Genomic DNA, 57,358 nt, shown 5'->3' with positions numbered 1-57,358 from the left:
CCTTCCTTAATCATAATACAGGCGAAAATGTTTTCACAACATCCTTCGTTTTGTTAAAATGAGAGTATGCTTTACAACGAGGAGGAGTTGTTATGTTAGAGAAACAGTTACAAAAATATGCCGAACTCGCTGTACGTGTTGGGGTTAACATTCAACCTGGACAAACGTTGTTTATTAACGCTCCGTTACCGTCTGCCCCACTTGTGCGCGAAATTGCTAAAAAAGCGTACGAAGCGGGGGCAAAACATGTGCATGTCGAGTGGAGCGATGAAGAAATCACGTACATAAAATTTAAACACGCACCAGAAGAAGCGCTTCATGAATACCCGTCTTGGCTTGCGAAAGGACGCGAGAAAGTCGCTGAAAAAGGTGGAGCGTTTTTAAGTATTTATGCACCGAATCCAGACTTATTAAAAGATATTGATCCTGCGCGCGTTGCTGCGGCGACGAAAGCGGCAAGCATGGCGCTGCAACATTACCGTAGTCGCCTAATGGCCGATCATAACTGTTGGTCTTTAATTGCTGTGCCGACGCCAGCATGGGCAAAAAAAGTATTTCCGAATATGAATGAAGACGAAGCGATCGCAAAATTATGGGACGTCATTTTCCAAGTGACACGCGTAGATCAAGATGACCCGATTGCGGCATGGAAAACGCATAACGAAAAATTAGCTCGCATCGTTGATTATTTAAATAACAAACAATATAAACAACTCATTTATGACGGACCTGGAACGAATTTAACCGTCGAGTTGCCAGATGGTCATGTTTGGGCTGGTGGCGCTGCAAAAAGTACAGACGGCATCGTATTTAACCCAAATATGCCGACAGAAGAAGTGTTTGCAATGCCACATAAAGATGGAACGAACGGCGTTGTGCGCAATACAAAACCGCTTAACTACGGTGGAAATATTATTGATGGCTTTACGCTGACATTTAAAGATGGCAAAGTCGTTGATTTTACAGCGGAAGTCGGTTACGATACATTGAAACATTTGCTCGATACAGACGAAGGCGCACGCCGACTAGGAGAAATTGCGCTCGTCCCGCATCGCTCCCCGATTTCTCAATCGAATCTTGTTTTTTATAATACGTTATTTGATGAAAATGCTGCCTCGCATTTAGCGCTCGGCAAAGCATATCCGACAAATATTGAAGGCGGAACGAATATGCGCACGGAGGAGTTGCTTGCACGTGGCGCAAACGATAGTTTAGTGCATGAAGATTTTATGATCGGTTCGCATGAATTAAACGTCGATGGGGTTACAAAAGACGGTGTGCGCGAACCGATTATGCGAAACGGTGAATGGGTCATTTCGATTTAAAAATGTTGCGGCGTTTGTCCGCAACATTTTTTTCGTTCGCATATATTGGCAAAGAGAGGAGGAGCGGACGATGATAAAACAATTTATTGCCAATAGCGGCATACTTATTGCTGGTTTTTATTTAATTAGCAAATTTTTCCCCTCAACGATTCATAAACAATCCTCTGTTTATATGCGTCTACTTGCAGGCGCTTGTTGCGGTTTATTAAGCATCGTGCTTATGTTTTTTTCCATTCCGCTTGGACATGGAGTCATTGCAGACTTGCGCCACGTTCCGCTCGTTGTCATTAGCTACTATGGTGGCATGCCGAGCGCTCTAGCGGCAGGTATCATCATGGGGGCAGGACGATTTTTATTCGGAAATATGTCCGCGTCAATCGTTTCTTTTTTTATTTCTGTTGCGATTGCGATCGGTTGTGGATTCATAAGTCGCTGGATGAAACGGCATATCATAACAACAACTTTTTGGATGAACACCTACAGCATGGCACTCATTTTATTTGCTTTGTTTGTTAATATCCCAGATCACGATATTTACACGCAAACGTTATTCACTTTTTGGCCTATCTCCATTATTGCGACATATGTGGCTTCTAATATTTGTAAAGATATTCGCCAATCAAAAGAAATGTTGCAACATTATAAAGCATGGGCAACGACTGATTTTTTAACCGGGCTTTATAACGTGCGGCAGTTTCATACGTTATTGCGCGAAAACATCACAAAAGCAAACGAACAACAAAGCTGTTTGGCGCTTATTTTATTTGATATTGACCGCTTTAAATGCATTAATGACTCGTATGGACACGATGGCGGAGATGTCATTTTACGTCATCTCGGGGAAGTCATTCGCTCGCTCGTCCCAAAAAACGGTTTCGCGTTTCGCAACGGCGGAGAAGAATTTTCAATTTTACTTCCAACTTGTGAACGTGAAGCGATGACGTTTGCTGAACATATTCGAACAACGATTGAACAACATTCGTTTTTCGTGCAACAACAGACAGTGCATATTACGATTTCCATCGGTATTTCTGTTTTTCCAATGCTTGCAACAAATGAATCAGAGCTGTTTAAGCAAGCAGATATCGCTTTATACGAAGCGAAACAACAAGGACGAAATCGCACCGTTGTATATAAAAAGGAATACTTGCATGAAACGTAAAACTATACGACAATAAAAGTAAAAACAATTAAAGGAGCGACAAATATGAAACAACGGTCGAAGTTACTTATTAGCATCGTTGCGGCTGTTACATTGCTTTCCGCTTGCAACGAACAAACAACTGCGCCAGCAAAACAGCCTGTTGCAAATGAAGAGCAACAAAAAAAACAAGCACCGCTTGAATTGACACCTGTTGAAAGTACAAATCAACCGTTTACGATTTCATTATTACCGAAGTTTAGTTTAGAGGCAGAAGAGCCAGGAAAAGATGTCGTCATGCATGAAAGTGAGCAAGAGCAATGGATGCGCATTGAACTTTTGCCAAAAGAGGCGAAAGAGCAAATGGAAACGTACGCAAAAGAACGGGCTATGGCTGTCTCTGAGGAAGCTACTCCGTTTGAAGGGACATTGCCGTTTGAAGATGCTATTGTATACGAAGCATCTGTCGATAATAGTGTCGTATATATTATTGGCGTAACAGAAGATGCACCGATGTTTTTAACGGTGTTTACGAAAAAAGAAGATAATTGGCTTGACCGCTTTATGACGATGGCAAAAACGATTCAACAGACCGAAACGGAAACGAGTGAACAACCGAACGAATCATTTTTCACATACAAAAGTAGCAATCAGCCGTTTCAAGCAAACATTTTAAACGGTTATCAAGCCGAAGCGGTCGAACCGGGCAAAGATATGATTTTTCTCGACGAAGAAAAAGCATCGATGACAGTAGAACTTATTGATGATGGTGCGGACTGGTCGTTAATCGAGGAACAAGCAGAACAGTACGTAAAGGCAAGCAGTAAAGACGGCACAGTCGAAAAAGTAACGTGGACAAAAGGAACGCTTTTAAACGGAGCGGACGTATATAAAAGTGCCATTACAGATGGAGAAGTATATGTATTTGTTGTAAAGAGCGGAACGCCGATGCGACTCACCATTTTCGTTCAGCAAGCTGATGGGTTAGACCCGTTTTTGCAAATGGCAGAAACGATTACACGTATTGACTGAGGAGGGTTTTCATGGAGCTATTAGAAGCATATCGATCATTATGGTCAAACCGTTCGTTGCCTGCCACAGAAAACAATGCAGAAACTGTCCTATACGATGCGATTCGCCGCGATTTATTAGATGAAATGACACATCCTCGTTTGAGAAAATCGCCTTACGAAAAATTTTCATTGGCGCTCAAGCGCATTGCGTCATCATCGCTCGATGCGAAACAACAATACGAACTCGTCCGTTTATACGTACAACAGCTTGAAAACTTGCCTTCCCGCTAAGGCAAGTTTTTTTGTATAACATCTCGTCATTTGCACAAAATACGTAGCGAATATAATACGAGGAGGTTTTTCGATGGATCCGTTTCGTTCATTAGATGTGATGCGACGAGATATAGAACGTATGTTTTCTAGCTTTCCTTCCCTTTTTTCGCACGTAGATGATGTGTTTCGTATGCCTCGCGTCGATGTGCATGAAAATGAAAAAGAAATGATTGTGACGTGCGACATTCCGGGGTTAGAGCGAAAAGAAGACGTCGATATTCATATCGATCATCAAACGTTATCGATTAGCGGACACGTGCGCCGACAACACGACGTACACGATGAACATATGCATCGGCAAGAGCGGTTTTATGGGCGATTTCATCGTACCATTCCCCTTCCCTCCCCTGCCGCACATGAACATGTACAAGCATCATATAAAAATGGTGTACTTGAAATTCGTATTCCGAAAGCGCAGGCTGATGGAAAAAAACGAATTGACGTACAATTTCATTGACACCGGCACGATCGCCGGTGTTTTTTTGAAACTTTTATGCGGTTCACACGTATGTATGCATGAGGTGAAAGAAATGGATGACAAATCGTTTTTAATCGAGCAACTTCATCTTATTGAACAATGGGAAAAAGAACAAAAGCGCATTTGGTTTTGGGAAAAAATAAGCCGTTTGCCTTTTGTTTTACTTGATCGATTGACCCCGGCGTGGATACATAAAAAAATGGCGCAATTGCTTGATGAGCTTGGCCAATATATTCAAACAGGCGGACAATATTTAGTAAATAAAGAAGCCGTTTTATCAACGTTTTATGGAGTGCCAACGCTACACGCTGTTCGTTCGATTCCTTTACAACGGATGAATGAAGCGTGTGAAACATTAATTGCGAAACGTAAAACGTTTGCGATGTATCAAGGGGCAACGACAGGATTGGGTGGGGCGTTTACGTTGCTTCTCGATGTTGCTGTCGTTTTAGGCACCGCTTTAAAAACGTTGCAAGAAATTGCGATCGTATACGGATTTGATCCACATGAAAAAGAAGAACGATTGTTTATCGTCAAATGTTTACAATTTGCGCTTGCTGACGTCGTTGGCAAGCAAGCGATATTAAATGAATGGACAGCAAAAAATGAACGACAAACGATGTCACAATTACAAGGATGGCGCGAAATCGTTTGGGCGTTTCGCGACCAGTACGGTTGGAAAAAGTTGTTTCAATCCGTTCCGATTGTAGGAATGTTATTTGGAGCATGGACAAATCAAACGATGATTCACGACATTGCTGAAGCAGGTGCAATGTTTTATCGTAAACGACGCATTATAGAAAGGTTGGAAGAAATAGAAAAGGCGGGAGCCCCCGCCTAACGTTACGCTTCATCGCAAGGAATGACGGCATCATGAAGCGCCATGTTTACTTGTTGTTCATATCGGTTTCGTTCTTCTTCTGTCCAATGAAAATATGACTGCATAAGTGCAATGACGGCATCTTTTATTTCGCGAACCGTATGAATGCCGAAAAAGAGCGCCCCGGTACGTCGAATGAAAAAGTCAAGCGGCGTAACGGTCATTTCGTGTTCGAGCGCATAGATGCACATCACATACCAATCGAGCGGTAGCGATACGTTATTAGGATCATACGTACGAGCTAATGCAAATAAACGATCGGCATTCGTACCGTATCGCTGCACGAGCTGTTTTGCTTCTTTTTCTGTAAACCCGTAAGCAAGCCCTTCAGTTACTTTTTCGGATAGAAACGTATGCCATCGGCTCGCACCACCGATGTCTCCACCAGAAATTGGTAAATGTTTCGTTTGGCAAGGCGGATACGCCCCATCTAACTGTTTAGCAATAAGGTCAACAACCGTTTCCGCCATTTTGCGATAGCCAGTTAACTTTCCTCCTGCAATCGTAATGAGACCAGACGGGGATTGCCAAACTTCGTCTTTGCGGGAAATTTCAGACGGATCTTTCCCTTCTTCATAAATGAGCGGACGAATTCCAGCCCAGCTTGATTCAATTTGTTGTTCCGTCAAATGAACGGACGGAAACATGTAATGAATGGCACGTAATAAATAGTCGCGATCTTCACGCGTCATTTTCGGATGAGCGCGGTCTCCTTCGTAAAACGTATCTGTTGTTCCCACGTACGTTTTTCCTTCACGCGGAATGGCAAATACCATCCGACCGTCAGGCGTATCAAAATATACCGCTTGCTTAAGCGGAAAATGTGCTTGGTCGATGACGATGTGTACGCCTTTTGTTAAACGCAATTTTTTTCCGACATGTGAGCCGTCTTTTTCACGCAGTACATCCACCCATGGACCTGCTGCATTCACTATTTTTTTCGCATAGATCGTAAATGTTTTTCCTGTCGTTTGCTCGCGACACATCACGCCATGGATGCGCCCGTTTTTATCGTACAAAAACGACTCCGCCTTCACGTAGTTGACAGCATGCGCCCCGCATTCTACTGCTTTTTTAATAACTTCAATCGTCAAACGTGCATCATCTGTGCGATACTCAACATAATACCCGCCACCGAGCAGTCCATCTTGTTTAATTAATGGTTCTTTTTGTAACGTTTCATGCGCGGATAACATCGTTCGCCGCTCTTCTTTTTTAACGCGTGCTAAATGATCATATACCCATAATCCAATCGACGTGCTCCATTTCCCGAACGTGCCGCCGCGATGAATCGGCAATAACATCCATTCCGGCGTCGTCACATGAGGACCGTTTTCATATACGATGGCTCGCTCTTTCCCGACTTCTGCAACCATTTTCACTTCAAACTGTTTTAAGTAACGTAAGCCCCCGTGAACGAGCTTCGTTGAACGACTCGATGTTCCAGCGGCGAAATCTTGCATCTCAATCAATGCTGTTTTCATGCCGCGCGTCGCTGCATCGAGCGCAATGCCACAGCCGGTAATTCCCCCGCCAATAATCAGCACATCGTACGTCGTTTGGCTCATTTCTTCTATCATTTGCAGTCGTCTTTTTGCTGAAAACATCATCATTCCCCCTTGTAAAAACAAAAAGAGACCAAAACAAGCACAATAAGTTTTACTCATTATGCATGTATGGTCTCTCTTCGTCTCTTGACATGTATGAACTTTAGTTTCATTGTATCATATGTGTGGAAAAAGGCAACTGTTTTGCACAAAAAGCCATTTGATGGCTGAACGTGGTTTACATAAGCTAATATTCATTCCTCTTTCTTTATATTTGTTGACGATTTTTTTCACATTTGGTCGTTCATTTTTCTTTCGTTTTCTTTGCACACGCTCTCTTCCTTTCTCATCTCTTTTACATATTTACGAACCACAACATAAAAGGTTTCGCGAACAATTTATTTTTTCCTGCATATATTACGAACAAACGTATGTCATAAGGAGTGATATTGATGAAAAAAGATTTGTCTCATATACTTGATTCATTTTTTGATGATCGGTCATTAAAAAAACTGTTATACACGCTTGATGAATATGTGCATCGTACATTTTCACCGATCTATATCCCGATCGATGTACGTGAAACAAAGGAAGAATACGTCATTATCGCCCATCTTCCGAATGCGACACGCGATAGCGTCCATCTACAGTTTATAGACAATACACGTCTATTGTTGTCGGTTATTTATGATGAGCAAATAGAAACGATTGATGATGAAAAGAAATTCGTTCAGCGCAAACGCACGTATGAACGAGCGACAAAATCGATTTTTCTTCCTTATCCTGTAAGTGAATCAGACATTCAAGCATCATTTCAAGATGGCAAACTGATCATTCGTCTTCCACAGAGAAAAACATTTATCCCCATCGAATAAATGCACGAAAAAACGCAAACGTTACAATTTAAACGTTTGCGTTAATCCTTTTACAAGACCGCTCATCTGGTTCATCACTTGCACCGCCTGCCCCATCGTATTCATCATTTTTGTGATGTCATACGTTCCCTCTTTTGTTTTAAACTGCTCAAGCAAGCTTGGCGGTTTCGGGGCAGGAACGAATGGAGGCATCGGCGGTACAAAAGGAGAAGCCGCTGGCGGAGTGAATGGAGACATCGATGGTGCAACAGGGGGAACGACTGGCTGAGCTGGAAACGACACCGGTTGAGAATAGTATGGATAATAGTTCACTGGTGGAATATGTGGCATTTGCATCGTAGGCCACGATTGATACATATGTTTTCATCTCCTTTCATTACATCGTATTCGCTTAAGGTAAAATGGTTCGTGACTAATCATGTCAATCGATGTCGGAATTCTCAATTTTTTGAATTTAGCATGTCGTCTTTTTTTATGTTATGATAAATGGAAAAGGGGGAGGGAATAATTATGACAATCATTGAATTAAAAAACAAATTTATTGCGACAAAGCAATATGAACCGATCGATGCGAACGAACTGCTTGATTTTGCGCGTCAACTTTACTTGCGCAACGAATTGCCACTCGGCGCATACCGCCATCTTGTTCGCGATTTAGAGGCGCTTGGAGCATACAAACCCGATGATGAGCGAGTCGAGCAATATTCAGGAAGCATTGAATGATTAGTTCCCTTTTGTGCCATGCTAAGTAAGACGTTAGCATGACAAAGGAGGCATCTGTGAAAATGGGTCGAGGTGTTCATTTTCATCATAAGAAAAAAGGGCATGAAAGCGAGAAGCCAAAACATGGCGAATCGGCACCATCGAAGCAACGTGAAGTAGTCGACTATGCCATTGACACCGTAGGAAATGGAGAGCATCGTCCAGTTACAATTGAGCGTGTGAAAGAATAAAGGTGGCACCATTTGCCACCTCTTTTATATTGCCGGAGCGAACGTATACGTTTCTTTTTTTTCAATTTGCTGTTCGATGTTGTCGAGTTGGCGTTCGATATGTTGTAAACGATCTTGTTGCATATCGTAATGCGTAGCCATTTGTTCTGCCGTACGCTCTTTTAATTTATTTTCTAACTGTTCAATTTCATCAAACAACTGTTGTAGTTGCATTTGAATATGCTCCATCCTCCAACTCCCCTTTCGTCCTTTGCCATACATATTCTCCATCCACTACCTCTTCCCTTCTCACTTGACAAAACTAGAAGAAATTCGGCAAACAAAGTGTTGTGTGTACAAAATTCGACAAATCGATGCGCATGTTTTTGACATGAGCGGTCAAAATAAAAAAGCGAAAGGAGGCATGGCGATGGCGAAAAAAGAGAAAAAGAAAAAGCAAAAACCGAAGCAAGAAGAAACGACAGGCTTCGGCGACAAAAAGCTAGAAGGCCCGGACCGTCCTTCTACATAAGGAAAGGAAGCGAGCGAATATGCTCGCTTTTTCTAATTTTCATGAAAATGACGAACGGACGAAACATATGGTATAATGTTGAACATTCAAGGGGGGATGATATGTTTAAATATCCGAATGGGCGAGCGTATGAAAAAAAAGAAAATGAACAGACGTTGCGCGCCTCTGCTTCTGATACGTATGGGAATCGCGGAATGACGCTAGAGGCGGATTTAAATGAAACAAACGCCTACTACTTAGCTCAAGGTATTGCCGTCATTCATAAAAAGCCAACGCCAATACAAATTGTACGCGTCGATTATCCGAAACGGAGCGCTGCTGTCATTAAAGAAGCGTACTTTAAACAACCGTCCACGACGGACTATAATGGCATATACCGTGGGAAATACATTGACTTTGAAGCGAAGGAAACACGAAATCGTACATCGTTTCCGCTTCAAAATTTTCATGAACATCAAATCGAACATATGAAACAAGTGTTAGTCCACGGAGCGATTTGCTTCGTGATTTTGCGTTTCACGACATTCGATGAAACATATTTGTTCGATGCACATCACCTTCTTGAATATTGGGAGCGCAAGCAACAAGGGGGGCGCAAGTCGATGACAAAAGCGGAAGTGGAACGACATGGGCATCTCATTCCACTTGGCTATCACCCACGAATCGATTATATTCAAATTGTAGACAAACTATATTTTTAGAATAGGAGGAACGATATGGCGAATTATCGTTCACGAACAGAACGAAAACAAGCGGAACAAAAGAAACAACGTCCGCGTGAACGAGGGCGTTCGATGATGAAAAAAATTGTGCTCATTATGTTGCTCATAATGACAATCGGAATGTTTTCAGGCGTCGTTACATTTGCATGGATGATTAAAGATGCACCGCCACTTGATGAAACGTTGTTGCGAGATCCTTTGGCTTCGATTGTTTACGACGTCAACGGGCAAAAAGTAGTAGAACTCGGTCAACAAAAGCGCATTTATATATCGTATAACGATATTCCAAAAGTGCTCGAGGAAGCGGTGCTTGCAACAGAAGACGCCCGCTTTTATGAACATCACGGGTTTGATGTTGTGCGCTTTTTCGGTGCAGTGTTAGCGAACATTCGTGAAGGATTTGGTGCTGAAGGTGGAAGTACAATTACGCAACAAGTTGTCAAACTTTCCTTTTTAACACCTGAAAAAACGTTAAAACGGAAAGTGCAAGAATTATGGCTTGCGATTCGGTTAGAGCAAAAATATTCAAAGCATGAAATTTTAGAAATGTATTTAAACAAAATTTATTACTCGAGCCGATCATACGGTGTTGCTAAAGCGGCAGAGACGTACTTCGGAAAAAGCGATTTATCGCAATTAACGCTTCCTGAAGCGGCATTGCTCGCCGGCATTCCGCAAAGCCCGAACAACTACAATCCGTTTACGCATCCAGAAGCGGCCGAAAAGCGTCGCAATACGGTGCTATCGCTAATGGCGAAACATGGGTTTATTTCGAAAGAAGAAGCAGAAGAAGCAAAAAAAGTGCCTGTACAATCGCTATTAACAGAAAATAAACAACAAAGCGATATTCCGTATGACTCTTTTGTTGATCAAGTGATCGATGAAGTAACAGAAAAAACAGGGCTTGATGTGTTTACGGCTGGATTGCACATTTATACAACGTTAGATCCGAACGCTCAATCATATGTAGAGAATTTATTGAATTCCGATGAAGTCATTCGTACAAATAAAGCTGATTTTCAAGCTGGTATTGCGGTCGTAGATACGAAAACAGGCGAAATTCGGGCGCTTGGCGGCGGTCGGAAAAAAGAAGAAGGTGTCACGTTCGGATTTAACTATGCAACGGATACACGAAAACAGCCTGGTTCGACAATTAAACCAATTGTTGACTACGGTCCTGCAATCGAATATTTAAAATGGTCAACGTATCATCAACTAAAAGATGAACCGTATCAATATTCTGATGGAACACCGATTAAAAACTGGGACGGCAAATATGAAGGACAAATGTCGATGCGAACAGCACTTGCTCGTTCCCGAAACATCCCTGCCTTAAAAGCGCTTCAAGAAGTCGGTTTAGAGCGAGCAAAACAGTTTGCGAACAAGCTTGGCATGGGCTTTGAAGAAATGCATGAAGCATATGCGGTTGGTGGCGTCGGCAAAGGCGTCTCTCCACTCCAAATGGCCGGTGCATATAGCGCATTCGGAAACGGCGGCATTTACATTGAACCACATGCCGTAAAAAAAGTTGTGTTTCCAGACGGAACGGAGATGGATCTTCGCCCAGAACCAAAGGTGGCGATGAAGGACTATACGGCGTTTATGATTACCGATATGTTAAAAACGGTCGTTCAATCTGGAACAGGGACAGCCGCAAACGTGCCAGGACTTCATATTGCCGGAAAAACAGGAACGACGAACTATGATGAAAAAGATCGGCGCAAATACGGTCTTGCAAGAGGCGCTGTACCTGATAGCTGGTTTGTTGGCTATACGCCAAACTATACGGCTGCCATTTGGACAGGATTTAGTAAAAAAAGTAGCGAAGCATATTTATCTAGATCTGAACAACAATATGCGAAGCAGTTGTTTAAACGCGTCATTTCCCACGTCGATGACGGCAGTGGTGGCGATTTTAAACAACCGAAAAGCGTCGTGAAACTGGCGGTGAAAAAAGGAACGAATCCGCCGAAACTAGCAAATGAATATACGCCAGAAAATGAAATTACGTACGAATATTTCGTGCGCGGTTATGAAGAACCGACAGAAGTAGCTGAAGATAAGCCAGAAGTCGTCGAACCGGTAAAAGACTTACGAGCACAATACGATCCAGCGACACAAACGATTTCGTTATCGTGGTCATACACGATCGATCCTGAAAAAGATGTGTCGTTTGAAGTAAGACAAACAGTAGATGGTCGTAAACCGACCGTTATTGCAACAACAAAAGATTCACAACTAACCGTTGAGGCAAAAGAAGGTTCGGTGTACTTATTTGAAGTATACGTCGTCACAGCAGATGGCACACAAAGCGCACCTGCTACAGCACTTGTGCAAATTCCGAAAGAAGAACCGGAACAACCGAGTGAAAATGAATCACCGGAACAACCGGGAAACGGAGAAAGCCCGGAGACGCCAACAAACCCGACCGAGCCAAACCCAAGCAATCCAGAGACGCCAACAAATCCGAGCGATCCGGGAACACCAACAAACCCGACAAATCCAACAAATCCGAATAACAATTCATCAACAAACTCGTCGGGAACGAACAATCAACAACGAAATGGAAATAGCGGTGGAACAACGAATAATCAATAAGTAAGAAAAGAGACTGAGAACGCGCTCAGTCTCTTTTTTGTTGAGCCATTTGTTTATAAAATAGCTTCATAAGCTCGGTAAATAGTTCATCTAATTGGACGAAAGAATGGTGAAGAGTAGGACGGACGAAAATAAACGAAAGCCGATCCACAACATTTAACGGACGAAGCGGGAGCGACTGAACTTCCTTTTCCCATTCGTATACGTTGCTTACTGCTCGTTCATTGAGCCAATGTAACGCACATAAAAAGTAGCTTATTCCCCGAACGATCCCCTCTTTTGCTTCGTTCGCTTGACGCGCTGCAAACAATGGGGCGAGTTCACGCTTTTCTTCTTCCCAAAGTTGAAATATGGCAGGAAGCGACTGCTCTTTTTGTTGCCAAGGCTCTTCTTTTTGCGTTATATCGTAATAAAATGGCACGTGCTTCATCATCATCGGGAACGGTTGAAACGTATGGATATCATCAATGAAATCGGCCGAAAAAAAGAGCGGATGTTGAAACAATTTTGGAACGATCATTTACCTCTTCCCTTTCATCCGTTTTTTTCCTTCGCGACAAAGATGAAGCAATGGACAAACGTCACATTTTGGTGATTGCGCTTTACAATGATAGCGCCCAAAAAAAATAAGGCGATGATGGGTCACCGACCATTCTTCTTTCGGAATTTTTTTCATTAGCGTTTCTTCTACTTCTAGCACAGAATCTTTCCAACGACAAATGCCAAGTCGTTTGCTGACACGTTCGACATGCGTATCAACAGCAATCGCAGGAACACCGAATGCAACCGATACGACGACGTTCGCTGTTTTCCGTCCGACGCCTGGAAGCTTCATTAATTCATCGCGATTTTTTGGCACTTCTCCGCTATATTGTTCAATTAATATACGACATAGTTGTTGAATATTTTTCGCTTTATTCCGATATAGTCCGATCGAACGTATATCTTGTTGAAGCTCTTCTAGCGGAACAGAGACGTAATCTTCTGGTGTTTTATATTTTTCAAATAGTTGCTTCGTCACTTTATTAACGAGCGCATCAGTACATTGCGCCGATAATACAACAGCGATCAATAGCTCAAACGGATTGCGGTGAACGAGCTCACAATGCGCGTTTGGGAACATGTTTGCAATTTCATCTAAACAGTAGCGAATTTGTTGCTTCGTTAACATGTAACCATCCTTTCTACGACTGTTCAAGCCAATTATAAATCGGAACGGTTGGTTTATACGGTTGATCTTGTTTCACCTGGTTTTTTCGAAACTTTTTCGCATGTTGTTGCGCTTGCTCGATCGTTTTAATTCCGTTCTTTTTCCATTCGAATAAAATGCGATCAATGTAACGGAAATTTAGTTTTCCTGATAGTACAGCTTCACGTAACGCCGCTTTAATGATGATCGGATCGTGTTCATCTTGATCCATCCACATCGCTAACGTCTCGCATTCCATCGGGGAAAGTGGACGGCCAAATTCATGTTCAAAAACGGTGTACAATTGTTCTTCTTGCTCTTCTTCTTGTTTTTGTTCTTGAAAAACAGCACGAATAAGTTTTTCCCAAAGCGGATCGAGTGAATAGCATTCACTACGAATGTTATCATCCATTCGTTCTTCAATGGCTAAAAATCCTTTTTGCACAAGCTTGCGCAATTGTTGCATGCACATTTCAGATGAAATGGTCATGCGTGCAGCGATTTCATCTGGGGTTGGAAATGAAATGCCTTGTTCAAGAAACGAATGAATGTGTAACAGTAACATAAACTCTGTTTCATTTAACCCAAGCGTTTTATAGCTCGTTAACAATAACCTTGGAATTGCCACACTTCCTTCACGAAAAAAACGAATCATTTCATTATCCATGTCAAACACCTCACGCCCTATTATATCATAAAACAAATCCCCCATGTGAGCACGGGGGATTTCATCATTATGGGTATAAACGATTGAGTAAACGCGGAAACGGAATCGTTTCCCGAACATGTTCAACGCCACAAATCCAAGCAATTGTTCGTTCAAGTCCTAGTCCAAAACCTGAATGTGGCACAGAGCCGTATTGACGAAGTTCTAAATACCATTTATACGCATCGAGCGATAACTGATGTTCTTCTAACCGTTGTTTTAATAAATTATAGTCGTGAATACGCTCTGAACCGCCAATAATTTCACCATATCCTTCTGGAGCGATTAAATCCGCGCAAAGAACAACTTCTGGACGGTTTGGATCTGGCTGCATATAAAACGGCTTTAATGTCGTTGGATAATGTGTAATAAATACTGGTTTGTCAAAGCTTTCCGCAATGGCTGTTTCATGTGGCGCACCGAAGTCATCGCCCCATTGAATGTCGTCAAATCCTTTCTCATGAAGAAGTTGGATCGCCTCATCGTATGTGATGCGCGCAAATGGCGGTTTTACGTTTTCTAATTTAGACGTATCGCGTCCGAGCGTTTTCAGCTCGAGCTGACAATTTTTTAATACCGATTGCACAATATGGGATACGTATTGTTCTTGGACTTGTAAGTTATCTTCAAATTGATAAAACGCCATTTCCGGCTCGATCATCCAAAACTCAATTAAATGGCGGCGCGTTTTTGATTTTTCAGCACGAAACGTTGGACCGAATGAAAATACTTTCCCGAGCGCCATCGCTGCCGCTTCCATATATAGCTGGCCGCTTTGAGAAAGGTATGCATCTTCATCAAAATATTTTGTATGGAATAATTCCGTCGTTCCTTCTGGCGCACTTCCTGTTAAAATTGGTGGATCGACTTTGACAAAGCCGTTTTCATTGAAAAATTCATACGTCGCGCGAATGACTTCGTTGCGGATTTTCATAATCGCATGCTGGCGCTTCGAACGCAACCATAAATGACGATGATCCATTAAAAATTCAACGCCATGTTCTTTTGGTGTAATCGGATAGTCAACAGCCATATGAATGAGTTCAATGTTTGTGACGGAAAGCTCGTATCCAAACGGTGAACGTGCATCTTCACGCACTACACCTGTCACATAAAGCGAACTTTCTTGCGTGATGCTTTTTGCCGCCTGAAATACACCTTCGCTCACTTGCGCTTTTTCCACAACTCCTTGAATAAAGCCTGTGCCATCACGCAATTGTAAAAAAGCGATTTTTCCGCTCGACCGTTTGTTCGCAAGCCAAGCGCCAATTGTTACTTCTTGACCTACATATTTATGTACTTCTGCAATTGTCGTTTTCACAAAAAGTCCCTCCAAAGACGTTCAACTATTATGTACATCATCAATATTAATACATTTCGACAAAAAAACGCAAGACGATCGTTTTCACCCATGAAAGAAAAGGCTAGCCATATCGACTAGCCACGCGTTTTTTCATTTATAAATGTTTCGATACGATCAAGCGCCTCATGAAGTAAATCAAGTGATGTCGCATACGACAAACGCACATTGTTTGGCGCACCAAATCCTGAACCTGGAACGAGTGCGACTTTCGCTTCTTCAAGCAACGCTTCGACAAACGCATCGACACTTTCGTATCGGGTCATCGTTGCTGCTTCTTTTGCATTCGGGAACAAGTAAAATGCGCCTTGTGGTTTCACGCAAGAAAACCCTGGAATTTGAACGAGGCGATCGTAAATAATGTTTAAACGTTGTTCAAACGCTTGACGCATATGTTCTACTGGCTCTTGCGGCCCGCTATATGCAGCAATTGCGGCGTATTGAGCAATCGATGTTGGATTCGATGTGCTATGGCTTGCCAAATCGGTCATAGCGCCAATAATCTCGGCATCTCCTGCTGCGTAACCAATGCGCCATCCTGTCATCGAATGCGATTTCGACACACCGTTAATAATGATCGTTTGTTTCTTCAATTCCGGTGAAAGTTGGGCAATCGAAACGTGCTCATGTCCGCCATAAACGAGCTTTTCATAAATTTCATCAGAAACGATAAGAACATCGTGGGCTACACATACTTCACCGAGCGCCTGCAACTCTTCTTTCGTATAAATGACGCCCGTCGGATTGCTTGGCGAGTTAATAATGACTGCCTTCGTTCGTTTGGTGATCGCCTGTTTCAATTGCTCTGGTGTAATTTTGAACTCATTTTCTTCAAGCCCTTCGACATAAACAGGCACTCCACCCGCTAGTTTCACTTGCTCTGGGTAGCTCACCCAATAAGGCGTTGGAATAATCACTTCGTCGCCCTCGTCTAAAATGACTTGAAATAGCGTATAAAGCGCATGTTTCGCTCCGACACATACAATAATTTCTGACGGTTTATAGTCGAGTTGCTGGTCTTGTTGAAATTTTTTAATAATTTCTTGCTTGAGTGTCGCTAATCCACCAGATGGCGTATATTTCGTATGCCCATCATACATCGCTTTCACAGCCGCTTCCATAATATGTTGCGGCGTATTAAAATCTGGTTCGCCAGCGCCGAGCCCGATGACATCGTACCCTGCTGCTTTTAATTCTTTCGCTTTCGCTGTAATGGCAAGCGTTGATGATGGCGTTAATGATGCGACGCGCTTCGCTAACTTCATGAATTCTTCCCCCTCGCAAAATGATATCTTTTCAAAAAGGCCCCGTCTTCAAAACGAACGTAATAAAACGAATAACGGTCTCGTTCGTCAATATATGTAATTTCCCATAGCGGGATCCCTTTTTCCATTCCTAATTTCACTGATACGACTTCTTTCGGATGATACGTTTTAATGGACGATTGCGCTTGTTGTTTCGTAATACCTTCCGAAGCCTTTCGAACATCGACAATTTTCCCTTTTTCTGTCACCCATGCAATCATTTGTTCACCTTCGTCATTTTTTCCTATGACGATGACGTATACATCGCTACCTCGGTACGTATATACGTCATCGATATGGATGATCCCTTGTTTCTCTGCCTGTTTCATCGCACGTTGTTCACTTTCGTTTTTAGATGATACCGCATCACTATATGCGTCGATATATAAAAATAACGCCGTAAACAACAAGCATACGAAGGCAATCAAAACCTTCTTCATTTTCATCCCTTCTTACGTTCGATAAATCGTAAATACAGCCTTTTCTTTATTTTCTTCATCAAGCGCTAGTCCAAACATTAAGTCTTTTTCTTTTAACGTCCGGTTTAAACAATCAACAATTTTATATAAGTCTGATGAGTATTCAACTTTTACAGTTGCTAATACTTCGATTTTACTTTCCACGACCCGATCCTCCATGTGTACAAATTTTGTTACTTATATCGTTTATTGCGAACGGAAACAATACAATTACACACCGATTTCGGTGTATAAACATCTTCATTGTAGCAACGATTTCCTACATTGGTCAATTTGAATTAAAAAAATTCCTATCGTACACACCGCGGGCCGAACGTTGGCCCTTTTTTAAAATGTCATGACGTCGTATTCCTCTAAGTTGCATTTCACTACAATGACACCAAAACGATTTGTCTCATAACAATCAATCCAGGCAGCGTACAGCCGCTCAAGCAACCGTTCATTCGGCCAGTTGCCATGTTTCTTAAAAATGATTGCTACTTGTGGATCGACATGTTTTAAAAACGATGTACGTGGGTAGTCATTAACGCCGAAATGGGCAATTTTTAATATGTTTACATCACTAAGCGGCATCGTCATCAACTTTTGTTCCACATCTTCGCTCGCATGCGCCATATATAAAAGGCGAAGACGCCCGTACTGAATCGACATTGTTACATCTCCATTGTCAATATAGAGCGGCTGCATCCGAAAATGGGGAAACGGTTCATACACCTTTTGTTCTTTCCATTCGCTCACCACTTTCGGACCGTACGTTTGTTCAATCCATTTCACATTGCCGATATATTCCCGATCATCGCTCGTTAACGAAAGTTCATCGATTTCGGTAATATGGAAATGTTCAAACCATCTTTTTAGTTCGCGTTCTGTATGCGGCGCCCCTGTATTTAACAATACCGTTTTTCCGCTTGCGTGTTTGAATAACGTCGCTTCTCCATCGCTAAGCGGCAAAAAAATAATCGCCATTTCTTCTTCTTCGAGCATCATATCGATTTTTTGAATATGCTCCGCTGATGTTGAAGGATGCATTAAACTATTGCATATCAAAAATAATAACACCCATTGCAAAACGTCCACTCCCTTCATCTACATCTTTTATCTTTTACCGATGAAGGGAATTTTATAGCCATTCGTTTACATGTTGTAAAAGCTCCGAAAGCGGCGCATGATATACATGAATAGGTGGCAACGACTGTAAAAAATATTTGCTATATGATGCTGTTAACAATCGTTGGTCGAAGACGAAAATAATTCCACGATCTTCTTTTGTCCGAATTAATCGTCCAAATCCTTGCTTAAAGCGTAAAATTGCTTGCGGCAACGATAAATCGTAAAATGGATTGCCTCCTTTTGCGCGAATATAATCGCTTTTCGCTTCCATGACCGGATCATCTGGCGGCGCAAATGGCAATCGAACAATGACAACGCATGTCACTTCGCTTCCTGGAAGGTCGATTCCTTCCCAAAAACTACTTGTGCCAAATAAAATCGCTTGCTCAAACTGTTGAAAATGGCGTGTTAATTTCGCTGCATTGCCTCCGCTCACTCCTTGAGCAAGCAATACAAACTGATCAGCGTTAAATTGTTTCGCATACGCATACGTTTGTTTTAACAATTCATACGATGTGAATAATACGAGCATTCGTCCCTTTGTATGTCGGGCGATGCGTATCACTTGTTGGGCTGCATGCTCCGCATATTGCTCAACTGTAACCGAAGGAAACGTCGGTAAGTCTGTTGGCACCATAAGGGCAGCTTGTTTTTCATACGAAAACGGAGACGGAATGATGCGTGTGAATGGATAAAAATCGTCAAGACCAAGACGCGAAATGATAAATGAAAAACGAGCATTTGTCGTTAACGTAGCCGAAGTTAAAATGACGCTCCGCTTCCGTGAAAATAATTGATCAGCAAAAAAATGAGCTAAATCGAGCGGTTGTGAAATAACTGTGACTGCATTCACTGCGGCTTTTGCATCTACTTCGAGCCAACGAACAATATCATCATCATCGCTCGTTAATAAATGTTGCAGCGTACATAAAGTATCAATAAACGTCGTAAAAGGCTTCACATCTTCTTTTGGAATATCGTTTATCATTTGTGATAACTGTTGCACGTCATTCATTATGCGCATAAGCAACTCGATCGTTCCGCTCCACTCTTTTCCGTATTCTTTCCACGGGACGAAACGGTAACGCATACGTCCATCTCCTTTTTGACGACGCAACACATAATGACGCAGAGATTGAAATAGTTGATTGAGTTCGTATTCAAGATCTCCTAAAAGCGAGCGAAGCGCCCCCATTTTGTGTATCATAGCGATGTCGTTCATTCGTGTCCACAATAAACGAATGTATTCGTATGAAACGTGCCTTCCGAAAAAGTGGGCAGCTACATCTTCTAAATGATGCGCTTCATCAATAATGAGTTGTTCATACGGTGGCAAAAATTTTTCATCCGCTGTTAAATCGTGCATAACAAATGAATGGTTTGTAATAATGACATGTGCATGTTTCGCTTTTTCTTTCGCGCGAACGAAAAAATCGTATTCTTCATTCGTATCATCGCTATGTACATCTTCCCAAAATAGCGCGCCACCTGCCGTTAAGTTTAGTTCATCAACATCCCCTGTCTCTGTTTCTGTTAACCAAACAAGCAATTGACATTTCGTTAACGCAATATCGTAGTTTGTATCGATATGTTTTAACGTGCGAGCGAATTTTCGCACGCTCATATAGTTTCGCTTCCCTTTTAAAACAGCGGTCGTAAATGGGAAAGGGACGAGCTGTGCAACGCGCGGCAACTCTTTTTCAATCATTTGTTTTTGTAGCTGGAGCGTATAGGTGCTAACGACGATTGGTTGCTGTTGCTTCACCGCATAAAAGACGGCCGGAAGCAAGTACGCCATCGTCTTTCCGACGCCCGTTCCCGCTTCAATTAACGCATGCTGGCACGTTTGTAGCGCATAGTTAACGTCGTCCATCATTTGTTTTTGTCCTTCTCGATATTCAAACGGCGCAACAAATGGATTTGTTGCAAGCCATTGTAAAAAAGATGGAAGATGCTCATGACGATCAACTCGTTTTGGCGAATCCCATGCTTTTAAAGCAATGCCTTCATATTCAACGACGGATTCATTCGTTTGAAGCGAGCGTTCTTTTTTGGCAATGAATTGATCTAATAGAGCGGTCAAATCGCTTTTTAACGGTTGACTATGGCGGCGTAATTGTTTTAATGTCACAAGCGGTAAACGAGATAGCTTGTGCAGTAAAAAAAGAAGCAGTTGCGCCGTTGCTTCTGCGTCGTAATCTGCTTGGTGCGGACGATCATGCGCAAGCGATAACGCTTCGGCTAAGTGATTCAGTTTATAGCTTGATTGTGTCGGCATAAGAAAACGGGCGAGTTCTACCGTATCTAAAAGTCGACATGTCGGTGGTTGTATTCCGCTACGAATAAATTCCTCTTGTAAAAATGCCCAGTCGAACTGAACGTTATGCGCGACAAAATAAGCTCCTTCCCATTGTTCAACAAGCATCGCAGCAATATGTTGGAACGGCGGCGCATCATGAACCATTGTATGATCAATGCCTGTTAGTTGTTGAATAAACAGCGGAATATCCCGCTCTGGCTGAACAAATGTTGAAAAACGTTCTTTAACTTTGCCGCCCTCGATGACGACAAAACCGATTTGGATGATGCGATCTTCTTTTTTCGGGGCATTTCCTGTCGTTTCAATATCGACGACGACAAAGCGATCATTCATCTATTTTCCACCTCGCATGTATGTGACAAATAAAAAGAGGCGGCATGGCGCCCGTTATAAAACGGTCGCCGCCGGCTCTTGGACAATGAGTTCTTTAATGCGGTTATGCTCGTCCATAATCGCAATTTTCGGACGGTGTGATGTTAATTTTTCTTCTGGTACGAGTACATATGAAATGACGATGATAATATCATCTTTTTGCACGAGACGGGCTGCTGCTCCGTTTAAACAAAACACACCGCTTCCTCTTTCACCAGGAATAATATACGTTTCAAATCGTGCTCCATTGTTATTATTTACAATTTGTACTTTCTCATTTGGAACCATGCCGACTGCATCTAAAATATCTTCATCGATCGTAATGCTACCGACATAATTTAAATTCGCTTCCGTCACACGAGCACGATGAATTTTAGCGTTCATTAATGTGCGAAACATCATGTTTCCCCCTTATTGTACGTTCATAACGATATTATCAATCAAACGCGCATTTGTAAACCGCACAGCGAGCGCAAGGATGATCTTTCCTTGTAACGTCTCGAGTGGCTTTAACTCTGGATACGAATAAACTTCAACGTAATCGATGACACCGGTTGTATGTTGCTCAATATGGTGCACAATCGCTTTTCGTACGGTCTCCACGTCACGTTCTCCTGCTTCAATGAGCGCTTTTCCTTTTTGTAAAGCAGCATATAACGCCGGAGCTTCTTGCCGTTCTTGCTCGCTTAAATACACGTTGCGTGAGCTTTTTGCAAGGCCATCGTCTTCACGTACTGTCGGAACAGCAACGAGTTCGATCGGAAAATGGAAATCGCGGATAAGTCCGTCGATGACCGCCACTTGTTGCGCATCTTTCAGCCCGAAATATGCGCGATGTGGCATGACGATATGAAACAGCTTCGTCACAACCGTTGCGACACCGTCAAAATGACCAGGGCGGGACTTTCCACAAAGCACATCCACTCGTTCATGCACTTTCACTGTGACCGACGGTTCATGCGGATACATTTCTGGCACAGAAGGATAAAATATAATGTCCACACCTGCTCGTTCAGCCATTTTATAATCGCGCTCAAAATCACGTGGATAACGATCGAAATCTTCGTTTGGTCCAAATTGAAGCGGGTTAACAAAAATGCTTAAAACAACGATGTCATTTTCCTTGCGTGCCCGTTCCAACAACGCCACATGACCTTCATGCAAGTATCCCATCGTTGGCACAAAGCCGATCGTTTTTCCTTTTTGACGCTCAGCCATTATACAGGCTTGCATCTGTTCGATTTTTTCGATTGTAATCACAATTACTTCCCTCCGTATAACGCTAGCCATTGTTGTTCGTTCATCGTAAATGATTGCTCATCGCTTGGGAATTGGCGTGTTTTGACGTCAGCCACATACTCGGCTAGCGCTTGCTGCATCGTTTGCTGAACGTTCGCATATTGTTTAACAAATTTCGGTACACGTTCTACACCATATCCGAGTACATCGTGATAAACAAGCACTTGTCCATCCGTACCAACTCCCGCTCCAATACCAATTGTCGGGATGGCTAGTTGTTTCGTAATCGCTTCGCCAAGTTGCTTCGGCACACATTCTAAAACGAGCGCGATCGCCCCTGCTTGCTCGCACGCTTTTGCTTCCTCTAGAAGACGTCGAGCACTTTCAGCATCTTTTCCTTGTACTTTATATCCACCTAACACCCCGACCGATTGTGGCGTTAAGCCGAGATGAGCAACAACAGGTACACCTGATTGTGTTAAAGAAGAAATGACTTGCAATACAGAACCTGCTCCTTCAACTTTGACAGCGTTGGCCCCTGATTGTTGCATGATCGCTTTTGCATGTTGTAACGCATCGTTCACCGTACTGTAAGACATAAAAGGCATATCTGTCACGATAAACGTATGTGGCGCGCCACGGCGAACGGCTTTCGTATGATGAATCATATCTGCAACCGTCACAGGAATCGTTGAGTCGTATCCTAATACGACCATGCCAAGTGAATCGCCAACTAAAATCATGTCAACACCGGCCGCCTCAGCTAGTTTTGCTGACGGGTAATCGTAAGCTGTCAGCATAACGATTGGCTCATGATTTTTTTTCATGTTGAGAAAATCCAATTTTGTTTTCATTAATATCCTCCTCTCATATGCAGAGGAAATGGATAAAAAAAGCCTTCTTTCTGCCAGAATGAGAAAGAAGGACTTTTGTTCTACTCCATCCCTCTGTCCCCGTCCGTTTCATCGGATCAAGGCAGAAATGATCATAAATACGTTGTATGCGTGCGCGCGTGGTGCAGTTCTTACAAAGATACTGCCCAATATCAACCGCTTTCATTTTAACAAATATTTCGGAATTTTCCTACTGTTTTTTTATTTCAATATCTGCAGAATAAATGTAATGAACGGCTCCGTCTTCTGTTTGCACTTTTAACGTGCCCGAATCTGTAATGCCAAGTGCTACACCACGAATGGCTCCGTTTAATGTACGCGCTACAATTTGTTGACCGATCGTTACCGAATAGCCTTCCCACAACAGTTTAATCGGTAAAAAACCATGTTGTAAATATTGTTCGTATAACTGTTCTAATTTTTGCAATAACGTTTGAACAATTTTCGGCCGATGGAACGTTCGTCCCGTTTCAATCGCGAGTGATGTCGCAATTGGAGCAATATCGTTTGGAAACTGTTTTTGATTGACGTTCATGCCGATGCCGACGATGACTGCTCGCACTTGATCGGGATCGGCTTGTAATTCCGTTAAAATGCCAACGACTTTTTTACCATTGATTAATATATCGTTTGGCCATTTAATGTCCGGTACGATATTTGTTATTTCTTGGATTGTTTGAGCGACCGCAACAGCCACTAAAAGAGTTAATTGAGGAGCTTGCTGTAGCGGAATGGACGGACGTAAAATGATGCTCATCCAAATTCCTGTTCCTTTCGGTGAATGCCATGACCGATTTAAACGGCCTCTTCCTGCCGTTTGTTCTTCGGCAATGACAACCGTCCCTTCTTCAGCACCTTCATGGGCAAGTTGATGAGCCAATTGTTGTGTTGACGGCACGCTTTCTTGATCGTATACACTCCAGCCAAAACGTTTCGTTTTTAATCCGAGTTGTAGTTCATTAGCGTTTAGTTTATCTGGCATTTTTTTTAAGCGATAGCCGAGCTTGCGAACCGCTTCAACTTCAAATCCTTCTTTTCTTAAGTCCTCGATATGTTTCCAAATAGCTGTTCGTGAGCAACCGAGCTGCTCGCTAATTTTTTGCCCGGACAAAAACGTTTCGCCTGCTTCTGTAAATAGTTTTAACAATTGTTTTCTCGTTTCTGATTGCACATCGCCCACTCCTTTAACTTCTCTTTCTCATTTTCTACTTGACGATGCAATACGGCACGCTCGATGTTTTCAATCATTTCCGATAACCAAGGACCGCCTTTTTTCTTAAATAAAACGAGCAAATCATGACCGTTGATCGCCAACTCTTTTCGATTGCGAATCGGCAGCATTTCCCATTGTTTCAATAACGAGTGAACAGACGGTTTGTCGTCATAAACAGCTGCACGTATACGTTCAATGTGCGGAATGTACGGTCCATACTCGTATAATGCATCGATTGTCCAGTCCGTAAGTGAGCGAATATGTTCAAGCGCCTTTAAACAAATCAAAATGTCACGAATGAGATGATTCGACAATTTCCAATTTTTTAATTGTTCACGATGAAAGTGAACGACAAATGCAAATCGTGCCCACGCTTCAATGCGATCGACTGGTACTAAAGAATAACTACTTAGCTTGATCAGCTCCTGTTTTTTTGTTGCAAGCTCAGGCAAGTAAGCAAATAAATTCGTCTCCACTAAAAGTGCGATCGCTTTCGATACAAATGGACCGAGCAACAATTTCTCAAATTCAACAGCAATGCGCTCAACGGCGATATGTTGTAATAAATGGCCGTATTGTATGATCGCTTGTTTCGTCTTTGATGATAAAGAAAAACCGAGTTGACTGACAAATCGAAGCGCTCGCATCATCCGCAACGCATCTTCGTTAAAGCGTTCAGCAGCATCTCCAACTGTTTCAATGATGCGCTGCTTTAATGCTTCCACTCCTCCAAACGGATCGATGATCTCACCGTACTCGTTCATCGCGATCGCATTCATCGTAAAATCGCGCCGTTGCAAATCTTCGTTAAGAGAACGAACGAACGTGACATCTTTCGGTCTTCGGTAATCTTCATACCGCCCTTCCTTTCGAAATGTCGTCACTTCATATGAAATGCCACGTTCAATGACCATTACTGTGCCATGCGCAATACCAACAGGAACCGTTCTAGGAAAAATGGCCATCACTTCTTGTGGGTGGGCCGATGTCGCAATATCAATGTCTCCAATCGGTCTTTGTAATAAATAGTCGCGCACCGCACCACCGACAAAATACGCTTCATGTCCATGGCGTTTTAACGTTTCAATGACAGAGAGCGCCTGCCGAAACTGTTCGTTCATCGTTCTTCCCCTTTAAGTTGAAAATAAATATGTTCATATTGTGCCACAATTCGCTCAGAATAAAATTTTTCGTATACCGTTTCATATGCGTTTTTCCCCATTGTCTCGCGAAGTGTTTCATCCGTCAGTAAACGAAGCGTTTGACGCGCCGCATCGTTTATATCACCGAGCGCACATAAAAAGCCGTTTTTGCCATCTTCAATTACTTCAGGAATGCCACCGATCGCTGTTCCGACGCATGGAACTCGACACGCCATCGCTTCCAGTAAAACGAGACCGAAACTTTCTTTTTCTGACAATAATAATTTCACGTCACTAATGGAATACAATTCCGCTAAATTTTCTTGCTTTCCTAGAAAACGAACGTGATCGCATAAATTTAATTCTTTTACAAGGCGACAAACGACCGTCATTTCTGGCCCATCACCGACAAGAAGCAATTTTGCAGGTACTTGTTTGACGACGAGCGCAAACGTACGAACGACATCGCATACCCGCTTCACTTTCCGAAAGTTCGACACGTGAATAACTACTTTTTCGTGCGGTGCGATACCGTATTGACGACGGAGCTCATCATTTCGTCGTCTGCTGTATATACGTTCATCAACAAAGTTGTATACCGTTTGAATCGGCTTTTGCACGTCAAGCAATTCATATGTTTGAACCGCTAACGCATTCGATACTGCTGTGACGACATCGGATTGCTCGATGCCAAATTTAATTAAATCACTTAATGACGGGTCGTATCCGAGGACGGTAATGTCTGTACCGTGCAACGTCGTCACAATTTTCAAATGGTCACCAACCATTTGTTTCGCTAAAAAGGCACAAAGAGCGTGCGGAACAGCATAGTGCGCATGAATGATGTCGAGCTCTTCTCGCTTCGCAACTTCTGCAATTTTACTCGCCAACGCTAAGTCGTATGGGGGATATTGAAATACAGAATATGGGTTGACTGTTACCTCATGATAGTAAATATTTGGATATACTTTGTTTAGTCGAAATGGAATGCTTGACGAAATAAAATGAATGTCATGCCCGCGTTCAGCAAGCATTTTCCCTAATTCCGTCGCAACCACTCCAGATCCGCCAACTGACGGATAGCAAACGATTCCTATTTTTAGTTTCATCTTTCTTCCCCTAACAAATCATGTGCAAGTATCACTGGTTTTTTTGATATAAATCCTTCCGCGAACGAAACACCGACTTCTTTTCCGAACAATCGCTCGCGGCTTTCAACGGTTTCAATATATCCGTTCGTTAACGGCGTGTCAACTGAACCGCTCGTTCGCTCGAATTGACTTTCGTACGCCCGCAAACTTGCTAATTTTTTATCGATTGTATCACTAATGTCGACAACAAAATGAGGGCGATGAAAACCGTTGATCATATAAAAATAAACGGCATGTACGCGATGAGGAGGGAGTTCTCCATAACGGCGAATGGCAGCGGAAAATACCGCTTCTTCCACTAATTTCGCGCATTGCCCATGATCCGGATGGCGATCTTCCCAGTACGGTGCAAATACAATTTTCGGTCGATATGTCCGAATGACTGTCACGATCGGATCAATATGCTCTTTTTGTACGACAAGTCCACGATCAGGAAGTTTGAGCTGTATGCGTGTGCGAACACCGAGAATGTCAGCTGCCCGCTTCGCTTCTTGTTGTCGAGTATGTACCGTTCCGTTTGATGATAATTCTGCTAACGTCAAATCGCATATGCCGATGTCGTACCCTTGTTGCGCGTATTTCGCAATCGTTCCGCCCATGCCAATTTCGACATCATCTGGATGAGCCCCAAATGCTAATATATGCATCATTCTTTTCCTCGCTTCACAATATTTCGCCATGCAAAATCGCCACGTTCTAAACCGTGTATAAGCACTTCAGCTGTTCCCATGTTTGTCGCTAACGGAATGGCATATACGTCACAAAGACGAATAAGGGCACTAACATCCGGCTCGTGTGGTTGAGCGGTTAATGGATCTCGGAAAAAAATGACCATATCCATATCGTTATTTGCAATCATCGCACCAATTTGTTGATCGCCTCCAAGTGGCCCAGATTGAAAACGGTGCACAGAAAGACCGGTTGCCTCTTGAATGCGCAATCCTGTCGTCCCTGTTGCATATAATTCGTGTTCAGCTAAAATATGTTGATAAGCTGTAACAAACTGAACCATATCTTCCTTCTTTTTATCGTGTGCAATTAATGCAATTTTCAAGTTTATCGCCCCCTTATTCAATTAAATGTTCTAATCCGTATACGAGCGTTTCTAACTTCATCACCGTTTCAACAGAAAAGCGAACACCGGACATAAATGATGCACGGTTAAACGAATCGTGCCGAATCGTCAATGTTTGTCCATCGCCACCAAAAATGACTTCTTGATGCGCGACAAGCCCCGGCAGTCGAACGCTATGAATGCGCATGCCGTCATATAATGCCCCACGTGCCCCTTCCATCGTTTCTTTTTCAGCTTCATGCCCTTGGGTAAAGGAAGGGCGCACTTGTTGAATGAGCTGAGCTGTTTTTAACGCTGTACCAGACGGCGCATCAAGCTTTTGATCGTGATGAAGCTCAATGATTTCTACATGTGGAAAATATTTAGCCGCCATTTGCGCAAATTTCATCATTAAAATGGCACCAATTGCAAAGTTCGGTGCAATAATCGCACCAATTTTTTTCTCTTCCGCTATTTGTGTTAAACGCGCCAAATCGTCTTCTGTAAATCCTGTCGTACCAACGACCGGTCGAACACCGTATTGCAACGCAATCTCTGTATGCCGTTTTCCAACTTCTGGCGTTGTTAAATCGATCAATACGTCCGCTTGGACTGTTTGTAAGCAACGCTCCAAATCTGTAAAAATTGGAGCTTCAATGGCTGGAAAACCGTCGAGTTCCGCCAACGTTTTTCCTTCGTTCATTCGGTCGATGACAGCTACAAGCTCAAAATGTTTTGTTTGATGAACGAGGGAAACAGCTTCTCGTCCCATTCTCCCACGTGGTCCTGCAATGACAATTCGAATCATCGTTCCTCTTCCTTTCTCGTCCAACGATCACGATCTCGTGTTTGAAATTTATGCATGACTGCATCATGCGCTTCTTGTAAATCGATATGTAACGAATTCGCCATACATATAAGTACAAATAATAAATCGCCTAATTCTTCTTGAATCGTTTTTTCTTGTTCCGTTTTCTTTTTCGGTTTTTCACCATAATAATGATTTACTTCACGAGCGAGCTCACCTAATTCTTCTGTTAAACGGGCCAGCATGGCAAGCGGACTGAAATATCCTTCCTTAAACTGCCCGATGTATTCGTCGACTTCTTGTTGCAGTTGCCGCATCGTTTTTTCCATTATTCTCACCTCTTACATTCATGTTAGCTAAAAGTGGGACATTTGACAAATGTTTTTGACGGGTATGATGACGTTCCTCTATAATAAAAAACGCAGTCATACTCAAGGGGTGAAGATAATGAAGCTGAAAAATATCGCATTCATTTTGTTAGGTTCGGCTATTTTTGCGTTTGGACTTGTCCATTTTAATATGGAAAATAAACTCGCAGAAGGCGGTTTTACCGGGATTACACTTCTTTTATACTTTTTGTTCGGTATCGATCCTTCCATTTCAAACTTAGTACTGAACATTCCGCTCTTTTTTATCGGCTGGAAGTTGCTCGGGCGGACGACGTTTGTTTATACGATTGTCGGAACGGTTAGTTTATCTATATTTCTTTGGATTTTTCAACGGTACGGGTTTCACATTCCGCTCAATAACGACTTAACGTTAGCTGCATTATTTGCGGGGGTTTTTATCGGAGTCGGTCTCGGTATTATTTTTCGATACGGAGGAACAACAGGTGGTGTCGATATTATCGCTCGCCTCGTCTACAAATATAAAGGTGTCAGCATGGGAAAAACGATGTTTCTCTTTGACTCGTGCGTCATTTTCCTTTCTTTGCTCACATATTTACCGTACCGTGAAGGGATGTATACACTCGTCGCCGTATTCGTCGGGGCACGCGTCATCGACTTTTTACAAGAAGGGGCATATGCAGCAAAAGGGGCAACCATTATTTCTGAAAAAAGCGATTTAATTTCCGAGAAAATTATGACGGAAATGGAACGTGGCGTTACGATTTTAAAAGGAATAGGGTCATATACGAAACGCGAACGAGATGTTTTATATTGCGTCGTTGCCAAAAACGAATTGTCACGTTTAAAATCAATCATCACGTCTGTTGATCCACATGCGTTTGTTGCAATTAGCGATGTGCACGATGTGCATGGGGAAGGATTTACGTTAGACGAAAATAAACAACCGTTACATGAGTAAAAGCGTCCGACGATGGACGCTTTTATTGTTTATCCCTCACCATTTTCCCCTCTTTTTCCCCACGATATTTTCGCCATCCAACGTACGTTAACGTCATAATAATCATGCCACCAATGGACGTCATAACCCACCATAGCGACGGAAGCGTCGTCTCTTTTTTTCCGTCAGCAAACAACGCTTGTAAATCTTCTTCCATTTGTCGCAACTCTTTCATCCGCTCTGTTGCATGCAATTGGCGAAAAGCAGGGGCTTCTAAAAGCGAAATATGGGCAGATACACGTTGCACTTGTTCACGATCAGCGTTAATTTTTACGCTCGGTTCAATAAGTTCATACCGTTGTAAAAATTGATGAAACGCTTGTTGAAACGATTGTTCGTCTTCTTGCTCCATCGCTTGTTTCATCTTGTCAAATGCAGACATGACAGCGTATTTCATTTCTTTCCAGAGCGGCTGATGTTTCGAATGAACGGCATCAACAGCGAGCCGAAATTGCGTCAATTGGTTAATTCGTTGTTCCGTTGGCACACTCGACGCTGTGACCGCTCTCAACGCTTCTTCGTGCGTAGCCGTTAATACATATATGACATCCATCGAATGAATATCTTCACGAAATAATGCGAATTGTTTTTCGAAATATTCCAATAGCTGTTTCGCTTCTTGCAAGCGATCATTTTTTGTTAACTGAAGCGCTTCGTCAGAAATTTGATCGAGTTTGTCCCACTCATGTCCGTTTGCATATACTGTATACGGAAATAAACAAATCATGATAAACATCGCGATGAGTCGAATGCGCATCTCCTTGTCCCTCCTTACGATCTTACTATTGAATATATGATCGCAAAAAGAGACATAGACCTCGATTTATCGCCGACGTGAAAAAATGTACGCCACCGCAATCGAAGCAATGCTTAACCAAAATGTAAAATAGCCGATTTGTGGCGTATATTGCGCCAACATTTGATATTGTGGCATCATCCCAAACACATAATCAATAACATCGTTATGCAACGTCCAAATGGCTGCCACAACAACATGAATGAAGGACATCCGATAATAAGGAGCATACAACAACGCTTGCACGGCCATCGCTCCGTGCGATATCACAAGCATCCACCCCGCAAAGCCAAGCTGTCCTGTGACGACCAACACGAGCATATTCATGACAACAGCCCAAATGCCGTATTTCACAAGTGTAACAACCGCCAACGCTTCGATAAACGGCCAATTTGTATGACGAAGCCATGCGATTAAAACAAAAACAAAAAATAAGCTCGCGGTTGGACTATCCGGCACAAACGGAAGAAAAATGGGCGGCGTTTCGGATAGTTGTGGTCCATACCATATATACCCGTAAATCGTACCGATGATATTGACAATGAGCAGTAGTGTAAGAAACGAGCGATGCATCAACCATTCACGTATGTATAGCATGATGTTACCTCCCACCTGTACAAAAAAGCTGACTGAACATCAGTCAGCTTTTACAAATTATTCTGCTTTCAAACCTGCGACGAACTCTGCAAGTTTTTGTAACTCCTCATCTGTTCCTTTGAAAATGCCGCCTGGCATGCTGCCTTGACCATTTTTCGCAATGTTAGCAATTTCTTCAGCGGATAAACCTGTGCCGACAAGCGACGGTGCAGCTGGACCGCCTTGTAAATTTCCACCGTGGCATGTTAAACATGTGTTTGCTTCTAAAATTTTATATCCTTCTGCATTTTTGTCAATCTCTACTTCCGCACGAATTTTCCCTTGCTCGGCAGCCGCTTCCCAATCGTGTGTGACAACAGATTCCCATGTTAAGAAAATAATTGCAGCTAACGTAAGCAACATCATACCAACGGCAACTGGACGCTTCGACGGACGACGCTCCGGACCGCGATCTAAAAACGGTGCAAGCAATAACGCTCCGAATGCAAGTCCAGGAATAATAATTGCCCCAACAACCGTATACGGACCAGATGCGTATGAGTACTTCAATAGCTGGTATAAGAATAAAAAGTACCAGTCTGGAAGCGGAATATAGCTTGTATCTGTCGGATCTGCAACCCGCTCAAGCGGTGACGGATGCGCAACAGTTAAACTTAAAAAACCGATCAAAAAGACAGCACCGACCATCCATTCTTTTAATAAGAAGTTTGGCCAAAACGCCTCTGTTTTTCCGGGATATTCAGAATAGTCTTTCGGGATGTTCGGCTTACGCACAGCTGGCACGCGCGAGTCACCGACAAATTTCATTCCTTTTCCCCGATGCATAGCATTCCCTCCTTTATACTAAATTTTACAGTGGACCAGAAATTCCTTGTTTCCGAATCATTAAGAAGTGGGCTGCCATTAATCCTAATAATGCTGCTGGCAAGAAAAATACGTGAATAGCAAAGAAACGCGTTAACGTTTGAGCACCGACAATTTCAGGATGACCTGCTAACAACGTTTTAATTGTCGAACCAATGATTGGTGTTGCTTCAGCAATTTGCAATCCTACTTTTGTAGCAAAAAGAGCTTTCATGTCCCATGGTAATAAATAACCTGTGAAGCCAAGTCCCATCATGACCATGAAAATAAGAACACCAACGATCCAGTTCAATTCACGTGGTTTTTTGTAAGCACCTTGGAAAAATACGCGCAACGTATGTAGAAACATCATCACGATGACGAGACTAGCTCCCCAGTGATGCATGCCGCGTACAATTTGTCCAAACGCAACTTCATTTTGCAAGTAATAAACGGATTCCCAAGCATTCTTAATATCTGGCACATAATACATTGTTAAAAACATACCAGATAAAATTTGAATAACTGTGACGAAAAACGTTAAACCGCCGAAGCAGTAAACAAATGCTGAAAAGTGATGCGCAGGGTTTACGTGCTCAGGCACTTCATGATCTGCGATATCGCGCCACAAAGGCGTAATATCTAAACGCTCGTCAATCCAATTATAAATCTTGTTAAGCATGTATTACGCCTCCCCTCGTGGTTTCGCTTTGCCTAAATATAACGTACCGTCTTTTATTTCGTATTCATAACGGTGCAATGGAGCTGGCGGTGGCGTATTTGGTACGTTCGTTCCATCCTTCTCATATAACCCATAGTGACAAGGGCAAAAGAAACGGTTTGGATTGTTTTTATCACCGTTCCAGTTCACCGTACAGCCAAGATGGGTACAAATGGGTGATAGGGCAACGATATCCCCATTTTCATCTTTAAACACCCAAGCTGATCTTGGCTCTTCCGACTCGTACCACGCATCTTTTACTTTTACTTTAAAGTCAAAGCGCTGTGGCTCTGTCGTAATGTCCTTCACTTGGGCTACAGCAACCATATCTTGCCCAGCTTCCTCTTTTAAAATCGGATCTAAGGCGAAGCGTACCATTGGTGACAAAATGCCGGCTGCCATAAATCCGCCTACACCTGTTAGCGTGTAGTTTAAAAATTGCCGTCTTGACACGCGATGCTTTTTCTCGCTCATCGTTTTCCCCCCTCTATACGAAGTTAAGTCCATTCGGACGAATTGTTATAACACATATATAAAACTAGGACAACCTAATGATATATCATGTTTCCACCAAGGTCAATATAATGATAGTGTAAACGCTATCTAATTTTTTAACGTCCATTTTGTCACTAATGCATCCATCACTTGCTCAACTTGTTGACGCACGACTTTTTGCTTATATGTGTCATCTGCATGTTCAAGCGGAAGCGCTGGCACATAAACAAACGTTTCATCTGCGATATCCGCATGGGAAGTGATGAAACATACGTGTTGAAATCCTGCTTGTTTCAACATGTTTGTCCATTCTTGCACACGCGCTTGTATTTGCTCTTGTACGAAATATGTCAATGGTGGAAATAACATCACCCTCCCTTTAAACTGTCGCTCCACTTCGTTTGTAACGAGCAACGTATGCTCGCTCATTTCAGCAAACGCTTTCATATTTGTGCTCCCTATCGGTATGCACGGAACGAGCGCTGTGTCAACATATTCTTTCGCTTGTTGATACATGTCCACATCTTTTGCTGTCCATTTCATTCAAATCACTCCTTATGTTTCCATCTTACACGAAACTTATATGTATTTTTTTGAACATTTTGTGACAAATATATACATCGTAAAAAGCGTTGCGAAACCACGGGGTTAACGCAACGCTTTTAATTGTTCGGTCAGCTCGCGAAATTTTTGTTCATCTTGCTGATCTAGCGCCTCATCAATTAACCGCATAATTTTTTGGCGTTGAAAATGTTGAATCGATTGATGAACGATTGTTTCAACGAGTTGTTCATCTTGCTTGTTCGTTCTTTTTGGCATATATGGATTTTCTTCGAGTACCGCCACATATTGTGGCGAATGGAAAGCACCGCGAAAATTCAGCTGAATGTAAATATCTTCATCACGATTTAAACGAATGTCGTGAAACGATTTTTCTGCATCTGTCGTAACGACGTTTTGCTTATAAAATCGAAATGGCACATCGTCGACACAATGTGTTGACATCATCATGCCGCGCGGACAATATTCTGCATGTTCAACAAAGTGCACTTTTTCCATAAGCGTATCATGACTAAGTAAGTAGTTTAAAATCCACACACATTCACGACGTTTTAATTGATAATTGTTTAAAAACCAACGAACAAACTCTTTCTTCTCCCGAACGGAAACCATTCCCTTCCCCCCTTGCATCCGAATGACAGCTTCATTCAAACTGCAACATCATATGGGCAACCTCTTCGTTTGTCGGATCGATACGCAATAGTTGTTCAAATATATCTTTTGCTTTCTCTCTTCTTCCCTCCTCAAATAAAAAATAGCCAAAATCATATAAAAAGTTTGGATCATCTTTAAAAAAAGTATATGCCTCTTCATAATGATTTAATGCCTGATCATATATTTCAAGCTTTTGCTTCGCCTTCGCAAGCTCCCACTCAAATTGAGGGTCGTATTCACCTTGGGCGATCGCTTGTTGAATGACATGTACAACGTCTTCGTACCGCTCCTCATGAAATAGTAAACTCGTCTGTATAAACAACGCTTCTAAATAACCTGGATCAATGTCAAGCGCTTTTTCAATGTACGTTAGCGCTTCCTCTCGTTTTCCGATTTTTAATGCAATTTTTCCCGCATATACAAGCAATTGTTTATTCCATTCATCTATTGTTAATCCTTCTTTTGCTATTTCGTAACTTTGTTGTATATCTCCTTCTTGTTCATACGATTTCGCTAAAAATAAATAAAGAGGTACATACTCACGATCAAGCGCCTTTAACTCGCTTAATTTTGCAATAGCTGTTTTATACGCTTCAGCTTGATAGGCAGTAAATCCGTATTGAAATAACGTATGCGCATCGAAACGTTCATTTAATGCTTGCTCATAGTACGATAGCGCCTGTTCAAATTCACCAAGCAAGCTGTACGCTTCCGCTATGCGCTGGGCGATGACAGTACCTGCAATCGTTTTCGTTTTCGTGATGATTTGTTCATAATATAGCAAACTTTTTTGATATTGACCGTTCGTAAAATATAACTCCGCTAACGCAAATTGAACAAGCGGTTCGTTCGGCATTTTTTCATACGCTTTTAATAGTTTTTGTTCACTTACTTCTTCTAATCCTTGCATTTGATAAAGGTCGGCCATTAACAAACATGCGCGCACATAATACGGATCGTCTTCTTCTATATCGATCAACAACTCGAGCGCTTCTTCCTCTTTATCCATTTCTGTATATATTTCTGCTAAAAAAAGTTGTAGTCCACGTTCGTCTGGATAACGTGTAAGCAACATACGAACGAGCGATTCCGCTTCTTCTAACAATCCCCACGAAAATAGTTGGTCAGCTAACGTATATCGCTCTTCATCGCTTCCGTTTTGTTTTATTTGTTCCGCAAGCGCTAATGCGCGCTCCACATCTCCTTGTTCAACGAGTTGCACGATTTGATCTAATTTTCCCATCAATCTCACCCTCATCATTCGTATCGTCACGCTTTATCATACCATCGAACAAATAAGCATGCAAAAAAAGAAGCTGATCCGTCATGGAATCAGCTTTGTAACATGCGAAGATGATCAAAAAACGTCGGATATGATACTGCAATTGCTTCAGAATGCTGAAGGGTGACACTTCCTTTTGTGATACACGCTGCGATCGCTAACATCATGCCGATGCGATGATCACCGTAGCTATCGACAACCGTATTTTCTGCATAAAGCGGTGTTTTTCCATGAATAATCATTCCGTCTTCTGTCGCTTCGATATCGGCGCCAAGCTTCCGCAATTCGGACACAACTGTTGCGATGCGGTCCGTCTCTTTGACTTTCAATTCGCTTGCGTCTGTAATGATTGTTGTCCCTTCGGCTTGCGTCGCTAAAAGAGCAATAATCGGAATTTCATCAATTAATCGTGGGATGATATCGCCACCGATGTGCGTCGCCTTCAATGTCGATGTGCGAACAGTAATATCCGCAACAGGTTCACTTTCTTCATGGCGAACATTTTTAATCGAAATATTTGCCCCCATGTTCTTTAATACATCAATAATACCTGTACGCGTCGGATTGATTCCGACATGTTTTAACGTAATTTCGCTGTTCGGGACGATCGCACCAGCGACTAAAAAGAAAGCAGCAGAAGAAATATCGCCCGGCACTTCTATATCAATCGCCTGAAGCGTTTGTCTCCCTGTAACAGAAACACTTAATCCATCAACGCGCACGTCTGCACCGAATGCTCGCAACATACGCTCGGTATGATCGCGCGATTGATGTGGTTCAATAACCGTTGTTGTCCCTTCCGCATGCAAACCAGCAAGCAAAATGGCTGATTTGACTTGCGCACTTGCAACAGGGGAATGATATGTGATTGGCTGGAGTTGTCCGCCTCGAATCGCTAACGGCGTGTAGCGTCCTTCCTCTCTCCCGTCAATGTGCGCCCCCATTTGTTTAAGCGGTTTTGTCACGCGATCCATTGGCCGTTTTGCGATCGAATCATCCCCGATTAAACAAGCATGAAACGGGCAAGCGGCTAAAATACCTAACAATAAACGTGTCGTCGTACCTGAGTTGCCGACGTTTAATATATGTGTAGGCTCTATTAATCCATCAATCCCTTTTCCTTCAACGATGACTTCATTGCCTTGTTGTGTGATGACTACACCCATTTTGCGAAAACAATCAATTGTACTTAAACAGTCTTCACCTGTTAAAAAATTTGTTATTCGCGTCGTTCCGTTCGCTAATGCACCAAACATCACGGCGCGATGAGAAATCGATTTATCTCCCGGAACAGCAATTTCTCCTCGCAATGCGTGGATATTTGTTTTTAACTCCATTATTTATTCCACCCTCTTTTACACAACGTACGTTTCATAGCTCGTATTCGCTTCAATGCAACGTTTCGCTCGTTGACGGTCATCTTCTGTTTGAAAACTTAAACGAAGCACACCGTAAATATCTTCACGCGTTTCGATAATGCGAATATTTGTAATGCTAATGCGCTCTTTTGCTAAATAACCTGTAATTTCTGAAATAACCCCCGGGTAGTCTGGCACATCGACGTATAAATCGTAAAAGGAAGGGATCGCCCCTTTCGTTCGAACAGGCAACCCGTCACGAAACTGTTTTGCTTCATGAAAATAGTGATAAATGCGCTCACTATCCCCATCAGCAACATACGTACGAATTTTTTTCATTTCCTCGATCCAGCGATCAAACAGTTGCAACAATTCCTCTTTATTATGTATAAAAATATCGCGCCACATTTCCGGATTACTTGAAGCGATGCGCGTAATATCACGAAAGCCACCCGCGGCTAATCGGCTTACCAGTTCATCTTCTCGCTCATATTGTTGTGCCTGATGAACGAGGCTTGCAGCAATGATATGCGGAAAGTGGCTAATAACACCGGCGATGCGGTCGTGCTCCCTCGGCGTTAACATAACAAAGTGGGCTTTCGTTCCTTCAAGCCAATGTTTTAGTCGTATGACATCTTCTTCTTTCACATGTTCTGTTGGTGTTAAAATGTAAAAAGCATTTTCAAATAAATGGGCACGCGCAGCAACAACACCGCTTTTATGCGAGCCAGCCATCGGATGTCCACCGATAAACGCTACCCCTTTTTCTAATAGTGGCAACGCTTGTTCGACAATGCGCTCTTTTGTGCTTCCAACATCGGTTACAATGACGTGCGATCGTAACGGAAGATGAGCTAATTCTCGAAGCAATTGCTCTGTTTGAACAACAGGTACAGCAAGCACAATGACATCCGCTTCACATGCACCATGAGCAAACGACGGTACCGCTTCGTCAATGACACCGAGCGAACGCGCTAGGCGCATCGATTCATCTGATACGTCATATCCAATGATTGTCGCGTCCGAATGCGCTCGCTTGATCGCAAGCGCAATTGAACCGCCAATTAAGCCGAGACCGGCAACTAAAACGTTTCCTTGCAAAATGAGTCCCTTCTTTCTTTCAACATGTGTGTTAACGCACGAATGATTGTTTCGTTTTGTTCTGCCGATCCGACTGTAATGCGCACAGCTGTCGGAAAGCCGAGGGCGCATCCTGAACGAACGATGATCCCGCGCTGGAGTAAATACGTAAATACTTCGTCACCACTAAAGCCGAAATCAATTAAAATAAAATTCCCTTCCGACTTGTAATAGCGCAAACTATGCTCCTCGCAAAATGAGTAAAATTGCTCTAAACCTTGTTTATTTTTTTGTGCACATTGTTGAATAAATGTTTGGTCTTTTAATGCAGCGAACGCAGCGGCTTGAGCAAGACGAGACGTATTGAACGGTTCACGCGCTGGCTCAATCGCTTGCAGAAGATGTTCATGTGCAATGCCATATCCGATACGAAGTGCGGCTAACCCGTACGCTTTAGAAAACGTGCGTAAAATCATCATATTTTCATATTGTTGAAGCAAAGAAACCGTATTCGGATAATCTTCCGCTTGCACGTACTCATAATACGCCTCATCGACAACAACGAGCACATGTTGTGGCACTTTGTTTAAAAAAGCGCGTAAAGATGCGTCATTAACATACGTCCCTGTCGGGTTGTTTGGACTGCAAATCCAAACGACGCGCGTATTATCATCGATCGCTTCAAGCATCGCTTCTAAATGATGATGTCCGTCTTGAAGCGGAATTTCGCGCACTTCCGCGCCTTCGATGATCGCATTATGACGATATTGTGGAAACGTCGGCGTAGCCATTACCGTGTTCGTTCCTTTTTGTAAAAATGCCCGACAAATGATTTGAACGACTTCATCAGAGCCATTTCCGAAAATAAGTTGTTTTTCACTAATACCAATGTGCGCTGCGAGCGCCTCGCGCAACGTGCGACTGTATCCATCAGGATACAACGCTAAATCATCGAGCTCTTTCATCACAGCTTGTCGAACAAGCGGTGAACATCCGTACGGATTTTCGTTTGATGCAAGTTTCATTACCTTTTCTAACTGATATTCGCGTTTTACTTCTTCAATCGGTTTGCCCGGTTGATACGGTTTTAGTTGTTTCAGTTGTTGTTTCACTTTCATTTTTCCTCACCCTTTTCAATGGTTCAATGAGCGAAGCGACATATTGGGAAAAAGCGATGAGCGCATTTGAACGCGTATGCGCATCGTTCAATTCGTCTTGAAGCTGTTCAATCTTTTTTACGATGGCGCTACCGATAACGACACCATCACATATATGTTGAAGTCGCTCTACTTGTTCAGCCGTAGAAATACCAAATCCAACGACGATAGGAACACGGCTATATGATTTTACTTGTTGCAAAAATTCGTGCAATTGCTTCGGCAATGAATCCCGAATGCCCGTCACACCTAATGATGACACGCAATATAAAAACGATTGGGCTTGCGATGCAATCATCGCGATGCGCTCATGAGACGTTGGAGCGACAAGTGAAATATAAGGAATGTCATATGTGTCGCCTAATGTTCTCATATGCTCGCTTTCTTCAAACGGTAAATCTGGAATGAGTACGCCGCTCGCACCATTTTGTTGCGCTAAAGCAAAAAAGCGTTCTTCTCCTAATTGTAACACAGGATTGTAATACGTAAAGACAATAATCGGAATTTTTACACCTTTTTTTCTCATTCGCCCGATGAGTTCAAGCGCTCTTGTTAAGGTCATTCCATTTTTTAGAGCTCGACTCGCTGCCCGTTGAATAATCGGCCCATCTGCAAGCGGATCGGAGTACGGTACACCGAGTTCTAATATCGTTGCACCTGCCTGTTCAAGAGCAATAGCTAAATCGATCGTCACCTCTTCACACGGATCGCCCGCCACGATAAATGGAATAAAATGTTTCATTTCCGTTCATCCCCTTCCAAATAGTTCATCACCGTTTGTACATCTTTATCGCCTCTTCCTGATAAACAAACGAGAATCGTTTCATGTTTTGAACGAAGGGGGGCGATTTGAAACGCTTTGGCGAGCGCATGCGCAGATTCGATTGCTGGAATGATTCCCTCTGTTTCTGCAGTCATTTGAAGTGCTGCAATCGCTTCCTCGTCCGTTACACTCTCATAACGAACGCGTCCAATATGTGCTAAATATGCATGCTCTGGTCCAACACCTGGATAATCTAAACCAGCCGAAATCGAATACGGCTCCGCAATTTGACCGTGCTCATCTTGCAATACGTATGTGAGGGAACCATGAATGACACCTTTTGTTCCTTTTGTTATCGTTGCGGCATGCTCCGTCGTATGCACACCTTTTCCAGCTGCCTCAACGCCAATACATTCAACATCATCATCTAAAAATGGATGGAACATTCCGATCGCATTACTTCCACCGCCAACACAAGCAATGATTGTGTTCGGCAGTTTTCCTTCTGCTTTTAACATTTGTTCGCGCGCTTCTTCGCCGATAATACGTTGAAATTCACGCACCATCATTGGATATGGGTGCGGGCCAACGACGGAACCAATCATGTAAAAATGATCGTCACAATGCTCCACCCAATAACGAATCGCTTCATTTGTTGCGTCTTTTAATGTACGATTGCCGCTTGTTACTGGAATGACTTGTGCACCAAGTAGTTTCATACGAAATACGTTTAATGATTGCCGTTTCACATCTTCCTCACCCATAAATACTTTGCATTCCATCCCAAAACGAGCGGCGACGGTCGCTGCGGCTACGCCGTGCTGTCCTGCACCTGTTTCAGCGATAATTTTTCGTTTTCCCATTCGTTTTGCTAACAACGCTTGCCCGATCGCGTTGTTTATTTTATGGGCACCTGTATGGTTTAAGTCTTCACGTTTAAAGTACATTTTCGCCCCGCCTAATCGTTCTGTCAAGTTTTTTGCAAATGTTAAGGCGGTCGGACGACCTGAATATTCATACAAATGATGCATATATTCCGCATGGAACGAAGGATCAGCCAATGCTTCATGCAATTGGCGCTCTATATCAGCTAACGGACGCATTAATGTTTCTGGAACAAACTTTCCACCAAACATACCAAAGCGACCACGTTCATTTGGCAATGTCAACATATTTTCACCTTCTGTTCAATTTGTTTTATTTTTTGTTCACTTTTATGCTCGTTTTCTTCAATTCCGCTACTAATGTCTATACCAAACGGTTTATAGACTAACAATTGCTCAACATTGTTCGGCGTAATGCCTCCAGCAATGAAGCATGGAACACCTTGGCGAGTCGCTTCTTCCATGTAATACGGAACAACGCTCCAATCAAACGAGATGCCTGTTCCGCCCCACGCTCCTTTCCGACCGCTATCAATAACAAAGCCGTCCGCGATTCCTTTCCAAGCGCGCATATATGTCCACGCCTCTGGGGCATGATGAATGACTTTCCAAACAGGAAGTTGAAACGTTTCTTTTAGTTGCTTTACCGTTTGCATCGTCTCCATTCCATGACATTGAATGATCGATAAAGGAACGTGTTCAACAACAGACGCGACAGACACGATCGTTGGATGAACGAAAACGCCAACGATTTTTTTCTCGCCAAGTTCAACGCCAGATAGCCATCGTCTCACATTTTCCGGTTCGACTTTCCGCTTGCTTTCAGCAAAAACAAACCCGATATAATCTGCTTGGCTTTTGGCAACACGTTGCACATCTTGCAACGAACGATTGCCACAATATTTTAAAACGGTCATATTTCACGCTCCCCAAATAATTCATAAATGGCTACATCGACAGCTGGCTTCCGCATCAATGCTTCGCCAACAAGCATCGCGTGCGCACCAACTTGCTGTACCGTCTGCATGTCATCGTATGTGTGAATGCCACTTTCACTCACAATGATGCACGGAGGCAAAAGCGGAACAATTTGTTTTGTGACATGAAGCGATGTGTGAAACGTCGTTAAATCACGATTGTTAATACCAATCACTTTCGGTGTGAAACGTTTTAAAATCGCTTCAACTGTTTTTGGAGCGTGCACTTCTACTAAACATTGCAATCCCATTTCGTGCGCTTCTTCATATAGTTCATGCAAAAAACTCGGATCAAGCGCTTCACCAATGAGTAAAATCGCATCTGCCCCAATACGCACACTTTCGATAAGTTGTTTGCGATCAATAATAAAGTCTTTACGTAAAATTGGGATTTGCACGTGTCGTTTCACTTGCGTCACATACGAACGATGGCCAGCGAAATATCGTTCATCTGTTAAAACAGACACGGCATCCGCACCTGCCTGTTCGTATGAGCGGGCAATATCAACAACATTCACATGTTGTCGAATGATTCCTTTCGATGGTGATGCTTTTTTCACCTCTGCAATCAGTCCTAAAACACGATGCGGTTTTGCTAAAGCATCGTAAAACGAACGGCGTGGAAGTTGTTCGTACATTTCAGGCAATTGTAACGATGCCACTTCTTCTCTCTTTGTTTGCAAAATTGCCTCAAGCATACATCACACCTCGCAATCGTTGTAAATACGCATAAGCACGACCGGTTTCAATGGCTCGCTTCGCCATATCGACTCCATCAGCAATATCCGATGCTGCACCAGCAACGTATAAAGCAACGCCGGCATTTAGTAAAACGATATTTGTCGCACTTTCATTTGCACGTTGAGCAAATACACGTTCAATAAGGTTGGCGCTCTCGCTTACGCTATGAACGCATATGTCAGATAAACAGCCGCGCGGTAATCCTACGTCTTCTGGTGTGATGATGTGTTGAGTCATATGACCGTCTTTTAGTTCAATCAATTGCGTTTCTGCGGCGATGCTACATTCATCTAACCCATCACTGCTTGTGACAAACACCGTATGTTCTGTTCCGATTTGTTGTAGTGCTTCCGCCATGTTTCGTGCATCTTTTTCATTAGGTACGCCAATAATTTGCCTTTTTGGGAGAGCTGGGTTGACAAGCGGACCGAGCAAATTAAATACTGTGCGCATTTTTAAGCTTTGGCGAACAGGTGCAACATGTTTCATCGCCTCGTGATAAAAGGGAGCGAATAAAAAAACGAGCCGATGTGTACGCAATGCTTGCTTTGCTTCTTCTTCTGTCTTTGGCATCGGAATAAGGAAATGCTCGATCACATTGGCGCTTCCGCTTGTCGATGAGACGGCACGATTGCCATGCTTCGCAACAGGGATATCGAGCGATGCGACAAGCAAGGCCACCGCTGTCGAAATATTGAACGTCCCTTTTCCGTCTCCACCTGTTCCACACGTATCAATGACCGGTTCGTCGAACGAAACCGTTCGCATTCGTTCACGCATCGCCCGAATAAAACCAACAAGCTCATCGACCGTTTCACCGCGAAAACGCAACAAAACTAAAAAAGCAGCTACTTGTTTTTCGTCCACTTCCCCGCTCATCATCGCATGCATCGCCTCATACGCTTCTTGTTCCGTTAACGTTTGTTGGGCGGCACATTTATGCAAAAATCGTTCAAACATGTTGTTCCCCTCCTTTAAATACGCGTTCTGCAAGCTGAATGGCATGAATTAAGGCGCTCGCCTTATTTCTCGTTTCTTTCCACTCCAGTGCAGGCGATGAATCGGCAACAACTCCAGCACCAGCCTGCACATATGCCACTTTATTTTTTAATACTGCTGTGCGAATTGCTATGCACGAATCAATGTTGCCATCGAAGCCGATATATGCAATCGTTCCCGCATATACGTTGCGGGCGGTCGGCTCTAACTCTTGAATAATTTGCATCGCCCGAATTTTTGGTGCTCCGCTCACCGTCCCGGCAGGAAAAGCCGCAAGGAGCGCGTCAAGCGGGTGAACGTCATCGCGAAGCGTTCCCGTTACTTTTGAAATTAAATGCATAACGTGCGAAAACTTCCCGATTTGCATCAATTGTGGGGTGCGCACCGTTCCATATTTTGCAACGCGACCGATGTCGTTGCGAGCTAAGTCGACAAGCATGTAATGTTCCGCTCGCTCTTTTGGGTCATGAAGTAACTCGTTCATAAGCGCCGCATCTTCGTGCTCATTTTTACCGCGACGCCGCGTCCCTGCAATTGGATCAATTTCAAGCTCTCTGTTTCGTACTTGGATCAGTTTTTCTGGGGAACTGCCAACAATATGTTCTTCACTAAGTTTTAAATAAAATAAATATGGCGATGGATTTAATAGACGCAACAAGCGATATAGCTCGATTCCATCAATGGGCGTTTCGATCGCAAATCGTTGCGACAAAACGGCTTGAAAAATGTCTCCACTTGCAATGTACGTTTGAATGTTTCGAACCGCTTTATAAAACATTTGTTTGTCCATATTTGAATACACACGCTCAAACGAAACCGGTATATTCGGATCAACCATCATGTGCGCTTGCTCATCATAACCGTGAACGATTTTGCGTGCCAACTCATCTATTTTTCGACAAGCAGCCTCGTATTTTTCGGCTTGTTTTGCTTCATCATCCATTTCTGTTAAACGAACGTAATGAATGAGTAATAGCTCTTTTTTTACATGATCGAAGGCGAAAAGTGATTCACAAACGACAAAATGGACAATTTTCATTTGCAAATCGTTATACGCATGATATGGGACTTTCTCAATGGAAGAAATAAAATCGTAGCTAATATAACCGACAGCTCCTCCACGAAATGGGACGTCTAATGATAACAGTTGAACGTTTAAATGATGTTGCATCATTGCAAATGCTTCTTGTATTGTTGCTGTACACGCGAGTACTTGTTGATGTTCTTTCACAAAAAATTGTTTGCCGTCATCGCTTTCAATCGATACAAACGGGCGAATGCCGATGAATGAATAGCGCGACCAAGGGGACATATCGTCCTTGCTTTCAAGCAAAAACGCTGCCTCATCGCGTAACGCCATCAATAGCTGAATCGGTTGAAACGTATCTGCAAAAAAACGGCGTACAATCGGAATCGTTCGAAACTGGGAAGCTGTTTGTAAAAATGTAGCTATATCCATGATCGTTCTCCTTTCTTGGAGAATGAACATGAGAGGAAACGAAGGGGGAAACAAAAAAGCCTAAAGACGGGCAGTCTTTAGGCGTACGTATCCTAATGATCCTCTGCTCCGCTCTCACTCATTCTCTACTCAACTCTTACTCTACTCAACTAGCTCATAAATCATCATATTATATGTCTGACTTTTTTGTCAACTGTAAGTCTGGCCGAAGCTGGACGGCATCACGTAAATATATGTGGTGAATATCTTGCTGTGAGCGCTTCGTATGTACAGTCATCATGACACGAATACATTTCGGCAATGCATGAGGAACGTTAATTTCTCGCATACACATAACAGGAACATACGTCCAACCATCGAAATGACGCAATGCCTTAGCTGGAAACGTGGCGTTTAAATCATCTGTCATCGAAATAAGAATGGATACAACATCTTCTGCATGTACATCGTTTTGACGAATCATTTCTGTCAGCAATCGCTTCGTCTCGTCTATAATTTCTCGTTCATCGTTATCATTTACCGTCGTTGCCCCGCGAATCGCTCGAATCACACTTTCCTCTCCCTTCTTCGGCAAACGCGTATAACCATCGCAATAGTTGTTCATCGCTTATTTGTTCAACACATACGGTTCCGATCTCTTTCATTAGCACCATACGCACCGTTTGATCTTTCGCTTTCTTATCTTTTTTCATTTTGTCGAGCAAACGTTCAGGCGATACGTGTGACGGAAGGGATGTCGGAAAACCGTAACGATGGAATAACGTCCGAAATGACGAATAAAAAAGCGGTTGATTGTAAAAACGCTCGCTCACAAAAATAGCAAATAACATGCCGAGGGCAACCGCATCTCCATGCGTCATTACCCCATAGCCGAGTTCACTTTCTAAAGCATGACCGAGCGTATGACCAAAGTTTAAATAAGCGCGAACCCCTTGCTCTTTTTCATCTTTGGCGACAATAGCTGCTTTAATTTCAATCCCTCTTTGAATCGCATATTGCAAACGATCGCCACGTAAATCATCTAGCTGTTGCACGTTCGCTTGTAACCAGCCGAAAAAAGCGCGATCATAAATTAAGGAGTGTTTCATAATTTCTGCGAAACCTGATCTCATTTCTCGTTCAGGAAGCGTATGGAGTAAGGAAATATCGTAAAAAACGAGTTCAGGCTGGTAAAAAGCTCCGATCATATTTTTTCCAAGCGGATGATTGATAGCCGTTTTTCCTCCAACAGCACTATCGTGCGCAAGTAGCGTTGTCGGTACTTGAATGAAACGAATGCCGCGCATATATGTCGCTGCAACAAAACCGGCTAAATCTCCGACGACCCCTCCCCCGAGCGCAACAATTAACGAATGACGATCGAGATGATTTGTTAACGCTGCCGTATGGCATGCATAAAATTGTTCAAATGACTTCGCTTCTTCTCCACTCGGAATAATATGCGTGTACACACGATCATACGTTTGATGGAGCGTTTTCTTCACGTCATCTAAGTAAAGCGAAGCAACGGTTTCATCTGTAATAATGAGCACAGCTGTTACATGCGGACAAACACGATCGATCACGCGATCGATCATATGCAGCACTTCATTTCCAATGACGACTTCGTACCGTTTTGATGGCGTATCAATGTGAATGCGTTTCATCATTAAAACTCCTTTGCGTACCGGCGCATCGCTTCGACATTTTCGATGATCAAATCGATGCGATCTTGTCCAAATTGTTCGACAATAGCATTCGCAATTTCCCATGCTACAACAGCTTCAGCCACGACGCTTGCTGCTGGGACTGCGCAACTATCAGAGCGTTCGATGCTTGCCGCAAACGGTTCTTTTGTCTCAATATCGACACTCATAAGCGGCTTATATAACGTCGGAATCGGCTTCATCACTCCGCGTACAACGATCGGCATACCCGTCGTCATCCCGCCTTCAAATCCGCCAAGTCGGTTCGTTTTGCGCGTATATCCCGTTTCTTCGTTCCATATAATTTCGTCGTGCACTTCGCTTCCAAAGCGACGTGCCGCTTCAAATCCGATACCGAACTCAACGCCTTTAAATGCGTTAATGCTCACGATCGCCGCGGCAATTTTTGCATCTAACTTTCGGTCGTAATGCACATAGCTCCCGACACCAACTGGAACACCTTCAACAATGACTTCGACAATTCCACCAATCGAATCGCCTTTTTCTTTCGCTTCATCAATGGCCGCCATCATCTTTTTTTCCGCTTCTGCATCAAAACAGCGAACAGGAGATTGTTCTGTCACTTGTTGTAATTCCTCAAGCGATGTGTATGCGGTATGTTCCGCCTTTACCCCACCAATTTCAACGACGTGACTGGCGATACGAATACCTAATTCTGCTAAAATACGCTTCGCTACCGCTCCTGCTGCCACCCGCACCGTTGTCTCACGTGCAGAAGAGCGCTCTAGCACATTGCGCATATCGCGATGACCATACTTTATTGCTCCATTTAAGTCCGCATGTCCCGGACGTGGGCGTGTTACTTTTCGTTTCACTTCTTCTGTATCATCAGTAAGCGGTTCGATACCCATAATGTTCGTCCAATGTTTCCAATCGCGATTTTCAACGACGAGTGTAATCGGAGAACCGAGCGTTTTTCCATGACGGACACCGCTTAAAATTTTTACTTCATCTTTTTCAATTTGCATGCGTCGCCCGCGACCATATCCTTTTTGTCGGCGCGCCAAATCTTCGTTAATATGTTCCGCTAAAAGCGTCAATCCTGCAGGGACGCCTTCAATAATGGTTGTTAACTGTGGACCATGTGATTCACCAGCTGTTAAGTACCGCAATTCTCTCTCTCCCTTCATCTCTTTAAAGCGATTATGTATGAATATAGCACATTTTTCCCGCGGACGTAACCCCTTAATTGCACAGAAAGCGACCGAATTCGGCCGCAACTACATTTTTCGATAAAAAAACGTATCTTCTACTTCAAAACCGTATGCCGTCGGATTAAAAATTTGTTCCGTACTACCAACGAAAAAAATTCCCCCAGGGCGAAGAGCGCGATTAAACTTTAAGTACAATTCATGTTTTGCTTCTTCCGTAAAGTAAATAAGTACGTTGCGGCAAACGATTAAGTCAAAACCTGTATCAAATGGATCGGCAAGCAAATTATGTTTTTTAAACGTCACTGTTCGTTTAATGTCATCGATAATTTTATAGTGAGATCCTTCTTTGACAAAAAATTTTTTCTTCACGTCCTCTGGCACTTCTTGAAGGGAACGCTCCATATAAATACCAAGCTTCGCACGAGCCATGGCGTTATCATCAATGTCAGTAGCTAATACAGATACTTGCGATAATGGCATGAACTTAGATAAAATAATGGCCAATGTATACGGTTCTTCTCCAGTTGAGCAGGCAGCGCTCCATACTTTTAACCGTTTGTTTTTTTCAAGAAGTTTCGGAATAATTTTTTTCTCCAACACTTCCCATCGTTTTGCATTGCGGAAAAATTCAGATACGTTAATCGTCATGCGGTCTAAAAACTCATGATACAACGCTTGGTCATGATTCATCGCCCGAAAAAATTCATCAAAATTTTTAAATCCTTTCTTTTCATAGAGAGAAGTTAATCGCCGTTTCATTTGCGCTTCTTTGTATAGCGCTAAATCGATGCCTGTTTTTCGTTTCACGTTTGCAATAAATTGTTGATAATCACTCATACAAAAAACTCCTCTTCCTTTTCTTTCATACATACAGTATAACGAAAATGTGAAAAAACAGAAATAAAAAAATAAAGATAGGCATGTGCCTACCTTTTTTAATATACCCACTCGTTCATTAGCTTGCTGTAGGAAACGAGTTCTTCTTCTTTGAAAAATAGTTGAATTTCGCGCGCCGCGCTCTCTTTCGAGTCAGAGCCGTGAATAATATTTTTTCCGACCGTTAAGCCGAAATCACCGCGAATTGTGCCTGGCAACGCTTCTTGTGGGTTCGTTTTCCCCATCATTTGACGAGCTGTTGCGATAACATTTTCGCCTTCCCATACCATCGCAAATACTGGACCGGACGTAATAAATTCAACGAGCTCACCGAAAAACGGACGCTCTTTATGCTCCGCATAATGTTGTTCAGCAAGTTCACGCGATACTTGCATCAACTTTGCACCAACAAGCTGAAAACCTTTGCGCTCAAAACGAGCAACGATGTCACCGATAACACCGCGTTGTACCCCATCTGGTTTGACCATTAGAAATGTTCTTTCCATGACGAATTCTCCACCCCTGATACGTTATGTATTGGAACTGACTCCCTTGCAATTATATCATTTCGTACGCAAATTAGCAATATTCGCCATGAAAACGATTTAATTTTTTAATATTTTCGCTTACCAATATACTTTGCAATGTTATAAAGCGCGGTCCAAGCACGGTTGCGTGGCAGTTTTTGTAACGTATCGAGTGCTTTTTGCAAATAGCGATCCCCAAGCTCATACGATTTTTCAATCGCATTTGTTCGCTTAATCCCATCAATGACATCCGCCATTTCACGATTTGTCGTATGTTCGTTTACTTTCATAATTTGTTCTTTTACCGTCCGCTCTTTCATTGCATATAAAACAGGGAGCGTCACATGCCCTTGTGATAAGTCGCTTCCTGCCGGTTTGCCGAGTTGTTTTTCTGTTCCAATGAAATCAAGAATGTCGTCTGTAATTTGAAACGACATACCGACGTAATAACCAAACCAATACAATGTTTTATGCACAGCTTCTGGCGCTCCTGCTACGACCGCGCCAAGTTGGCAACTTGCCGCAATGAGCAACGCCGTTTTTCTTTTAATTCGTTGCAAATAGCGACGTAAATTTTGATCGAATCGATATTTATCACTAATTTGCTCAATTTCCCCTCGACATACTTCCACAATGGTGTTAGCTAAAATGCGGTGGGCAACTGGATCATCAATTTCGCACATTTGCTCAAGCGCCCGAGCGAACAAATAGTCACCAACATACATCGCGAACCGATCGCCCCATTTCGCTTGAATCGTCTCTTTTCCGCGTCGTAACATCGCCCCGTCAATCACATCGTCATGGACAAGAGATGCCATATGAATGAGCTCGAGCGCGACAGCTACTCGCTTCATCTTCTCAAAATGATATGTACCAAATTGTCCACCGAGCAAAACAAACACCGGTCGAATGCGCTTTCCACCCGCCTCAAGCAAATGTAACGATGCTTCATTGACGAGCGGATCAGACGCTTGCACGGTCAACTTTAATTGTTCTTCAATTTTGTTTAAATCCCCGTTCAAAAACGAATACATCGCTTTTAGCTTCATTATAATTCACCTTAACGTCCATCAGGTTTATGTCCGAGATGCATCGCTGCCACTCCAAACGTATACGGTTTCACTTGTACGTTTACAAAACCAGCCTGCCGAAACATATCCGCTAGCTCGTCCATTCCTGGAAATTCACGTGCTGACTCTTGCAACCACGAGTATTCTTCGTAACTTTTCGCGAAAATTTTCCCAAAAAAAGGCATGATATAACGAAAATACGCATAGTACAGCTGTCGAAAACCGATGAGCGTCGGTTGTGATGTTTCTAAACAAACAACTTTTCCGCCTGGTTTTACGACGCGATACATTTCTTTTAACACTGTCATATAATCAGGAACGTTTCGCAATCCGAAACCGATTGTGACATAATCGAACGTGTTATCAGGAAACGGCAAGCTCATCGCATTGCCATGTACGAGTGTCACGTGCTGAAAACCGCGTTCTTTTACTTTTTCCTCCCCAACCTTTAGCATATTACGACTAAAATCGAGTCCATACACTTCACCGTTAGGTCCAACGGCTTCGGCTAACGCGATCGTCCAATCTGCCGTTCCACAACATACATCGAGCGCTTTCGTTCCTTTTTGTACGTTCATTCGTTTCATCGTATCTTTCCGCCATGCGACATGACGTTTAAAGCTAATAACAGAATTCATCCGATCGTAATGATCAGAAATTTTTTCGAACACGCGATGCACACGTTCTTCTTTTGATTGTTGCATAAAATCCCCTTCTTTCAACTGAAATCAAACGAGGAGATGAGAGAATTGCTCTTTTACTTCTTTGTGTACATGAAACGGGAGAAGATCTTGTAATTTTCGCTTGCAGTGATCGATGTAATTCAAGGCCTCCAACTTCGCTCTCTCACGATAAACACGTTTTAGCGCAAATAAGTAACACGCCACTTCCCCCCACTCGTGGGCATGCACGTGTTCTGCAAGCTGCCGAAGCAACGCAGATTCAATGACAGCGATGCAATGAAAACGCTCAAGATCATTTGACGACAATTGCTGCAAGCGAATTTTTTGTATATTGATCTCTTTAATCGCTTCGGCAAAACGACGAATGAGTGAAATGTCGTGTCGTCGCGCTAAAAAGTCGTAGTACAATCCGCTATATAAATCTCCCGCAAGTACAGTCAACTGCTTTTGTTGTGAAATTTGTTGCTCATCTACTTCATCATGGGTGTCAAGGGCGAGTTGAATTAACATCATAGCAAACACATAATCGAGCGCGATGTTTTCTTCCACTTGAGCCGAACGTAACATAGAAAGAGCAAACGATATACGATCCTCATCGATCATGCGTGGTTGTATATAGCGATCTACATACGAATGGGCGATTGCCCGTTGAATGCGCGTTCGTACTTGTTCGATTTGCTGTTGCATATTCATGACTCATCACCCTTGCTTCCCAAAAACTCAAACTTTATTATATCATAAACCTTCTTCACGTTAACGATGATTTTTCGCATCAGATTGGATTTCGCCATGTTGCGTTTGAATAAGTGCTTTTCCGCGCACTTTAATCGCTGATGTATGCTCTGTAAATTGCGCAATGAGCACTTCCCCTTGATCAAGCTTTTCAGAATGATGGAAGCGCGTATCTGAACCACGCGTTAACCCGATGACATTCACTCCGTCTTCTAACGCTTTAATCACCACATAATCACCTTGCATCATACAATCCCTCCTATTTAATCAGCGCTAATATTTCGGAACGAGCTTTGTCATCTGTTGCAAACGTTCCACGTACCGCAGTTGTAACTGTTTTCGCTCCTGGCTTTTTCACACCACGCATCGTCATACACATATGTTCAGCCTCAACAACAACCATCACCCCATGCGGTTCGAGTGTCTCCATAATGGCATCGGCTACCGTTGCTGTAATTCGTTCTTGTAATTGCGGTCGTCGCGCAACAGTTTCAACCGTTCGTGCTAGTTTGCTCAATCCCGTCACTTTTCCGCCACGTGGAATGTATGCGACGTGGGCCACACCAAAAAACGGAACGAGATGATGTTCACACATTGAGTAAAACGGAATGTCTTTGACGAGGACAAGTTCTTCATGGTCTTCACTAAATACCGTTTGCAAGTGCACTTTCGGATCTTCGGTTAAACCAGAAAACACTTCCGCATACATTTTTGCTACCCGCTTCGGTGTATCGAGCAACCCTTCACGATTTGGATCTTCGCCAATCGCTTCTAAAATTAAGCGAACCGCTTGTTCAATTTGTTGTACATTCATTTGTCGCATCCTCCTACCATTCAACTTCACGTAATCCGATTCTAGCATATAAAGATGAAAAAAGGCAAAAAAGAAGAGGCAGCTCGCAACCGGCTACCTCTTTTGGCTGTATGTAATTTCTTACTTTACAGCATCTTTTAACGCTTTCCCAGGTTTGAAAGCAGGAACTTTGCTTGCAGCAATCTCGATTTCTTCTCCTGTTTGCGGGTTGCGTCCTTTGCGCGCCGCACGCTCACGTACTTCGAAGTTACCAAAACCGATTAATTGCACTTTATCGCCGTTTTTAAGCGCTTCTGTAATTGCGTCAAAAACAGCATCAACCGCTTTAGATGCATCTTTTTTAGAAAGTCCGCTTGCTTCAGCTACCGCGTTGATTAATTCCGTTTTGTTCATGCCATTCACCTCCTCCCAAAGCATATGTATCATACATTACTTTCAGTTGTTTACACTTTCTATTGTTTCTATACATTAACATGCCTTATATTAACTGATTCTTGTTCATAATTCAACATTTTTCGAGTAAAATCATGCAATTTGCCTATTATTCTCCAACGAACCTAACATTTTCTGAATAAAGATTATCATATCGCGCTTTTTTACTGCAAGAGAAAATTTTTGTTTCAAAGCAAAAAAGACCCCAAACGGAGTCTTTTTATAAAATGATCGCAATTAGTCCACCGGAGCCTTCGTTAATGATACGCTCTAACGTTTCTTTTAATTTATAACGGGCATTTTCAGGCATAAGTGCTAGTTTCGCTTGAATGCCCTCGCGAACAATGGAGCTGAGCGAACGACCAAAAATATCAGAGTTCCAAATGGAAAGCGGATCGTCCTCAAAATCTTGCATTAAGTAGCGAACGAGCTCTTCGCTTTGTTTTTCTGTTCCGATGATTGGAGCAAACTCCGATTCCACATCCACTTTAATCATATGAATGGACGGTGCCACAGCTTTTAGCCGCACGCCAAAGCGAGATCCTTGACGAATAATTTCCGGTTCATCTAAGCTCATATCAGAAAGCGACGGAGCAGCAATGCCATAACCTGTTTGTTTCACCATGCGAAGCGCATCGGCAATTTGATCGTATTCCGCTTTCGCATAAGCAAAATCTTGCATTAATTGCAACAAATGATCTTTCCCGCGAATTTCAACACCGACAACTTCTTTTAAAATTTGATCGTACAACTCATCTGGAGCATATAAATCAATTTCGGCAATGCCTTGCCCCATTTCAATGCCAGCTAAACGTGCTTCGTCAATAAAGTCATATTCGCTAAATTGCTGCACAACGCGGTCGACATCGCGCAATCGCTTAATATCTTTCACAGTATCACGCACCGCATCTTGATAGCTCTCGCGCAACCAATGGTTTTCGCGCAATACCATTACCCAGTTTGGTAAATTGACGTTCACCTCTAATACTGGAAATTCATATAATGCTTCACGGAGCACTTGATACACATCGGCTTCCCGCATTCCTTCCACACTCAAGGCTAGCACTGGAATGTCGTATTTTTCGCTTAATTGCTGTTTTAGCGTTTCTGTTTCTGGATGTTGTGGACGTACTGTATTGATAATCATAATAAACGGCTTACCAACTTCCTTTAATTCGTTGACGACACGTTCTTCCGCTTCGACATAATTTTCGCGCGGAATTTCTCCAATCGAGCCATCGGTTGTAATGACAACACCAATCGTCGAATGTTCTTGAATAACTTTTCGTGTACCGATTTCTGCCGCTTCTTGAAACGGAATTGGTTCTTCATACCATGGTGTATGAATCATGCGCGGCCCGTTTTCATCTTCAAACCCTTTTGCGCCTTGTACAGTATAACCGACACAATCGACAAGACGAATGTTCACTTCAAGTCCATCATCTACTTTTACTTTTACCGCTTGGTTTGGAACAAATTTCGGTTCTGTCGTCATAATCGTTTTTCCCGCCGCACTTTGTGGCAGTTCGTCTTGTGCCCGAGCTTTATCTGCTTCATTTTGAATATTCGGAATGACAACAAGTTCCATAAACTTTTTAATAAATGTCGATTTTCCTGTTCGAACAGCACCGACAACTCCTAAATAAATATCTCCGCCTGTTCGTTCAGCAATATCTTTAAAAAGATCGACCTTTTCCAACTGCCTTCCCTCCCTTATATTTAAAACATATGAGGACATTATATGCATATGTTGTTGTCCTATTTGTTTATGACTAAAAAAATCCCTTCTCTAAAATGTATTTATTTAGAGAAGGGATCATGACTTATTTCACAAGAAAAATTGGCTCTTTTTTCTTTTCATCAATCGTATAAGGAAGGGAATATGCAGGCACGAAAAGCGAATGCTTGACAAGCAAATCGCGAATATCGTCCCCGTATCGATAGTTATGCGCCTCTGTCTGCAGTTTTTCGTACAAATCCATGCGGTAGTCGATATAAATTTCTCCTTTGCCGTCAATAATGAGCGGAAGATTTTTTCCTGAATATGGGCTGACGACATGAGGAGGTGCGTCTAAACGAAGTTTTTTGTAGTCGAGCGTAAATACCCCTTTCGCTAACATCTCTTTAAATGGCGGGTAACCATGAGCGTCTTGATACATACGAATGCGCAATTTTAAATCGCGAATCGCTTCTGCCGCTCTTAAGTCTAGTAATTTTACTGTCGGATTTGTTTCTACATCAACAAGAACATATTGATACACCCCGCCGCTTTCAAATGCGTTTCCTGGCGGTTCAGCCATATATCGCGGCACAAGCAAATTGAAATCAATCGGATATTTTTGATAAATGGGTGTAGACATATCACGTGTTTTAATTGGTAGTAATCCACCTGTCGCCTGTCGATACTCATTTACAGCTTGTTGCACACGATCAACTTGTTCTTTATACGGGATTTCGTTTTGTGCTAATCGTTCTTGCGGATATAAACATCCAGATAATAAGACCGATAAAATAGCAATCATTATAGAATATAGCCACTTTTTCATCTTTCATCCATCCTTTTATTCTTGAACCGGCCCGCTAAATACGACAAATACGATAATGAGGCCAGCGATGATCATACTTATGTATGCAATCGTCGCTAAAATGATTTTGATAATCTTGTTTTTTACCTTATATCGACTAAAATAAATCGAAAATACGGCAACAAACATTAACCCGATTCCTGTTAATGAAATCCACATTTTTAAAAGACCTGGTGACATCGCTCTCCCTCTCTTTCTTTTATCCCGTCGTCACATAAAAAAGCTGAAGTAAAGCGGGGCGTCTTTACTTCAGACGATGACTAAACATGCACCATCCATTCAAGTCTGAGAATGTTTTCATAGCATTGTATGCAATATCTATAACAAAGCGCTCTTCACATGCCTATTTCAAAGAAAATTATAGCGAAATGTTTGCCAAATCTTCAAGTTCTGACGTTTTTCCACGCGCCATCAACGAATCTACTGCACTTTTTACATCTTTTCCGTTAAACAACACATCGTAAAGCGCATTTGTAATTGGCATATCGACGTTCATTTTTTTCGCTAACTGATAGGCAGCTTTAGTCGTTCGCACCCCTTCGACAACCATTCCCATATTCGCTAGCACGTCATCAAGCGCATATCCTTTGCCAAGCAAATTGCCCGCACGCCAGTTGCGCGAATGAATGCTTGTGCACGTCACAATTAAATCACCGATCCCCGTCAATCCTGCAAATGTTAGCGGATTGGCACCGAGACGGCTACCGAGACGAGCCATTTCCGCAAGCCCGCGCGTCATAAGCGCCGCTTTGGCATTATCCCCATAACCAAGCCCATCCGTAATGCCAGCAGCTAGCGCAATAATGTTTTTTAACGCCCCACCAATTTCTACTCCGATTAAATCTGGGTTTGTATATACGCGAAAATATTGATGATTCATAAATAAATCTTGAATGCGTTCAGCCGCTTCCATGTTTTTCGATGACACCGTCACCGTTGTTGGGTGACGTAAACTGACTTCCTCGGCGTGACTTGGGCCCGATAAAACGACAACATCTTGCAAATGTTCGCCCATTTCTTCTTCGATAATTTCTGAAATGCGCTTATTTGTGTCTGGCTCAATACCTTTGCTAACCGAAACGATCGTAATGGGCTGTTTCAAGCACGGACGAACGCGCTGCAACACTTCACGAATCGCTTTTGTCGGAACAGCTAATATAACCGTTTCAATCCCTTCAAGCGCTTGGGCAAGATCGGTATAACCAACAATCGCCTCAGGAAGATGAATGTTTGGTAAATATTTTTCATTCGTATGTTTTTCGTTAATTTCGTCGATTTGTTCTTGGCGCTGACCCCAAAGCCGAACGTCATGTCCATTATCAGCAAGAACGATCGCTAAAGCTGTGCCC

At 42.7% G+C, this 57,358-nt stretch carries 66 protein-coding genes (1 of these 66 cut by a window edge); 12 read left to right on the top strand and 54 right to left on the bottom strand.

Annotated elements, in window-relative coordinates; translation table 11 throughout:
• Positions 1-92: 92 nt before the first annotated feature.
• The 6 genes from ETB99_RS07805 (at position 93) to ETB99_RS07780 (ending at position 5,131) form a co-directional block, all read left to right on the top strand.
• Positions 93-1,325, top strand: coding sequence for an aminopeptidase (locus tag ETB99_RS07805; protein WP_171700331.1), 1,233 nt, complete (start codon positions 93-95; stop codon positions 1,323-1,325).
• A 70-nt stretch (positions 1,326-1,395) separates the two neighbouring features.
• On the top strand, positions 1,396-2,487 hold the full coding sequence (locus ETB99_RS07800; protein WP_171700330.1) for a GGDEF domain-containing protein: 1,092 nt from the start codon (positions 1,396-1,398) through the stop codon (positions 2,485-2,487).
• 45 nt (positions 2,488-2,532) lie between these two features.
• Positions 2,533-3,498 (top strand): hypothetical protein, encoded by a 966-nt coding sequence (locus tag ETB99_RS07795; RefSeq protein ID WP_171700329.1) that lies wholly within the window; start codon positions 2,533-2,535, stop codon positions 3,496-3,498.
• Positions 3,499-3,509: 11 nt separating this feature from the next.
• Positions 3,510-3,770, top strand: coding sequence for a hypothetical protein (locus ETB99_RS07790; RefSeq protein ID WP_012574780.1), 261 nt, complete (start codon positions 3,510-3,512; stop codon positions 3,768-3,770).
• A gap of 73 nt (positions 3,771-3,843) precedes the next feature.
• Positions 3,844-4,269, top strand: coding sequence for an Hsp20/alpha crystallin family protein (locus tag ETB99_RS07785; RefSeq protein WP_077428575.1), 426 nt, complete (start codon positions 3,844-3,846; stop codon positions 4,267-4,269).
• Between the two features lie 73 nt (positions 4,270-4,342).
• Positions 4,343-5,131 (top strand): EcsC family protein, encoded by a 789-nt coding sequence (locus ETB99_RS07780; RefSeq protein WP_171700347.1) that lies wholly within the window; start codon positions 4,343-4,345, stop codon positions 5,129-5,131.
• A gap of 2 nt (positions 5,132-5,133) precedes the next feature.
• Here the strand turns inward: ETB99_RS07780 and ETB99_RS07775 are convergent, their stop codons facing one another.
• On the bottom strand, positions 5,134-6,780 hold the full coding sequence (locus ETB99_RS07775) for a glycerol-3-phosphate dehydrogenase/oxidase (protein ID WP_143271269.1): 1,647 nt from the start codon (positions 6,778-6,780) through the stop codon (positions 5,134-5,136).
• Between the two features lie 389 nt (positions 6,781-7,169).
• On the opposite strand from ETB99_RS07775, the gene ETB99_RS07770 reads away from it, so the two are divergent.
• Complete coding sequence (locus ETB99_RS07770; protein WP_129000405.1) at positions 7,170-7,592, top strand: Hsp20/alpha crystallin family protein; 423 nt, start codon at positions 7,170-7,172, stop codon at positions 7,590-7,592.
• A gap of 21 nt (positions 7,593-7,613) precedes the next feature.
• Here ETB99_RS07770 and ETB99_RS07765 read toward each other — a convergent pair whose 3' ends face one another.
• Positions 7,614-7,949, bottom strand: a complete 336-nt coding sequence (locus ETB99_RS07765) for a YppG family protein (RefSeq protein WP_171700328.1) — start codon at positions 7,947-7,949, stop codon at positions 7,614-7,616.
• Between the two features lie 153 nt (positions 7,950-8,102).
• On the opposite strand from ETB99_RS07765, the gene ETB99_RS07760 reads away from it, so the two are divergent.
• Together ETB99_RS07760 and ETB99_RS07755 are read left to right on the top strand one after the other, a co-directional pair.
• Positions 8,103-8,315, top strand: a complete 213-nt coding sequence (locus ETB99_RS07760) for a YppF family protein (protein WP_012574773.1) — start codon at positions 8,103-8,105, stop codon at positions 8,313-8,315.
• A 62-nt stretch (positions 8,316-8,377) separates the two neighbouring features.
• Complete coding sequence (locus ETB99_RS07755) at positions 8,378-8,545, top strand: hypothetical protein (protein WP_171700327.1); 168 nt, start codon at positions 8,378-8,380, stop codon at positions 8,543-8,545.
• 24 nt (positions 8,546-8,569) lie between these two features.
• Here ETB99_RS07755 and ETB99_RS07750 read toward each other — a convergent pair whose 3' ends face one another.
• Positions 8,570-8,773 (bottom strand): hypothetical protein, encoded by a 204-nt coding sequence (locus tag ETB99_RS07750; protein ID WP_006319523.1) that lies wholly within the window; start codon positions 8,771-8,773, stop codon positions 8,570-8,572.
• Positions 8,774-9,157: 384 nt separating this feature from the next.
• Here ETB99_RS07750 and recU point away from each other — a divergent pair, with 384 nt between their 5' ends.
• Positions 9,158-9,757: a Holliday junction resolvase RecU gene (recU, locus tag ETB99_RS07745; protein WP_171700326.1), complete on the top strand. Its 600-nt coding sequence runs from the start codon at positions 9,158-9,160 to the stop codon at positions 9,755-9,757.
• Positions 9,758-9,772: 15 nt separating this feature from the next.
• Positions 9,773-12,376 carry a penicillin-binding protein 1A gene (locus ETB99_RS07740; RefSeq protein WP_171700325.1) on the top strand — a complete coding sequence of 868 codons (2,604 nt, stop codon included), beginning with the start codon at positions 9,773-9,775 and terminating at the stop codon, positions 12,374-12,376.
• Positions 12,377-12,401: 25 nt separating this feature from the next.
• Here the strand turns inward: ETB99_RS07740 and ETB99_RS07735 are convergent, their stop codons facing one another.
• The 19 genes from ETB99_RS07735 to ETB99_RS07645 form a co-directional block, all read right to left on the bottom strand.
• Complete coding sequence (locus tag ETB99_RS07735) at positions 12,402-12,896, bottom strand: YpoC family protein (RefSeq protein ID WP_006319513.1); 495 nt, start codon at positions 12,894-12,896, stop codon at positions 12,402-12,404.
• Complete coding sequence (gene nth, locus ETB99_RS07730; RefSeq protein WP_006319512.1) at positions 12,897-13,547, bottom strand: endonuclease III; 651 nt, start codon at positions 13,545-13,547, stop codon at positions 12,897-12,899.
• 13 nt (positions 13,548-13,560) lie between these two features.
• Positions 13,561-14,232: a DnaD domain-containing protein gene (locus tag ETB99_RS07725; protein ID WP_077428583.1), complete on the bottom strand. Its 672-nt coding sequence runs from the start codon at positions 14,230-14,232 to the stop codon at positions 13,561-13,563.
• 67 nt (positions 14,233-14,299) lie between these two features.
• Entirely contained in the window at positions 14,300-15,592 is a 1,293-nt protein-coding gene (gene asnS / locus ETB99_RS07720) for an asparagine--tRNA ligase (RefSeq protein WP_171700324.1), read from the bottom strand.
• Positions 15,593-15,708: 116 nt separating this feature from the next.
• Positions 15,709-16,896, bottom strand: a complete 1,188-nt coding sequence (locus tag ETB99_RS07715; protein WP_171700323.1) for a pyridoxal phosphate-dependent aminotransferase — start codon at positions 16,894-16,896, stop codon at positions 15,709-15,711.
• On the bottom strand, positions 16,893-17,375 hold the full coding sequence (locus tag ETB99_RS07710) for a cell wall elongation regulator TseB-like domain-containing protein (protein WP_253263584.1): 483 nt from the start codon (positions 17,373-17,375) through the stop codon (positions 16,893-16,895). Before ETB99_RS07710 ends, ETB99_RS07715 begins: the two co-directional genes overlap by 4 nt.
• A gap of 12 nt (positions 17,376-17,387) precedes the next feature.
• A complete protein-coding gene (locus tag ETB99_RS07705) occupies positions 17,388-17,558 on the bottom strand; it encodes a YpmA family protein (RefSeq protein ID WP_006319505.1) in 171 nt (56 codons plus the stop codon).
• Between the two features lie 183 nt (positions 17,559-17,741).
• Entirely contained in the window at positions 17,742-18,500 is a 759-nt protein-coding gene (locus tag ETB99_RS07700; protein WP_171700321.1) for a ComEC/Rec2 family competence protein, read from the bottom strand.
• A 34-nt stretch (positions 18,501-18,534) separates the two neighbouring features.
• Complete coding sequence (dinG, locus tag ETB99_RS07695; protein ID WP_171700320.1) at positions 18,535-21,177, bottom strand: ATP-dependent DNA helicase DinG; 2,643 nt, start codon at positions 21,175-21,177, stop codon at positions 18,535-18,537.
• Positions 21,178-21,231: 54 nt separating this feature from the next.
• Positions 21,232-21,615, bottom strand: coding sequence for an aspartate 1-decarboxylase (gene panD / locus ETB99_RS07690; RefSeq protein WP_012574757.1), 384 nt, complete (start codon positions 21,613-21,615; stop codon positions 21,232-21,234).
• 12 nt (positions 21,616-21,627) lie between these two features.
• Entirely contained in the window at positions 21,628-22,476 is an 849-nt protein-coding gene (panC, locus tag ETB99_RS07685) for a pantoate--beta-alanine ligase (RefSeq protein ID WP_077428592.1), read from the bottom strand.
• Positions 22,477-22,478: 2 nt separating this feature from the next.
• Complete coding sequence (panB, locus tag ETB99_RS07680) at positions 22,479-23,309, bottom strand: 3-methyl-2-oxobutanoate hydroxymethyltransferase (RefSeq protein ID WP_006319500.1); 831 nt, start codon at positions 23,307-23,309, stop codon at positions 22,479-22,481.
• A gap of 229 nt (positions 23,310-23,538) precedes the next feature.
• Positions 23,539-24,519: a biotin--[acetyl-CoA-carboxylase] ligase gene (locus ETB99_RS07675; RefSeq protein WP_164970118.1), complete on the bottom strand. Its 981-nt coding sequence runs from the start codon at positions 24,517-24,519 to the stop codon at positions 23,539-23,541.
• Positions 24,489-25,682, bottom strand: a complete 1,194-nt coding sequence (locus tag ETB99_RS07670) for a CCA tRNA nucleotidyltransferase (RefSeq protein WP_129000415.1) — start codon at positions 25,680-25,682, stop codon at positions 24,489-24,491. Before ETB99_RS07670 ends, ETB99_RS07675 begins: the two co-directional genes overlap by 31 nt.
• Positions 25,679-26,812 carry an N-acetyl-alpha-D-glucosaminyl L-malate synthase BshA gene (gene bshA / locus ETB99_RS07665; RefSeq protein WP_077428595.1) on the bottom strand — a complete coding sequence of 378 codons (1,134 nt, stop codon included), beginning with the start codon at positions 26,810-26,812 and terminating at the stop codon, positions 25,679-25,681. Before bshA ends, ETB99_RS07670 begins: the two co-directional genes overlap by 4 nt.
• Positions 26,809-27,501, bottom strand: coding sequence for a bacillithiol biosynthesis deacetylase BshB1 (gene bshB1 / locus ETB99_RS07660; RefSeq protein WP_129000971.1), 693 nt, complete (start codon positions 27,499-27,501; stop codon positions 26,809-26,811). Before bshB1 ends, bshA begins: the two co-directional genes overlap by 4 nt.
• Positions 27,501-27,908 carry a methylglyoxal synthase gene (mgsA, locus tag ETB99_RS07655; RefSeq protein WP_006319482.1) on the bottom strand — a complete coding sequence of 136 codons (408 nt, stop codon included), beginning with the start codon at positions 27,906-27,908 and terminating at the stop codon, positions 27,501-27,503. Before mgsA ends, bshB1 begins: the two co-directional genes overlap by 1 nt.
• A gap of 13 nt (positions 27,909-27,921) precedes the next feature.
• Complete coding sequence (dapB, locus tag ETB99_RS07650; RefSeq protein ID WP_077428598.1) at positions 27,922-28,716, bottom strand: 4-hydroxy-tetrahydrodipicolinate reductase; 795 nt, start codon at positions 28,714-28,716, stop codon at positions 27,922-27,924.
• Positions 28,713-29,045 (bottom strand): nucleotide pyrophosphohydrolase, encoded by a 333-nt coding sequence (locus ETB99_RS07645; protein ID WP_026011653.1) that lies wholly within the window; start codon positions 29,043-29,045, stop codon positions 28,713-28,715. The genes dapB and ETB99_RS07645 overlap by 4 nt, the downstream gene beginning before the upstream one ends.
• A 118-nt stretch (positions 29,046-29,163) precedes the next feature.
• Between ETB99_RS07645 and ETB99_RS07640 the strand changes: the two genes are divergently transcribed.
• Positions 29,164-30,024, top strand: a complete 861-nt coding sequence (locus ETB99_RS07640) for a YitT family protein (RefSeq protein ID WP_226373763.1) — start codon at positions 29,164-29,166, stop codon at positions 30,022-30,024.
• 22 nt (positions 30,025-30,046) lie between these two features.
• Here ETB99_RS07640 and ypjB read toward each other — a convergent pair whose 3' ends face one another.
• The 32 genes from ypjB to ETB99_RS07480 form a co-directional block, all read right to left on the bottom strand.
• A complete protein-coding gene (ypjB, locus tag ETB99_RS07635; RefSeq protein ID WP_077428599.1) occupies positions 30,047-30,820 on the bottom strand; it encodes a sporulation protein YpjB in 774 nt (257 codons plus the stop codon).
• Positions 30,821-30,886: 66 nt separating this feature from the next.
• The gene (gene lhaT / locus ETB99_RS07630; protein WP_129000418.1) at positions 30,887-31,456 is read right to left on the bottom strand and encodes a lipoprotein heptaprenylglyceryl N-acetyltransferase LhaT; all 570 of its coding nucleotides are present in this window, start codon (positions 31,454-31,456) and stop codon (positions 30,887-30,889) included.
• 57 nt (positions 31,457-31,513) lie between these two features.
• Positions 31,514-32,281 carry a menaquinol-cytochrome c reductase cytochrome b/c subunit gene (locus ETB99_RS07625; protein ID WP_129000419.1) on the bottom strand — a complete coding sequence of 256 codons (768 nt, stop codon included), beginning with the start codon at positions 32,279-32,281 and terminating at the stop codon, positions 31,514-31,516.
• Positions 32,282-32,306: 25 nt separating this feature from the next.
• Complete coding sequence (qcrB, locus tag ETB99_RS07620; protein WP_171700319.1) at positions 32,307-32,981, bottom strand: menaquinol-cytochrome c reductase cytochrome b subunit; 675 nt, start codon at positions 32,979-32,981, stop codon at positions 32,307-32,309.
• Between the two features lie 3 nt (positions 32,982-32,984).
• Positions 32,985-33,494, bottom strand: coding sequence for a Rieske (2Fe-2S) protein (locus ETB99_RS07615; protein WP_129000421.1), 510 nt, complete (start codon positions 33,492-33,494; stop codon positions 32,985-32,987).
• A 129-nt stretch (positions 33,495-33,623) separates the two neighbouring features.
• On the bottom strand, positions 33,624-34,058 hold the full coding sequence (locus ETB99_RS07610; protein ID WP_171700318.1) for a YpiF family protein: 435 nt from the start codon (positions 34,056-34,058) through the stop codon (positions 33,624-33,626).
• Between the two features lie 105 nt (positions 34,059-34,163).
• Positions 34,164-34,688 (bottom strand): ReoY family proteolytic degradation factor, encoded by a 525-nt coding sequence (locus tag ETB99_RS07605; RefSeq protein WP_004889884.1) that lies wholly within the window; start codon positions 34,686-34,688, stop codon positions 34,164-34,166.
• A 31-nt stretch (positions 34,689-34,719) separates the two neighbouring features.
• Positions 34,720-35,973, bottom strand: a complete 1,254-nt coding sequence (locus tag ETB99_RS07600; RefSeq protein WP_171700317.1) for a tetratricopeptide repeat protein — start codon at positions 35,971-35,973, stop codon at positions 34,720-34,722.
• An 89-nt stretch (positions 35,974-36,062) separates the two neighbouring features.
• Positions 36,063-37,349 carry a 3-phosphoshikimate 1-carboxyvinyltransferase gene (gene aroA, locus ETB99_RS07595; protein WP_077428605.1) on the bottom strand — a complete coding sequence of 429 codons (1,287 nt, stop codon included), beginning with the start codon at positions 37,347-37,349 and terminating at the stop codon, positions 36,063-36,065.
• 18 nt (positions 37,350-37,367) lie between these two features.
• On the bottom strand, positions 37,368-38,471 hold the full coding sequence (locus ETB99_RS07590; protein ID WP_171700316.1) for a prephenate dehydrogenase: 1,104 nt from the start codon (positions 38,469-38,471) through the stop codon (positions 37,368-37,370).
• A complete protein-coding gene (hisC, locus tag ETB99_RS07585) occupies positions 38,453-39,568 on the bottom strand; it encodes a histidinol-phosphate transaminase (protein WP_077428606.1) in 1,116 nt (371 codons plus the stop codon). Before hisC ends, ETB99_RS07590 begins: the two co-directional genes overlap by 19 nt.
• Positions 39,510-40,349, bottom strand: a complete 840-nt coding sequence (gene trpA / locus ETB99_RS07580) for a tryptophan synthase subunit alpha (RefSeq protein ID WP_006319458.1) — start codon at positions 40,347-40,349, stop codon at positions 39,510-39,512. Before trpA ends, hisC begins: the two co-directional genes overlap by 59 nt.
• Positions 40,346-41,542 (bottom strand): tryptophan synthase subunit beta, encoded by a 1,197-nt coding sequence (gene trpB / locus ETB99_RS07575; protein WP_006319457.1) that lies wholly within the window; start codon positions 41,540-41,542, stop codon positions 40,346-40,348. Before trpB ends, trpA begins: the two co-directional genes overlap by 4 nt.
• Positions 41,536-42,171, bottom strand: coding sequence for a phosphoribosylanthranilate isomerase (locus ETB99_RS07570; RefSeq protein WP_077428607.1), 636 nt, complete (start codon positions 42,169-42,171; stop codon positions 41,536-41,538). Before ETB99_RS07570 ends, trpB begins: the two co-directional genes overlap by 7 nt.
• Positions 42,168-42,929, bottom strand: a complete 762-nt coding sequence (trpC, locus tag ETB99_RS07565; protein ID WP_077428608.1) for an indole-3-glycerol phosphate synthase TrpC — start codon at positions 42,927-42,929, stop codon at positions 42,168-42,170. Before trpC ends, ETB99_RS07570 begins: the two co-directional genes overlap by 4 nt.
• Positions 42,922-43,932 carry an anthranilate phosphoribosyltransferase gene (gene trpD, locus ETB99_RS07560; protein WP_171700315.1) on the bottom strand — a complete coding sequence of 337 codons (1,011 nt, stop codon included), beginning with the start codon at positions 43,930-43,932 and terminating at the stop codon, positions 42,922-42,924. Before trpD ends, trpC begins: the two co-directional genes overlap by 8 nt.
• Positions 43,925-45,430 carry an anthranilate synthase component I gene (gene trpE / locus ETB99_RS07555; RefSeq protein WP_171700314.1) on the bottom strand — a complete coding sequence of 502 codons (1,506 nt, stop codon included), beginning with the start codon at positions 45,428-45,430 and terminating at the stop codon, positions 43,925-43,927. Before trpE ends, trpD begins: the two co-directional genes overlap by 8 nt.
• A gap of 169 nt (positions 45,431-45,599) precedes the next feature.
• On the bottom strand, positions 45,600-45,980 hold the full coding sequence (gene aroH / locus ETB99_RS07550) for a chorismate mutase (RefSeq protein ID WP_004889854.1): 381 nt from the start codon (positions 45,978-45,980) through the stop codon (positions 45,600-45,602).
• Entirely contained in the window at positions 45,943-47,079 is a 1,137-nt protein-coding gene (gene aroB / locus ETB99_RS07545; protein WP_171700313.1) for a 3-dehydroquinate synthase, read from the bottom strand. The genes aroH and aroB overlap by 38 nt, the downstream gene beginning before the upstream one ends.
• On the bottom strand, positions 47,079-48,248 hold the full coding sequence (gene aroC, locus ETB99_RS07540; RefSeq protein WP_077428612.1) for a chorismate synthase: 1,170 nt from the start codon (positions 48,246-48,248) through the stop codon (positions 47,079-47,081). Before aroC ends, aroB begins: the two co-directional genes overlap by 1 nt.
• Before the next feature lie 108 nt (positions 48,249-48,356).
• Positions 48,357-49,127: a CheR family methyltransferase gene (locus ETB99_RS07535; protein ID WP_077428613.1), complete on the bottom strand. Its 771-nt coding sequence runs from the start codon at positions 49,125-49,127 to the stop codon at positions 48,357-48,359.
• 98 nt (positions 49,128-49,225) lie between these two features.
• Positions 49,226-49,672: a nucleoside-diphosphate kinase gene (gene ndk / locus ETB99_RS07530; protein ID WP_004889845.1), complete on the bottom strand. Its 447-nt coding sequence runs from the start codon at positions 49,670-49,672 to the stop codon at positions 49,226-49,228.
• Positions 49,673-49,779: 107 nt separating this feature from the next.
• Positions 49,780-50,742 (bottom strand): heptaprenyl diphosphate synthase component II, encoded by a 963-nt coding sequence (hepT, locus tag ETB99_RS07525; RefSeq protein ID WP_077428614.1) that lies wholly within the window; start codon positions 50,740-50,742, stop codon positions 49,780-49,782.
• An 11-nt stretch (positions 50,743-50,753) separates the two neighbouring features.
• Complete coding sequence (locus ETB99_RS07520) at positions 50,754-51,467, bottom strand: demethylmenaquinone methyltransferase (RefSeq protein ID WP_077428615.1); 714 nt, start codon at positions 51,465-51,467, stop codon at positions 50,754-50,756.
• A 24-nt stretch (positions 51,468-51,491) separates the two neighbouring features.
• Positions 51,492-52,139, bottom strand: coding sequence for a heptaprenyl diphosphate synthase component 1 (locus ETB99_RS07515; protein ID WP_171700312.1), 648 nt, complete (start codon positions 52,137-52,139; stop codon positions 51,492-51,494).
• A 60-nt stretch (positions 52,140-52,199) separates the two neighbouring features.
• Positions 52,200-52,427, bottom strand: coding sequence for a trp RNA-binding attenuation protein MtrB (mtrB, locus tag ETB99_RS07510; protein WP_004889838.1), 228 nt, complete (start codon positions 52,425-52,427; stop codon positions 52,200-52,202).
• Positions 52,428-52,437: 10 nt separating this feature from the next.
• Positions 52,438-53,001, bottom strand: coding sequence for a GTP cyclohydrolase I FolE (gene folE / locus ETB99_RS07505; protein WP_171700311.1), 564 nt, complete (start codon positions 52,999-53,001; stop codon positions 52,438-52,440).
• 111 nt (positions 53,002-53,112) lie between these two features.
• The gene (locus tag ETB99_RS07500; protein ID WP_003394524.1) at positions 53,113-53,385 is read right to left on the bottom strand and encodes an HU family DNA-binding protein; all 273 of its coding nucleotides are present in this window, start codon (positions 53,383-53,385) and stop codon (positions 53,113-53,115) included.
• A 259-nt stretch (positions 53,386-53,644) separates the two neighbouring features.
• Positions 53,645-55,123, bottom strand: a complete 1,479-nt coding sequence (gene spoIVA, locus ETB99_RS07495) for a stage IV sporulation protein A (RefSeq protein WP_006319427.1) — start codon at positions 55,121-55,123, stop codon at positions 53,645-53,647.
• A 124-nt stretch (positions 55,124-55,247) separates the two neighbouring features.
• Positions 55,248-55,970 (bottom strand): hypothetical protein, encoded by a 723-nt coding sequence (locus ETB99_RS07490; RefSeq protein WP_077428618.1) that lies wholly within the window; start codon positions 55,968-55,970, stop codon positions 55,248-55,250.
• A gap of 15 nt (positions 55,971-55,985) precedes the next feature.
• On the bottom strand, positions 55,986-56,189 hold the full coding sequence (locus ETB99_RS07485) for a DUF2768 domain-containing protein (protein ID WP_004889822.1): 204 nt from the start codon (positions 56,187-56,189) through the stop codon (positions 55,986-55,988).
• A 178-nt stretch (positions 56,190-56,367) separates the two neighbouring features.
• Positions 56,368-57,358, bottom strand: partial view of an NAD(P)H-dependent glycerol-3-phosphate dehydrogenase gene (locus ETB99_RS07480; RefSeq protein WP_077428619.1) — the 3' portion only. It continues 29 nt past the right edge of the window; the window shows 991 of its 1,020 coding nt (coding positions 30-1,020); its start codon lies off the right edge, out of view; the stop codon is at positions 56,368-56,370.

Origin of the sequence: Anoxybacillus sp. CHMUD (genome assembly GCF_013096965.1) — a bacterium.
In the GTDB taxonomy this organism is placed as follows: domain Bacteria; phylum Bacillota; class Bacilli; order Bacillales; family Anoxybacillaceae; genus Anoxybacillus; species Anoxybacillus kestanbolensis_A.
Note: the sequence above shows the minus strand (reverse complement) of the source record. Positions and strands in the feature narration are given on the sequence as shown.

What these genes read in the sequence shown, in the direction of transcription:
- ETB99_RS07805 (WP_171700331.1), top strand. Translation starts at nt 93, where the DNA reads ATGTTAGAGAAACAGTTACAAAAATATGCCGAACTCGCTGTACGTGTT.
- ETB99_RS07800 (WP_171700330.1), top strand. Translation starts at nt 1,396, where the DNA reads ATGATAAAACAATTTATTGCCAATAGCGGCATACTTATTGCTGGTTTT.
- ETB99_RS07795 (WP_171700329.1), top strand. Translation starts at nt 2,533, where the DNA reads ATGAAACAACGGTCGAAGTTACTTATTAGCATCGTTGCGGCTGTTACA.
- ETB99_RS07790 (WP_012574780.1), top strand. Translation starts at nt 3,510, where the DNA reads ATGGAGCTATTAGAAGCATATCGATCATTATGGTCAAACCGTTCGTTG.
- ETB99_RS07785 (WP_077428575.1), top strand. Translation starts at nt 3,844, where the DNA reads ATGGATCCGTTTCGTTCATTAGATGTGATGCGACGAGATATAGAACGT.
- ETB99_RS07780 (WP_171700347.1), top strand. Translation starts at nt 4,343, where the DNA reads ATGGATGACAAATCGTTTTTAATCGAGCAACTTCATCTTATTGAACAA.
- ETB99_RS07775 (WP_143271269.1), bottom strand. Translation starts at nt 6,780, where the DNA reads ATGATGTTTTCAGCAAAAAGACGACTGCAAATGATAGAAGAAATGAGC.
- ETB99_RS07770 (WP_129000405.1), top strand. Translation starts at nt 7,170, where the DNA reads ATGAAAAAAGATTTGTCTCATATACTTGATTCATTTTTTGATGATCGG.
- ETB99_RS07765 (WP_171700328.1), bottom strand. Translation starts at nt 7,949, where the DNA reads ATGTATCAATCGTGGCCTACGATGCAAATGCCACATATTCCACCAGTG.
- ETB99_RS07760 (WP_012574773.1), top strand. Translation starts at nt 8,103, where the DNA reads ATGACAATCATTGAATTAAAAAACAAATTTATTGCGACAAAGCAATAT.
- ETB99_RS07755 (WP_171700327.1), top strand. Translation starts at nt 8,378, where the DNA reads ATGGGTCGAGGTGTTCATTTTCATCATAAGAAAAAAGGGCATGAAAGC.
- ETB99_RS07750 (WP_006319523.1), bottom strand. Translation starts at nt 8,773, where the DNA reads ATGGAGCATATTCAAATGCAACTACAACAGTTGTTTGATGAAATTGAA.
- recU (WP_171700326.1), top strand. Translation starts at nt 9,158, where the DNA reads ATGTTTAAATATCCGAATGGGCGAGCGTATGAAAAAAAAGAAAATGAA.
- ETB99_RS07740 (WP_171700325.1), top strand. Translation starts at nt 9,773, where the DNA reads ATGGCGAATTATCGTTCACGAACAGAACGAAAACAAGCGGAACAAAAG.
- ETB99_RS07735 (WP_006319513.1), bottom strand. Translation starts at nt 12,896, where the DNA reads ATGATCGTTCCAAAATTGTTTCAACATCCGCTCTTTTTTTCGGCCGAT.
- nth (WP_006319512.1), bottom strand. Translation starts at nt 13,547, where the DNA reads ATGTTAACGAAGCAACAAATTCGCTACTGTTTAGATGAAATTGCAAAC.
- ETB99_RS07725 (WP_077428583.1), bottom strand. Translation starts at nt 14,232, where the DNA reads ATGGATAATGAAATGATTCGTTTTTTTCGTGAAGGAAGTGTGGCAATT.
- ETB99_RS07715 (WP_171700323.1), bottom strand. Translation starts at nt 16,896, where the DNA reads ATGAAGTTAGCGAAGCGCGTCGCATCATTAACGCCATCATCAACGCTT.
- ETB99_RS07710 (WP_253263584.1), bottom strand. Translation starts at nt 17,375, where the DNA reads ATGAAGAAGGTTTTGATTGCCTTCGTATGCTTGTTGTTTACGGCGTTA.
- ETB99_RS07700 (WP_171700321.1), bottom strand. Translation starts at nt 18,500, where the DNA reads ATGAAGGGAGTGGACGTTTTGCAATGGGTGTTATTATTTTTGATATGC.
- dinG (WP_171700320.1), bottom strand. Translation starts at nt 21,177, where the DNA reads ATGAATGATCGCTTTGTCGTCGTCGATATTGAAACGACAGGAAATGCC.
- panD (WP_012574757.1), bottom strand. Translation starts at nt 21,615, where the DNA reads ATGTTTCGCACATTAATGAACGCTAAAATTCATCGTGCTCGTGTGACG.
- panB (WP_006319500.1), bottom strand. Translation starts at nt 23,309, where the DNA reads ATGAAAACAAAATTGGATTTTCTCAACATGAAAAAAAATCATGAGCCA.
- ETB99_RS07670 (WP_129000415.1), bottom strand. Translation starts at nt 25,682, where the DNA reads ATGAACGAACAGTTTCGGCAGGCGCTCTCTGTCATTGAAACGTTAAAA.
- bshA (WP_077428595.1), bottom strand. Translation starts at nt 26,812, where the DNA reads ATGAAACTAAAAATAGGAATCGTTTGCTATCCGTCAGTTGGCGGATCT.
- bshB1 (WP_129000971.1), bottom strand. Translation starts at nt 27,501, where the DNA reads ATGCATATATTAGCATTTGGGGCTCATCCAGATGATGTCGAAATTGGC.
- dapB (WP_077428598.1), bottom strand. Translation starts at nt 28,716, where the DNA reads ATGATTCGAATTGTCATTGCAGGACCACGTGGGAGAATGGGACGAGAA.
- ETB99_RS07645 (WP_026011653.1), bottom strand. Translation starts at nt 29,045, where the DNA reads ATGGAAAAAACGATGCGGCAACTGCAACAAGAAGTCGACGAATACATC.
- ETB99_RS07640 (WP_226373763.1), top strand. Translation starts at nt 29,164, where the DNA reads ATGAAGCTGAAAAATATCGCATTCATTTTGTTAGGTTCGGCTATTTTT.
- ypjB (WP_077428599.1), bottom strand. Translation starts at nt 30,820, where the DNA reads ATGCGCATTCGACTCATCGCGATGTTTATCATGATTTGTTTATTTCCG.
- lhaT (WP_129000418.1), bottom strand. Translation starts at nt 31,456, where the DNA reads ATGCTATACATACGTGAATGGTTGATGCATCGCTCGTTTCTTACACTA.
- ETB99_RS07625 (WP_129000419.1), bottom strand. Translation starts at nt 32,281, where the DNA reads ATGCATCGGGGAAAAGGAATGAAATTTGTCGGTGACTCGCGCGTGCCA.
- qcrB (WP_171700319.1), bottom strand. Translation starts at nt 32,981, where the DNA reads ATGCTTAACAAGATTTATAATTGGATTGACGAGCGTTTAGATATTACG.
- ETB99_RS07615 (WP_129000421.1), bottom strand. Translation starts at nt 33,494, where the DNA reads ATGAGCGAGAAAAAGCATCGCGTGTCAAGACGGCAATTTTTAAACTAC.
- ETB99_RS07610 (WP_171700318.1), bottom strand. Translation starts at nt 34,058, where the DNA reads ATGAAATGGACAGCAAAAGATGTGGACATGTATCAACAAGCGAAAGAA.
- ETB99_RS07605 (WP_004889884.1), bottom strand. Translation starts at nt 34,688, where the DNA reads ATGGTTTCCGTTCGGGAGAAGAAAGAGTTTGTTCGTTGGTTTTTAAAC.
- ETB99_RS07600 (WP_171700317.1), bottom strand. Translation starts at nt 35,973, where the DNA reads ATGGGAAAATTAGATCAAATCGTGCAACTCGTTGAACAAGGAGATGTG.
- aroA (WP_077428605.1), bottom strand. Translation starts at nt 37,349, where the DNA reads ATGGAGTTAAAAACAAATATCCACGCATTGCGAGGAGAAATTGCTGTT.
- hisC (WP_077428606.1), bottom strand. Translation starts at nt 39,568, where the DNA reads ATGAAAGTGAAACAACAACTGAAACAACTAAAACCGTATCAACCGGGC.
- trpA (WP_006319458.1), bottom strand. Translation starts at nt 40,349, where the DNA reads ATGAAACATTTTATTCCATTTATCGTGGCGGGCGATCCGTGTGAAGAG.
- trpB (WP_006319457.1), bottom strand. Translation starts at nt 41,542, where the DNA reads ATGTTGACATTGCCAAATGAACGTGGTCGCTTTGGTATGTTTGGTGGA.
- ETB99_RS07570 (WP_077428607.1), bottom strand. Translation starts at nt 42,171, where the DNA reads ATGACCGTTTTAAAATATTGTGGCAATCGTTCGTTGCAAGATGTGCAA.
- trpC (WP_077428608.1), bottom strand. Translation starts at nt 42,929, where the DNA reads ATGCTTGAGGCAATTTTGCAAACAAAGAGAGAAGAAGTGGCATCGTTA.
- trpD (WP_171700315.1), bottom strand. Translation starts at nt 43,932, where the DNA reads ATGTTTGAACGATTTTTGCATAAATGTGCCGCCCAACAAACGTTAACG.
- trpE (WP_171700314.1), bottom strand. Translation starts at nt 45,430, where the DNA reads ATGGATATAGCTACATTTTTACAAACAGCTTCCCAGTTTCGAACGATT.
- aroB (WP_171700313.1), bottom strand. Translation starts at nt 47,079, where the DNA reads ATGATGAAACGCATTCACATTGATACGCCATCAAAACGGTACGAAGTC.
- ETB99_RS07535 (WP_077428613.1), bottom strand. Translation starts at nt 49,127, where the DNA reads ATGAGTGATTATCAACAATTTATTGCAAACGTGAAACGAAAAACAGGC.
- ndk (WP_004889845.1), bottom strand. Translation starts at nt 49,672, where the DNA reads ATGGAAAGAACATTTCTAATGGTCAAACCAGATGGGGTACAACGCGGT.
- hepT (WP_077428614.1), bottom strand. Translation starts at nt 50,742, where the DNA reads ATGAAGCTAAAAGCGATGTATTCGTTTTTGAACGGGGATTTAAACAAA.
- ETB99_RS07520 (WP_077428615.1), bottom strand. Translation starts at nt 51,467, where the DNA reads ATGCAACAATCAAAAGAAGAACGTGTGCATCGCGTGTTCGAAAAAATT.
- ETB99_RS07515 (WP_171700312.1), bottom strand. Translation starts at nt 52,139, where the DNA reads ATGAATATGCAACAGCAAATCGAACAAGTACGAACGCGCATTCAACGG.
- mtrB (WP_004889838.1), bottom strand. Translation starts at nt 52,427, where the DNA reads ATGATGCAAGGTGATTATGTGGTGATTAAAGCGTTAGAAGACGGAGTG.
- folE (WP_171700311.1), bottom strand. Translation starts at nt 53,001, where the DNA reads ATGCGACAAATGAATGTACAACAAATTGAACAAGCGGTTCGCTTAATT.
- ETB99_RS07500 (WP_003394524.1), bottom strand. Translation starts at nt 53,385, where the DNA reads ATGAACAAAACGGAATTAATCAACGCGGTAGCTGAAGCAAGCGGACTT.
- ETB99_RS07490 (WP_077428618.1), bottom strand. Translation starts at nt 55,970, where the DNA reads ATGAAAAAGTGGCTATATTCTATAATGATTGCTATTTTATCGGTCTTA.
- ETB99_RS07485 (WP_004889822.1), bottom strand. Translation starts at nt 56,189, where the DNA reads ATGTCACCAGGTCTTTTAAAAATGTGGATTTCATTAACAGGAATCGGG.